Consider the following 55,711-nt stretch of genomic DNA (forward strand, 5'->3'; position numbering starts at 1 on the left):
GCCGGAGGTGTGCCGAGGCCGGCACGTCCCTGGCGTTGGTGCTCAGCATGCGTTTCCGCACGCGACTCGGCCTTGTCTGCGATTCCAGATAGCACCTCTAGCAGGTATCCGTGACTCTTCAGTGGCAGCTTCAACCGCCCTTGATCGCGCTGCGAAAGCATGTGGTCGAAACCTTGACGCCAATAGTCAACCGGGCAGGACCACGATCGCCCGTTCCGTTCAATCTGGGCAGAGCGGATCATCGGAGCCACTTCATTGATCAGCGCCGCGATACGCGAGTGGCTCATTTGACTCTTTGAAGGTGCAAACAAGCCGATGTAGCGCAACAGCGGCTTGACGAACGAATCGCCCGCAGGATGCGCGTCGACAATCGCATTGAGCGCCTCGCGTGGCGCGTCTTCGGCAAATACGATGTCGAGGCTCATCACTGCACGGCAGTTCGGGCGGCAGACCTGGGGCAATGGCATCAATGCACCCACCGAATCGAATCATCCTTCGTGATGATTTGCTCGCCCACCAAGCTTTCGCGCAACTGCGGCCGATCGTTGAGATAGGCTTCGCAAGCAGCAACAACAGCAGTCGCGTCGCCCTGGGCGTGAGCCTTCAGGATCGACCAGAGCGCCTTGAACATGCGATAGCCGGCAGCATCCACCCGCGCGAGTGTCTCGCCCTGAGCAGACAAGACGCCAATAGTGCGCGCCAATTCAGCACGCAACTCCTCGACCGTTTGCAGTTCGTTCGGGTCAATCGGTATGAATGTTCGATAGATGCTCATTGAACCTCCGCGGCCTCGTGGTCGACCTTGAGTGAGCCGATGAATTGAACGAAGCGCGAAGCCTCGCCAGGTGTCAAATGGATCGACTGCCGGGTTTTCTCGATCGACATGCGACCGTCAGCGAAAACACTGAAGCACAGCGAGCCATCGGCAGATCGGGCCTGGACAACGCTAGTTGGGCTGGCTGCCGGCACGATCAGTTGTCGCTTTCCGTCGAACTCGTCGATCAACGATTGCGATGCGAAGAAGGTGTCGACCAGCAGGCCGGTCCACTGGGCTTGCTTGCGAATCTCGACGCGGCCACTCTCGATGTCGGGGCGCAGCAGGTCGAGGACGTGATCCGCATCGAGTTGCATCGCCTCTGCGATGTCGGACGTCGTCGAGCCGGGGTAGTCGACGATGTGCCGAAGGATACTTTTTATGCCTTTCATGTAGGAATCCTTATTGATGTTGCGGGTCTTTTGTCACAAAAAGTCTGGTCAGGTTAGTTAAACTCTTTCTCTATCCAAATCACGCGCGCACCGAGAAAATGGAACTGACCTTTCCGAGTCCACGCTCCGTCCTCCATGCCCTCGAAGTAATACGCAGCCTCGCTATCCTCGATCATCTTGACGCACTTCTTGTTGGCCAGAATGTGCACGGTCGGGAATCCCTCAACCGAACAACATCCGCTAACCAAGCGATGTCCTTGCATGGCGAGCGCCTCGGCAACACGATTTATGGAGGTGAGTCCGCCGAGAATCTTTTCGTTAGGATCCGGCGGGTTGTAACCTGACGAGGTCATGTTCATTGAGTCGCCTCCGGTACTTCCCTTCGCTCGATTGCGGCCACGCTGGCGAGCCAAGATTCGCGACCGATCAGCTTGCCGCCCTCGACTTCAACCGAGATCCCGCCAAGCAAGCACCGGCCGCACTGATAAAGCGTCGCAAAAGCTTGGCGATTTTTGCCAGGGCAAGACAGCACCAGCATCTCGGCGCAGCGCTGATCTTCGTCGAAGTTGGCAGGGCGTTCACCTACTCTCTGCGCATAAAAATCGACCGCGAGTTCGAGGCGATCGTTACGCACCCAGATATGCATGTAATCGCGCTCGCAAAGCGCGACAGGTTCACCCTCGAAGTTCCGTTCTGGCATCGCCTTGATGCGGCGAACTTCGTCGGCGAGCGTACGTTGATGCGGCGCCGTGGTTGTTGCGGTGTTACTCATGATTCTCTCCATTGCTACCCTCGAAGTCGCCAGGGCTTACTGGGCGGTGTTGGCATGTTTTACATGCCCACCAAAGGTCGCGCGCCAGGTGATTGCTCGGCGGCGGCTGAAACGAGATGCGCACGCAGTCTGCAAAGGCTTGCACAATTCCGGTACAAGGGCACGTAACGGGCTGACCGAACGCTTTCATTGCGGCAGACAGCAGATGATCCTGGTTGCCGCCATAACCGCCCCGAATGACCTGACGCACGGCGCTGGCCGTGTACGTCTGCGGCACATATCGCGTATCTCCATCCGCATGCGGCTCGCACCGCAGCCGAACGCCGCCATCCGGCCGTTTTCGAATCAGCTTTTTCGAAACGGCCTCTTCACCCATTTCGATGACGGCATGTCGGAGCAGGTCCAGTGCTTTCGTACGCTCAGCAGGTGTCACAACGCGCCTCCGGTTGCCATACAACCCGCCCAAGATTCGCGTCGTACACGGAGCCGTCTTTCTGAAGCACTGGGGGATGCATGCCCGTCCATTTCGCCTTCGGCATCCGGTAGCGAGCTGGACTCGGCGTACCCCGTCCGCCAATTGCTTTGCGGACCTGCACGAGATAACCGGCCCGGACCAACGCCGTGATGTAGGCTTGAGCCGTGCGAAGCGCACTGAACGCGAATTCCGCAAGCTCGACCGGGCTGAAATCCTGGAGGATATGCATCGCCTGCCACATATTCCGGTTGCCTGCGCCCACTGTCACGGCTTCGCCTCGCAGCGTTAAACGGGGCGCGTGCGCACCGGTGTCACGCACCAGTTCCCATAATTTGAGGACATTGCCGGCGGGACTACCGATATTTCGAAGAAACCCACCCGCTCCAAGTGCCTGAAGATAGGCACGCGCGCACTCAACGGTTACATCAGCCTCTTGCGCGACACGGCAGCTGGTAATGTTCGCGCGGATTCGTCGGACGGCGTCCCAGATCCGTTGCCGAGGGGCCCTTTCGCGAGCGCGCGCGTCATTGCCCACTACGAGAGTCATTGCACGTCCTCCCAGCGCGTACCGTTCCAGCGCTTGTGGCCATCGTTTTCGACCAGCTCGTTGGCCCCCCATGTCCTGAGATTGATTTCTTCGACCGACATGCCTGCGCCGATCTGGCGAATGCGCTTGAGGTTAGCGACCACACTACGCGCCGAACCCTTTGCCTTTTTCAGCACGTGCAGCAGCAGATCATCATGGATTTTGATGTCGGGACAATGCAGGTTGCAAAGCAAGCGCGTATCGGCCAGCGTGGTCGGCTTGACGGGTTTCCATGCCACGCGACTGCTGAATTGCTTCCAATCTTTGGAGAGATTCTGCGCAAGTCCGGGTTCGCCAATGATCATGATCGGGGCGCTGCTCGTCTCCCACAGGTCACGCACCATGTCGACCAACTTGTTCTTGATGGCATGATCGAACTCGTCAATGATGAGCAGCCGTCGCGAGTTCGACAGCTCCTCGCCAGCGATATCGATCAAGGCGGCGACGGAGTTTCGCTGGCGGATATGCTGGTCAAGGCCGAGCGCGAACAACAGCCGCTCCGCAAAATATCGCTTCTTCCATTCAGAGCCCAGCATGAGATAGCAGGCCTGATAGCGAATCGCGATATGACATGCAGAGATCGACTTGCCGGAGCCGATAGGGCCGAAGAATCCGACCATCTGAGCGCCGTCGATAGCCTCTTGTGCCGAGACGTTACAGAAGTCGTAGTTTTCCGTCCGCACCACGCGGCGGTCGGATTGATTGACAGCGGGTAATGAACTCATTGATACTTCGTTTCCTTGTTGTTTGTTACTTTTGTCGTGCGTTGGCGAGCTGCAACTCGCCAGCTTCTTCTTCGTGAAGGCTTCGCATGGCCTTCCACTCGGACCCTTGCGGATAATTCGTGTAGAAAATCAAGTCGCGTCCCGCAAGCGCACCGCCTTCAACCGCAGTTCGCTCCAGTTCGAGCCACCGACCAAAGCGTTGTCGGGGCGTTTCCGGCAATGTCACGACGTTTGATTCGACGTCGATCACCGCATCCGCCTGCTTGGCGGGCACTCGCATGGCCTGCGCCACACGAGGCACATCGACGACATCGGAAAGCGTGTGCGCAGTCTGCATTTCGATCGCCTCAACCGGACGCTGCCGCTCGATTTCGGCCATCTTGACTTGAAGGCGTTTTTGGGCCGCATCGGCGCGTTTGCCCATCGCGTATTCATAGAAGCTCAGCGGGCGATATGCGCGATCGGAGTAGAACTTGGCTTCACAAATCAAGCGCCCGGTCATGTCCTTGACGAACACACGTTCGCCATCGTCCATGTCGTAGGCGACCTGGACCGGCTCGCCGTTGAATTGCTCGAGCATCGGATCGTGATAGCGTTGGCTGAACACCCGCACGCAGCCACGCACGACCTTGACAGTTTCGTGCGGTCGGAATGCGTCGCGCAGTTCATCGGCGTCCAGCGCAACAGGCATCCACCCCTGATCGATATGACGCTGCCAGGCTTCTTTGGGCGTCATGTGGCGACGGCGACCATCTTCACCCGTGATCTTTGGCAGCGCACGATGCGGTCGATCGTTGTATTCGCGAACCTTGGTCCGAATCCATTCAACCGCCTGCTCGTGACCGTCGAATACGATGCCGGACCCGACTCGCTCCGCTTCGCGTTTCAGTCTGCGGCGCTCCTCGCTATCGGCAGCGTTCACCATCTTTTGCGTAATCTTGTGAACACGCTTCGCGGCCAGGCTGTCCATCGTCTTGCCCGTATAGGTCGCCAGTTCGCGTGCGCATCGATCCAGATATTTGTTGAAGTTTTCGCAAATACCATTTGCCTGGGAATTACCCGGCAGGTTGTGCACGATTTCACAGCCGAGCCGCGCTTTCAGCGAAGCTGACGGATCGAATTCGACACGATCGTTCTTGACGCTACCGGTGTTGTCGGTCTGCCAAACAGCTGGCACGCCTGCGGTTTTGATCACATTGAATAGCGAGCCGAGAATAACCATCATTGATTCGGAGAGCCCGATCGACGGCTCGAACACATAGCGAGTCGCCACGTCATGCGTGTGCCAAACTTCCAGCTTGACGAACTTCCCTGACACCGGATGTGGAGCCGTGAAGTGCGTTCCCCATCCGTCGGAATGGTTTTCCTGCATCGGCAGCATGCCCTTGGAGGTGCGCTTGTGGGCGAACTTGTGCTCATTCAGCGAGCTTCCCTGAGTCGTGCCGCGCTTTTTATCGATATTCGAATATTTCTCCGTAAACCAGCGATATACCTGGGTGTAACTTGGTTTCTGAATATCGCCGGGAAGAAGCGAAAGCATTTCGCGATACGCGCCAACAACTTCCGGCCCCTGATAGCGGTTTTTCCGATCGAGAAAATACGGCGCCCAGGCGGGGATGCTCATATCTGCTTCGCGACGCAGCGGGATAAGCGCTGCGTCGCCACCTTCGGCATAGGCTTGGCACCAACGGTGGATTGCACGATCTGACAGCTTGTCCGCAAATGCGACGATATTTTGACTAGGCCAAGGCACCGCGGTCGGCGCGGCATTTTCGAGGCGGACGTCGAAACGGAAACCGTTGCGATCGTTGCCAATCGCCATAGCCAACATCAAATCAGCGGGCAGCAGCGCGCGATCTCGCTGGGCGAGCAGCGTCTTCACGGCCTTGCTTCGCGTCCCGAGTCGCTGCTGGAGCTGCTCCACGATTCGCAGGACAAAAAGCCGCGCATCACAAACGAGGCGCTGCTCGTGCGAGCAGTCGCCGACGTTCGCCAGCACCGTGCTCTTCGGCGACTTTGCAGGAACGATTTCCGTCGCATTGCTTGCCGCCGATGCGCCTACCGTCGAAATGAACTTCGCAAGCCAGGCATTGCGGGCCGCCTCCGGCAAGCTCAACGGGTCGATGCGGTACTGCTGGCCGCCATTTCCATGGACAAGTTCTGCTCGGAACTCCCCGCGCTGAACGCGCCTTTGTAACACGCTTCGCTCAACGCCGATCAGCTTCGCGGCTTCCTGCAAATTCGGCCAACCAATAGCACAACCTGACGAGGTAGCAGCCACCGACCTGCTCTGGGTGGCTTGCACGCAACCGATTGATTTGTCATACGAATTTTGTTCGATCGGTTGTGCGGGCGAAAGTTGACCGGCTGCACAACCTTTGGCCATGAGCTTGTGCATCGTTAGTCCTCGACAATGCCATCTTTAATGCCGAGCAGAACCGCTGCCTTGTGCGCATCGCCACGAAGACATTTCTTACGGCCAGCGAGTACCTCCGCCACCGTCGCAGGATGTAGATCGTGTTCTTTTGCCCAGGCCTTGATGGTTTTTCCGGTTCGAGTGAAGTGGTAAGCCCTTGCTTCATCAGGGGTTTTAAGTACATGCGTCATCGTGTGCTCGCGCTAAAATTCGTTGACTTGCATGGATCATAGTAACGATATCGTTACCAGTCAACTACTAAAGGGTGGGTTATCGTGACCATTGGTGCGCGATTGAGGGAAGAGCGCGAGCGGCTCGGGCTGAATCAAACGAAGTTCGGTGAACTCGGGGGGGTGTCGAAGAAGGCGCAGATTGACTACGAGAAGAATGTGTTCAGCCCAAATGCACGCTATCTCGAGGCCGTCGCCAATGGCGGCGCGGACGTTCTATATATCTTGACTGGGATGCGCATACCCACGGCGACAGGGCTGTCCCGAGATGAAGAGGCGTTGCTTGATAACTACCGCCATAGCGCCCCGGAGGACAAGGCGGCGATACGCAAGATCGGGAGTTCGTTCGCGCAACATGACGGGGGCGGGGAATGCAATGGCGGCAAAACTCGGGCTCAACGTCGTTGCGGAAACGAGAGCTAAAGCAACGGTGCTGCCGCTCAGGGGCGCGGTGATGTCGTCATCAGCCTCGCTACGTGATTCGATACCTGATCGCTCATCAAGCGGGGAGACTAAAGGCGCGCTGCACGCCTTCGGGGAGGGCGATGGCTTGGATTGCCGACGAGCGGAATGCATGCATCAACGCGGTGGGCGCTGTAGACTGGGCGGCGCGGCCTAACCAGAAATATTCGAAATCGGCCAAACTTGTGCCAAACACAGCGCAATATCGATCAGATTCCGATCAGAATTCGATTATTTTGCGCGATGTTTGGCAAACCCTCCTGAAACCCTGTCAGCCTTGTCTGACGGAGCTTCCCGGGCTCTTTGCACCATATCTGACAGTGCCAAACTGAGCACCTCCCCCCAGACACCGAGCGACACGCGCGCGCCGGCCGACGCGCGGTAACCGGACGCCGCAAAACCCGCCACCCGCCGCCGTGTCCGTGCGAGGCAAGCACGGCGTCCGTCCCGGTCAAATGGGCCGCATATCGCTCGCTAAGCTGGCTTCCTGCGCGGCGGCACTCGTTCCGCCGCCCGACAGCAAGGAGAAGAAGCGGGATGGAGACATACGACCATATCGTCGTCGGCGGCGGTTCGGCCGGCTGCACGGTCGCGCATCGGCTGGTGAAGGCCGGCAGGCGCGTGCTGCTGCTCGAGGACGGCCCGAAGGACGACAGCCTGTTCATCCGGATTCCGGCGACGTTCATCCGCGTGCTCGGCACGCGGCGCACGGTCACGTTCGAAAGCGAGCCGCAGCCCGGCGCGGCGGGACGCAAGACCTACGTGCCGCAGGGCCGCACGCTTGGCGGCGGCAGTTCGGTCAACGCGATGCTGTACGTGCGCGGCACGCGCGACGACTACGACGACTGGGCCGCGCTCGGCTGCACGGGCTGGGGCTGGGACGACGTGCTCCCCGTGTTCAAGCGCGCCGAATCGCACCTGCGGCTCTCCGAACCGTTTCACGGCACCGACGGGCCATTGAAGGTCGGCGACACGCGCTACCGGCATCCGCTGAGCCTCGCGTTCGTGAAGGCCGCGCAGGAAACGGGCCTCGCATACAACGACGACTTCAACGGCGCCGCGCAGCACGGCGTCGGCTTCTATCACACGACGATCTTCGACGGGCAGCGCGGCAGCACTGCGGCCACCTATCTCGCCGATGCGATCGGCCATCCGAACCTGCGCGTGCTGACCGGCTGCCGCGTCACGCGCATCCGGTTCGATGGCCGGCGCGCGACTGGCGTCGATTGGTGCACCGAAAGCGGCGCGACGGGTTCGGCGGCCGCGCGTGCCGATGTCGTGCTCGCGGCCGGCGCGCTGAGCACGCCGAAGCTGCTGATGCTGTCGGGCATCGGGCCCGGCGCGCACCTGCACGCGCACGACATCGACGTGCTGCACGACAGCCGCGACGTCGGCGCGCACTACCAGGACCACCTCGAAGTATCGATCTACGGCTATAGCCACGCGCCGGTCAGCCTGTTGGGCGAGGATCGCGGGCTGAAGGCGTTGCGGCACGGGCTGCAGTGGATGCTGTGCCGCACGGGCCTGCTGACGTCGAACGTCGTCGAATCCGGCGCGTTCGTCGATACGACGGGCAGCGGCCGGCCGGACATCCAGTTCCACGTGCTGCCGACGCTCGTCGGCGACGTCGGCCGCGAGCCGCTTCCCGGCCACGGCCTGTCGATCAACCCGTGCCTGCTCAGGCCGCGCTCGCGCGGCTCCGTGCAATTGCGCGGCAACGATCCGGCCGCACCGATCCGGTTCGACAGCGGCGCGCTGTCCGACCCGGCCGACGTCGACGGCCTCGTGCGCGGCGTCGCGCTCGCCCGGCAGATCATCGGCGCGCCCTCGCTCGCGCGCATCGTTCGCGAAGCCGAGACGCTGACCGAGGCGACACTCGCCGACTACGTGCGGCGCCGCGCGAAAACCGTCTATCACCCGGCCGGTACCTGCCGCATGGGCAACGACGCGCACGCGGTCGTCACGCCGCGCCTCGCGGTGCAAGGCATCGACGGATTGCGGATCTGCGACGCGTCGGTGATGCCGCGCATCGTGTCCGGCAACACGAACGCGCCGACGATCATGATCGCGGAGCGTTGCGCGGAGTTCATGCTGGCGGAGTGACGCGGCGCGCGGGCGCCGCACTGCACTGAAAACAAACGGCGCGCGACATACGCGCCGCCTCGCGCAGCGCCATCGGCGACGCGCCGTAGCGCTCGCGAATCGCACGGCTGAAATGCGCCTGGCTCGAGAACCCCCAGCGAAACGCGATCTCGCCGACGCTCGTCTTGCGCAGCCGCGCATCCGTCAGCTCGCGATGCGCATGCGACAACCGTTCCGACCAGATGTGCTGCGTGATCGACTCGCCTTCGGCCGCAAAGAGCCGGCCGAGATGGCGCAGCGACAGCCCGACCGCGTCGGCAACCGCCTGCGGCCCGAGCTCCGGCTCGCCGAGATGCGTCGCGATGTACTGCTTCGCGGTCAGCAGGTACGACAGCGACGCACGCGATGCGCCCGCGCCGTTCACTTCCGCGTCGATGAGTTCCGCGATCAGCGTGCGCGTGTGCTCTGCAAAGCGCGCGGCATCGCGCTCGACCGGATCCTTCATGAAGCGCTCAACGCTCGCGCGCAGCGTCGCGCCGAGCATCGCGCCCGCGCCCGGCTTCGGCGCGATCCGCAGCGGCAGCGCCGCCAGTTCCGCATCGAGCCGGTCGTCGAACGTCGCGATCGGGATATCGATCAGCAGCTGCCGCATCGGCGTCAGGAATCCGAACAGATAAGGCACGCGCGTGTCGTAGACGACGACATCGCCGGCTTCCGCGAGCAGGCACCGGTCGCGCTGGATGAAATACGCACGCCCGCTCAGGATCTGGCACGCGAACAGCGATTCCTTCGGCAGTTGGCGGACCAAGGCGGGGCTGCGCTCGATCACGTGATCCTGGCCGCTGATGTCGGCGATACCGAGGCCCGGCAACGCGATGTCGGTCTTCTCGACTTCGAGCCCGGCCGGCGACAGCGACGAGCAGCGCAGGCCGACCAGCGTCGCCGCGTTGAACGCATCCCAGTACGCCATCCGGTCGCGCGCCGGCACGTCGGCCGTTGAGCCTCGCGTGCGTGAAAAAACGGTCGAATTCGTCACGTCGCCTCCTGCTGGCGCCCCGTCGTACGGAGCGGCACGCATTGCGGAATTGGGGGATGGATCGTTTAAACGTCGTACGGTGCGATGTCCGGCCCGATCAAGCAATTCGTCCAGCCCAGTCAAGAGCGGCGCGCACCGGCTGGCTAAAGTCGAACCCACGACACCCATACACAAGGAGACAAGCCGTGGTCGACAAAGCCGTAGCCGAATTCTGGCAAAACATCCCGCCGATTGCCAATCCGTTCAAGCCCGATGCGCTGCCCGAGGCCTACATCGCGAACGCGGCCACCGACGACGAGCGCTATTACGTTCCGTTCACCGAAACGGTTTCGTCGCGGCCGCTGTGGATCTCGCCGTCGCAGAACAAATGGTGCGACATCCTGATGGCGAAGGAGGCAGGGCTCGTGAACCGGCACTATCACCCGCACGAGGTATTCGCATACACGCTGTCCGGCAAATGGGGCTACCTGGAACACGAATGGACCGCAACGAAGGGCGATTTCGTGTACGAGACGCCGGGCGAAGGTCACACGCTCGTCGCGTTCGACCATCCCGAGCCGATGCGCGCGTTCTTCATCGTCAAGGGGCCGCTGATCTGGCTCGACGATGAAGGCAACCCCGACGGCTATTTCGACGTGCATTCGTACATCGCGATGTGCAAGGCCCACTACGAGAAGGTCGGCCTCGGCGCGCAAGCGATCGAGAAGCTGTTCCGCTGACGCGCGACGAGGTCCGCCATGACATCCCACCCTTCCCCCAAACTCGCATGGACGTACGAGAACAGGCTGCTGCTGATCCTGTTCATGACGTTCGGCTTCGTGTTCTTCGACCGCCTCGCGCTGTCGTTCCTGTTCCCGTTCATGTCGGCCGAACTGCACCTGACGAATGCGCAGCTCGGCATGGTGTCGTCCGCGCTCGCGCTCACGTGGGCGCTGTCCGGCGCCGCGACCGGTGCGTGGTCCGACGCGCGCGGCACGCGCAAGCCGCTGCTGATCGCGGCCGTGCTCGGCTTTTCCGTGTGCTCTGCGCTGTCGGGGTTCGTCGGCGGCTTCGCGAGCCTGATCGCATTCCGTGCGCTGATGGGCATCGCCGAAGGCCCCGTGCTGCCGTTGTCGCAGTCGCTGATGGTGGAGAGTTCGACGCCGAGCCGCCGCGGGCTGAACATGGGCCTGCTGCAAGGCTCGGCCGCCGGCCTGCTCGGCGCGATGATCGGCCCGCCGGTCGTGATCGGCATCGCGACCGCATACGGCTGGCGCGAGGCGTTCTACGTATCGTGCATTCCGGGCTTCCTGATCGCTTTCTGCATCTGGCGCTGGGTTCGCGAAGTGCCGCCCGGCGGCGCACGGCACGCGCAGGCCGACACCGTCGGCGCGGCAGCGGCGGGCGGCGCCGCGATCAACCGCTGGGCGCTGCTGAAGGAACGCAACATCCTGCTCTGCGTGTTGATCAGTTGCTTCTTCCTCACGTGGTTCGTCGTGGTCATCTCGTTCGCGCCGGTCTTCCTCGTCGACAGCCGCCATCTTTCGCCGTCCGACATGGGCGTCGTGATGACCTGCCTCGGCGCCGCATGGGTGTTCTGGGGCTTCGCGGTGCCGGCGATCTCCGACCGGATCGGCCGCAAGCCGACGATGATCGTGTTCGCGCTGGTCGCCGCCGCGTGCCCCGTCGCGATGATTCACGCGAATTCGCTGTGGGCGCTCTGCGCGCTCGTGCTCGCGACCTACACGGGCCTTGGCTGCTTCACGCTGTTCATGGCGACGATCCCGGCCGAAACGGTGCCGCCGCGCGCGATCGCCAGCGCGCTCGGGCTGATCATGGGCGCCGGCGAGCTGATCGGCGGCTTCGTCGCGCCGACCGTCGCCGGCTTCGCGGCCGACCGCTACGGCCTGCAGTTCGCGATGTGGACGTCGGCAACCGGCGCGATCCTCGCGTGCGGGCTGTCGTTCGGCCTCGTCGAAACCGCGCCTGCCGTGCTGCGCAAGCGCGCGCTCGCCGACGCCGCCGCGAACCGTCTCGATACGCAGAACCTCGGAGGACGCTGACATGCGCGCACTTCAATGGCATGGCCCGCGCGACGTCCGTCTCGTGGAAATCGACACGCCGCGCGCGGGGCCGGGCGAGGTGCGCATCGCGGTCGCCTATTGCGGCATCTGCGGCAGCGACCTGCACGAATATGCGGACGGCCCGCACGCGATTCCGGTCGACGCGCCGCATCCGCTGTCGCGCCGCACCGCGCCGCTGACGCTCGGCCACGAGTTCTGCGGTACCGTCGTCGAAGTCGGCGAAGGCGTGACGACGCTGAACCCGGGCGACTGCGTCGCCGTCGAGCCCGAGTATCGCTGCCACCAATGCGCATACTGCCGCTCGGGGTCGTACAACCTGTGCGTATCGATGGGCTTCGCCGGGCTGATGGGCGACGGCGGGATGGCCGACTTCGCGGTCGTGCCGGCCTACATGCTGCATCGGCTGCCCGACGGCGTCAGTCTCGAACAGGCCGCCGTGATGGAACCCGCCGCCGTCGCGCTGCATGCGTTGCGCCGCGCCGAACTCCGGCTCGGCGACACCTGCGCGGTATTCGGGCTCGGGCCGATCGGCCTGCTGCTGATCCAGCTCGCGAAGCTGCAGGGCGCGACGACCATCGTCGCGGTCGATGTGTCGCCCGAGCGCCTCGCGGCCGCCGCGCGTCTCGGCGCGACGCACTCGTTCAACGCGCGCTCGCTCGACGCGGCCGTGCTGCGCGATGCGATCCGCGAGGCGTCGGGCGGGCTCGGCGTCGATGCGAGCTTCGAGGCGGCCGGGTTGCCGGCCACGTTCGAAGCGGCGATGCACGCGCTGCGCAAGGGCGGCCGCGTCGTGATGGTCGGCCTGATGCCGCGTGCGGGCTTCGATGCGTTCCGCGCGGTCAACGACGAGCTGACCTTCACGGCAAGCGTCGGCTATCGGCATGCATACGAAGACCTGCTGCGCATCGTCGCGTCTGGCGCGCTCGACCTCACATCGATCGTCACGCGCACCGTGTCGCTCGAAGATGCCGTCGCCGACGGCTTCGACGCGCTGCTCGCCGATCGCACCCAGATCAAGATTCTGGTTTCCCCCGCGCAGCGGTACGCCCGCCGCGCACACACTGTCGGGAGCATCGAGCATGAGTCGTCCGTTGGCGTTTGAAGGCAAGACTGTCGTCGTGACGGGCGGCACATCGGGCATCGGCGCGCGCACCGCATGGCGGTTCGCGCAAGCCGGCGCATCGGTCGTCGCGCTCGGGCTCGACGCCGCCGGCCTGCATGCGCCCGGGCACGAGCGCATCCGGTGCATCGAACTGAACGTGATCGACAGCGATGCGCTGACAGGCACGATCGCCGCGCTGCCGCGGCTCGACGTGCTCGTCAACGGCGTCGGCATCAGCCGGCACGCGGACGAATACCGGATGGACCAGTTCGATCTCGTGCTGAACGTAAACCTGACGTCGGTGATGCGCGCATCCGACGCCGCGTTGCCGGCGTTGTCCGCGCACGGCGGCAGTATCGTCAACGTCGCGTCGATGTACACGTACTTCGGCAGCAAGGACCGGCCCGCGTACAGCGCGAGCAAGGGCGGCATCGCGCAGCTCACGCGTTCGCTCGCGCAGGCGTGGGCCGATCGCGGCATTCGCGTGAACGCGGTCGCGCCCGGCTGGATCGACACGCCGCTCAGCAGCGGGCTGATGGCCGACGGGCACGCGTCGCGGCAGATCCTCGAGCGCACGCCGCTCAGGCGCTGGGGCACGACCGACGAGGTCGCGGAAGTGATCCTGTTTCTGTGCTCGCCCGGCGCGTCGTTCGTGACCGGTGCGGTCGTGCCGGTGGACGGCGGGTATTCGACGGTATAGCGCGCGGCGCGCGGCGTGTCGGCGAGCAGGCAGCCGCTCCCGATGCGCCGTGCGCGACCCGGTCCCTTTCGGTTGCACCTGAATCCGGATCATTCAGGTTCATGTTTTTTCATTTCATTCAGTAGTCCAATCAAAAAATATCCGACCCGATCGGAAACATGTGAGGAGCATTTGGAGATGACAAAAAAGACCCTTCTGGCACTCGCGGCCTGCGCGATTCCGGCGGCAGCGTTCGCGCAGGGCAGCGTGACGATGTTCGGATTGATGGACGCCGGCCTCAGTTACGTCAGCAACGAAGGCGGTCGCGGAAACGCGAAATTCGACGACAACATCTTCTTTCCGAACCTGCTCGGGTTCGAAGGCAAGGAGGATCTCGGCGCGGGCACGCGTGCGATCTTCCGGCTCGTGAACCAGTATTCGCTTGGCAACGGCTCGATCATCGGCGGCGGGTTTTTCGCGCGGCAGGCCTACGTCGGGCTGGAAAACGACCGCTACGGCAAGCTCACGCTCGGCAACCAGTACGAGTTCATGGTCGATGCGCTCGCCGCGAGCGGCAACGAGATCGCGCAGGATCTCGTCGGCCTGTACGGCTTCCGCAACGGGCCGTTCGACAAGCTCGCGCTGCCGAACAACCCGACCGGTGCGTTCGACTGGGATCGCGTTGCAGGCAGCAATCGCGTCGCGAACTCCGTCAAGTACACGAGCCCGTCGCTGTCGGGCCTGACCTTCGGCGCACTGTACGGTTTCGGCAACGTTGCAGGGTCGGTCGGCGCGAACAACACGGTCAGCGTCGGCGCGAGCTACGACAACGGCCCGTTCGGCGCGGGCGCAGCCTATACGAATCAGAAATACGGCGCGGCGGCGGGGCTGCCGCCGACCAGCGTGCGCAACTGGGGGGCGGGCGTGCACTACACGCTCGGCACGGTCACGGGGAAGGCACTCTTCACGACCGTGCGCAACGCGCAGAACGGCGCGGGCGCGTGGTCGGCGGAAGCCGGTGCGGCGTGGCATCCGTCACCTGCGTGGGTGGTCGGCGCGAGCTACACGTACATGAAGGGCAACGACACGCTCGACAATGCGCATGCGCATCAGATCCTGGCGGCCGTCCAGTACTGGCTGTCGAAGCGCACGATGGTGTACGTGGCAGGCGTTCACCAGCGCGCGAGCCACGGCAGCAACGCGCAGATCAACGGCGTGATGGATGCGAACGGCGCGTCGAGCGGCGCGCTGCAGTCGATCGCCCGGGTCGGGTTCAGTACGCGGTTCTAGGTTCCAGCCTGTCGGCGAATCCTGCCGGCGATCCGCGGCCAGCCTGTCCGGGCAACTGCAGGACGCAGGTTCCGGCGACGCTGGTACAGCCATACACCGGATGCAGGATTCACATGCACGCGCCGCACATCTCGTCACGCGTGCACTGTAACCACGTGTAATCGATTCTCGGATCAATTCCTCGTACGCTGTCGATGCTCTTCCGCGCGCCCGATTTCTCCGCAGGCGCTGCTTCGCAGGATGGGAGAGATGCCGGCGCCACGGGCGTCGTCGCTCAACAGAGTGTTCTTCAACGATAAAACGTGAAAGGAACTGCCATGTCTCATACCTTGGATAGCTTCAAATTCATTGACGTCCTGATTGCGTTCGATGTCCAGGAGATTCTGAAACAGAACAACAATACGCTCGGCACGACGCCGGATAAGGCGACCCCGCTCGGGAACAACCCCGATACCGTCTACATGATCACCCCGCTGGCGGATGCGGCGTCTGGCTTTGGCCAAGGCTCGGTGCAAGGTATGTACCAGGGCGAGGGCGGCAGCAACTTGATGCTCAAGGCCAACGTCAACGACATGATTTACTGGCGCACCGTGTCGCTGACGGACACGGAAAACTACAAGTGCTTCCTGTACGGCATCCAAGCGATCAGCGGCAACCTTCTGGGCTATGTTTCGTACATGACCGAGAACACCACCGAGCCTTACCCGGCACAGGGCTGGCCCGACAACAACAGTGTGAAAACAGAGCTGCGCGCGGACTACTGGGCGCAAGCCACCGTGCTCAGTCCCGGCCAAGAGACCTATGCGTTTGTCGCTGCCGTTTACGACCGGCACGCGCACCTGAAGGGCTACGTCACCTGGAAGGCTTACCTCGCCATCAGCCACGGGTGATCTCGAACCGGCGCCTCGACAAGACCGCGGCGTGATCGGCGCGAGGCGCCCGGCAGCACCGGGCGGGAGCAATCGGCCCGCCCGCCGCTTTCCGCTGGCGAAGTCATCCCGCCGCGATGAAACGACAATCGGTCAAGTCACAGAAACAGCAGCGCCGGATTCAGTTCCTGTTCGCCGCACGGCTGCGCGCGCCATCCCAGTTCCACCGGAACCGAGTAAAGCCGTCGCGCGCCGAAACGCGGCCAGAAATGGCACAGCCCCGGCGCGATGACCTGCACCACGGACAAGCCGATGTCGGGCCGCGTCTTGTCGACGACGAGCACGTCCATGCCGGCCGCCGCGATGCGTCCGGCGCAATCCGCGATCGCCGCCGGCAACGACGCGGCGTCGATCGGCCGCCACGTCGAGCGCGTCGTGCAGCGCAAGTCCGTCGCGGGGTACAGAAATCCCGTTGCGGGGAGCCTGTCGCGATCCCACGGGTGCGGCGCCTCCGCTGCGACATCGAGCAACTGGTTGACTTCGGTCAGCGCTCGCTGCACCGCGATTCGGCCGTCCGGATGGCAGCCGAAGCCGATCGAGAAGCGCCCGTCCTGCGGATTTTCCGCCAGCGCGGCCACGGCCGGCACGCCGAGATCGGTGGTGATGTCGAGCGCCCACAAACGCCACCCGAACGTCGCGTATTCGCGCACGAGCGCATCGAAATACGGATCGTCGAAACTTGCGAGATCGATGCCGGGGCGCGGGATCCGGTTGTACCACCAGATCGCGACCGCATCGCGCTCGATCAATTCGAGCATGCCCTGCAAAATCGCCTCATCGACGCTCGATCCCGCCGCGCAGCCGTTGGGATTGTGCACGCATGCGGCGTGCGCCCGCGCACTGTCGGGCGTTTCCGCATAGCAGTAGCTCAGCGGCACGAGATGGCGCCTGCCGGTCACGAGCGACCAGGCCGGCGTCCAGTCGATGACGTCGCGCGCGGTGAAACGCGGCGGTACCTGCTTTCGAACATCGCGGGTCAATGCGTTGATCGCGTCGCGCGCGTCGAATTGCCGTTCGCTGAACTGCTGAAGATCGTTCACGTGAATCGGTAGGGCGTCGCATGCCGGATCGGCGAGCAGGCTTTCCATGCTGCCGGTCAGCGTCGCCTCGTCGCCTTGATACACGCTGCTGAATCGTTCGAGCGCCTCGCATAGCGCGCTCACACGGGCTTGATCGTCGGTGCGGCCTTTGCCTGAACAGATCCTGTCGAACCGGTTGCTGCCCGGTACGGCGGCCGGGCACACGAGAAAGCCCGACGCATAGACCTTGCGCAGGCCCGCGTGCCGCTTCGGCATCGGGTGCAGATACGCGATCGCGCCGCTGACTGGCGATATCAGATAGGCATAACGCTCGAACACCTGTTGCGGATCGGCAGTACGGTAGCCGCCGTCGGCGCGCGCCAACGGCGCATGATCGGCGAGCCGCGGCGCCTGCGCCGCCTGCTCGCGCATCCATGCGGGATTGCCGCAGCACGGGCATTGCGGACGCTTCAGCACGCGGTGCCGCTCGGCGGCCAACGTGTCGATGCGCTGCGCCACGATATGCGTCTGCGATCGTTCCGATGCCGTGCGGCTGACCGCGATCTGCTCGACCGTCGCCGCCATGAGCGCCGCCGCTGCAGCTGCCCCGGCACGCGAGGCGGCCGGCGGCAGACGCGTCGCGTCGCTGCCGTGATGGCGCGCAAGCAGCGCCTCGACGGGCCGGTTGATGCGAATCCAGTAGCGCACGCATTCGATGCACGGCGCGTCGGCCAGCGCACCGCGGCCGGCCAGCAACGGCCCGATCAGCGTCTGCACGCCACCGGCCGCCACGACGAGCAATGCGCCGCCGCGCGCCGCCACGCGGGCGGCGCACGCGGCGAGATCGTCGCGGTCGTGCGTATCGGTGATCGCGACGGTCAATTCGGCGTCCGGCACGACATCGATGCCGGCCGTGTCGAACGCGCGCCTGAGCGCCGCATCGTCGGCGCCGCACGCCTCGACCGCGACGCGCAGATGAGCGACGCGCGCGCAGGCCGCGTCGCCGTCGAGTCCGGCGCGCTCGAAGAAGCCGCGCGCCGCATCGTCGTCGTGCGGCGTGTCGGCTCGCACGTATCCGCGACGCACCAGGTGATCGAGCCGCGCGAGCACATCCCATTCTCCGAACGTGCCGGCAAGCGACGTCACGATCTCGGCGATCGTCATCCGCGCCCGCAAACAAGCGGCGATCTGAACGAAGATCGCACCGGACAGCATCGTGCGTTTGAATTCGTCGACGACGAACAGCGTCTCGGGGCCCGCATCGAGCACGAGCAAATGCGGTTTGAAGCGCAACACGCGCGAAAAGTCATCGAGCATCGTCGGGTTCCGTGCGGCGGGTCAACGGACATCGCGTGCCCCGGGCAGCCGGCCCAGGGCACGCGGCGGTGCGCGGCTCGGCCGCGCCAGGTCAGCAGCAGGTGAACAGGTAGCTCGGCCCGGCGTCGCAGTAGGCCGCGAGCGCGACGGCCTCTTCGTCCAGGTTCGTCGGCTGCGCCGGTATGCCGACCGTCATCACGTTGCGCGGCAGGTTCCAGCTCCCGCTGCCGTTTCCGTGGCTCGTCCAGCCATGATCGCCGTCCGTTTTGACGACCTCGATATCGATGATCCACGGGCACTGGTAACCGAAGTATTTCGCGAGCGTCTCCAGCGGCTTCTCCAGCAGCTCGCTCTTGAACTCCGGGTTCCGCCATGAAAGCGCGATCGCACGCAGATAGACCTTCTGAAACTCCAGCATCGATTCGAGCGTCGGATTAGCGTTGTCCTTTGCCATGTCGGTTTCCCCGAGGTCATTCCATGATGGTGATGTGGTTCGCGTTGTACGCGGCCAGCGCCTGCGCGAATTGCGCCTCGTCCGCCGGTGCGGGCGGCAGAAACAGGGTGAGCTTGTTTTTCCGGCCGCCCGTCCAGTCGCCGTTGACGCCCGGCGTCCAGGCCGACGATTTGGTCTGCACCTTCAGGTCGAGGCTGAACGGAAAGTGATAGCCGAAATGCTCGCGCAACGCGTGGACCGGATCGGCCTCGAGTTCGTCGAGAAACGCCGGGGAATGCCACGCGAGGGCGATCGCCCGGATGACGGTTGCCCGGTATTCGAGAAACTGTTCGTACGTCGGTAATCGAAGATCCTTGCTCATCGGTATGTTCTCCTGATTGACGAATGGAACCACTTACGGCAACGACTGCAACATCGCTTCGGCGAGCCTGGCAATGCGGCCCATGCCCGCCGTTGTCGCGACTTCGCATGCACGCCGGCACGCGGCCAGCGCGGCCACGCCGCCGCATCGCGGATCGGCCTGGCGCAAGTACTCGGACTTCTTCAGCAGCAGCTGTGCTTCGTAATACCGTTCTCCGGTCGACTCGCACCACGCGAGACACTGCTCGATCTGCGCGAGCGCGGCGTGGTAATCGCCGCGCCCGGCGTCCAGCTCGGCAAGCAGCGACGCATAGTAGGTCAGGCCGAGCAGGCCGCCCGACCGCCGCTGCGCATCGAGATGCGCGACGACGCCCGCACGACTCCCTTGCGCCCACGCATGAATGATCGCGGCGTAGTGCTCGACCGCGCGCAGCCGATGCACGTCCGACAGACGGAGAATCGCTTCCGACAGCGTGCGGGCCGCGTCGCGATCGCCCGCCAGCTGATGCGTGCGTGCGAGGTACATCATCGTGACGCCGAGCGTCGGCAGATGATCGAGGCAAGTCGCGCAATACACCGCATCGCGCGCCATCGCGAGCGCGGCCTGCGGATCGTCGTCCATGCACCAGCGCACGCTCGCGAGCGACGCCATCGTCCACGCGCGCGTATCGAGCCCCAGGATGCGCCGATGGTCCGCGTCGCGCCGCACGTCGTAGCCGGCCAGCACCGCGTCGAACGCGGCGCGAGCGCGCGCATAATCGCCGTCGACCCACAGGCTCATGCCGCGCATCGCGTCCGCCGCGACCTGGACGCCGGCATCGCCGCGCTCGGTCGCGAGCGCGTCGAGCCGCATGCCGATCCCGCGTACGGTAGGACGATCGCCGGCGACGTGGTAGTAGGTCGACAGCGTCCATAGCGCGCTGATCTCGAGCTCCGGGTCGTCGAGCGTCTGCATCTGCCGCAACAGTTGCTCCGCATGCTCGCGCACCTGCGGATCCGCCCAGCCGAACCGCGCCATCGTCGCGTGCGTCAACGTGGCGCGGATCCGCGCGCTGTCGTGCTCGCGGTGCGCGTAGTCGGCGTTGCCGAGCCAGTCGAACACGGACTGCCCGTAGCGGATCGCGTCGTCGTACCGGGAACGTTCGAGTGCGCGGCGCGCCGCGTCGATGCCGTGATCGATCGCGTCGGCGAAGGCACCCGCGCGCGCGAAGTGCCCGGCGACGCCGAACGCATGCGCACCGGCACCGCGGTCGGCCTCCGCGACCAGCGCGCGGCCGACGCGTGCGTGGTTGCCGCGCCGTACGGCGGACGGCATCGATTCATACGCCGCATCGCGAATCAGCGCGTGGCGGAACGAATAGAACACACGATCGCGCCGATGTTGCGCGTACACGATCCTCTCTTCGAGCAGCAGCCGCAGATGCGCGTCGAGCGTGGCGCGATCGTGCGGCGATGCGTCGGCGAGCAATTGCACATCCACCTCGAGCCCGATGGTCGCGGCGAGCTGCGCGGTGTCGCGCGCGTCGTCGATCCGGTCGAACGCGAGACCGAGCATGCCGCCCAGGCTGAGCGGAAGCGGATAAGCGTCCGTTTCCCGCCCCCCCGCGAGCGAGCCGTCCGTGCCGCTCATCGTCAACTCGCGCGCGACGGCCTCGATGAACAGCGGGATGCCCGCCGTGCGATGGGCGAGCTGGTCGAGCCAGGCCGGATCGAGCACGCCCTGGCCCAGACACGCCGACATCAGGCGCTGCGCGTCGTCGCGCGGCAGGCGGCGCAGCACCACGCGTTCGGTCGCGCCGCGCCAGCGCCCGAGCTTGTCGGGGCGCGACGTGAACACGATGCCGAGCGCCGCTGCGTGCGGCGAGCGCTGCAGGTACGCAAGAAAGTCCTCGGTCGAGCGATCGATCCACTGGACGTCCTCGACGACGAGCAGTACCGGCGCGCCGTTGCCGAGCGACACGATCAGTTGCCCGAGGACGTCGAACAGCGCGTGCTGCTCGCGCGCACTCGACCACAGGATCCCCTTCGCATCGCAGGGCAGCCCCAGCCAGGTCGCGAGCGCGACACGGGCCGCCGCGTGATCGCATTCGAGCGGCGCGATCATGGCGTCGATCGCCGCGAGCGCGGGACCGGCCGGGCTGTCGGCGTCGATATGCCAATGCGCGCCGATGAATCGCAGGATCGGAAACAGCGCATGATTCTCCCGCTCGGGCAGGCACCCGCAATGCGCGAAGGCGTGGCCCTGAATCCGGACAGCCTCGCACAACTCGTGCACGAGGCGCGACTTGCCGATTCCCGCGTCGCCGACGACGAGCCGCGGCACACCGTGCGGCGCAGGCTCGCCACGCATCACCCGACGATGCCGTGCGAGCGTCTCCCGCCACGCGCGCAACAGCGCGTCGAGTTCGCGCGCGCGGCCGACCATCGGTGCCCGCATGCCGGCATCGAGCGAATCGAACGGCGTATCGGCGCGACGCTCGCCGAGCAATTCATGAACCGGCTGCGGCACGAGGCCCGCCCGCGCCAGCCGCAACGAGGTCGGCCGATAGTCGGCATGCCGTTCGAGCGCAAGCCGCGCATCGTCGCTGATCAGGATCTGCCCGGGCCCGGCAAGCCGCAGCAGCCGCGCCGCCGCGGCGGGCGTCGAGATGCCCGACATGCGCGACGCATGAGCGAGAACCTGCCCGACGTGAATCGCGGCAGCCACTTCGACGCGCCAGCCTTCGCCGCCGGCCGCTACCGACGCCGGCAGCCGTGCGCGCTCGGCCACCCGCACCATGTCGAGCGCCGCGCGCGCCGCACGGCGCGCCGGCCGGTCGATGTCGCCGTGCAGGCCGAAATGGAACAGCAACGTGTCGCCGAGCCGTCCGTCGACCTGCGCGCCATAACCGACGGCGATGTCGGCGCACTTCGTCAGCCATTGCTCCTCGTAGCCGTCGAGCAAGTCGCCGTGATCGGTTCCGCCGTGGCGCCGCCGGCCCTCTCCCGTGATCGTCACGCAACAGCACAGCGTGGTGATCTGACGGTACTCGCCCACCGTTGCGATCGTCTCGCTGCGCGGCGCGAACGGGCGCGGACGCGTCTGCCCGCTTGCGCGGCCGGCATCGAACTGGCCGACGAGCGCGGCGAAGTTGAGCGCGCGAAACGGCTCCGCGAGTTCGTCGGCCGACGCGGCGCGCTGTTCCGGATTCTTGCTCAGCGCACGCCGCAATACCGAGCCGAGCGGATGCGACGCGATCGACCGAGGGAGCGCGACATCCACCGGGCTGAGCTGCTGATAGAGAATGTCGGCCACGCTCGCGCCGTGCATGACGACATCGCCCGTCAGGCATTCGATCACGATCAGGCCCCACGCATACAGATCGCTCCTGGGCGTCGGCAGCTCGTTGCGCAATTGCTCGGGCGCGCAGTAGGGCGGCGAGCCGAGCACCTCGGTCGCCAGCGTCGAAGTCTGACGCGCGATGTCTTCCATGCCGGGCAGCAACGCGCCGATGCCGAAATCGAGAAGCTTCGCGTGCGGCCCGTCGTCGGCCATCGTGATCGCGATGTTCTGCGGCTTCAGGTCCCGATGCACGATGCCCCGCCGATGCGCGGCCGCGAGCGCGTCGAGCACCTCCGTCATCAGCCGGCCCGTGTCGGCGGCCGACAGCGGCCCCTGAGCCGCGAGCCGATCGCGCAAGGTCCGGCCCTGTACCAGCTCGAATACGGCGAACAGCCGGCCGTCGGGCGCTACCCCCTTGTCCAGCAACGCCACGATGTTCGGGTGCCGCAGCGCTTCGCACAGGCTCGTCTCGCGCTGAAAGCGCACACGCTGGCGCGCGCGCTCCGTCGCGGTACGCGCGGCGTCGTCCCGCATCAGCTTGATCGCGACGTCCTGCCCCGTCTCGCCGCAGGTCGCGCGAAACACCACGCCATTGCCGCCTTCGCCGAGCAGCGAGCCGAGCCGGTAATGCCACTTGCCGGCAAGTTCCGCGAAAGGCGCGGCGGGCTGGCGGGGTTGCCGGGGTTCAAGTGCGTCCGGCACGACGGGCGCGCGGGACACGGTCGGCAACACGGCCGGTTCTCCCGTGCTCACGAGTATTGGGCGACCGAGTCGGGCGCCGGACGATGCACGCCGATACGCGGCAGGGCGGCCGGCACCGACTGGCATTCGAGATGCTCGCCGCACATGACGCGGAACGGAAATTCGCCGAACCGGACGCTGCCGCGCCGGCGCTCGACGAGCTGGCTCGCGTCCAGCCCCGGCAGGGCCGCAAACTGGCTCCGGGCGCGGTGAATCTGCACGTTGACATGGGACGTGTCGATGCCGAGCATGCGCGCCAGCCGGTCGAGTTCGATCCAGCCTTGCGTGGCGGCGTCGTAGCCGGCCTGCATGTCGGCCGCGCGCGCCCGGGCGAGCGTGACGAGACTGTAGTGATGGGCGCGCTCGCCGAGGTCGACCACGCCGCCGCGGACATGCAACAGCATCCGCACGTGCTCTTCGTCGCGGCTGACGAAGAATTCGAGCAGTTGCGCCGGCGCGGCCGGATCCGCGGGTGCGGCGAGCATCATCGTCGAGCCGTTGCGCACGACCGCCAGGCGCCACGTGACGTCGCCGGTCGATACTTCATCGCCGTCATGAAGCGCGCGCGGCGGCAACGTGTCGTCGCACAGCCATTCGCCGGCCGGCGACCGGACGATCGTGACCGGCTGCGCGGCGCGTGTGGCCAGGATCTGGCGCGGCGCGAGCACGATCGGATGCGCGGCGCCTCGTATCGGCCACAGCGTATCGGCCGGATCGTCGAGCGCATCCACGCGCCACGGCGCGATACCCGTCCTGCCGAACCGGATTACGTCGCCTGGCTGAAGCACCACGTGCTCGCCGTGGCGCAACGGCACGCCCGAAACCGACGTGCCGTTGCTGCTGTGATCGTGAAGCTCCCACCGCCCGCCGATCCAGCGGATATGAGCATGGACTCGGGACACCGACGCGTCCCGGATGACCGTGTCGCAGCGCGCGGCATCGCGGCCGAACACGTGATAGGCGCGGAGCAGGCACGCTTCTCCGGATGAATCGTTCTTGAGTATCGCCATGGTCGCCCCGCGTCGGATTCGCCCGGATCGCTCGAGTGACGCATCGGCGCTGCCGGGCGAGCGATTGATTCGATGATCGCGAACAATATCGACTGTTCGCCGCCTCGTTACCTGATTTCTCGTCAGCTTCCTTTCGAATCGTTGCTCATCCAGCACCTGTTATTTCGGTAAATTGAATGGTCGACCGTTTTGTTGTTTTAAAAATCGAGCAACTTGTTGAAAATCCTGCCAAATAAAATCGCGCGCCGCAATCGGAATACTCAATTCCGGGTTTTATATTGCAATGCTTTACATTTTCGATGAATTTTCGGGTTGCAAATAAAGGGTCGAAAAACTTCATCGACGTGCAAGCCATGGCCGACGTGCGTTGCCGGAATGAGATCACATTGAATGACGGGGCGGATTCAAACACCTTTGCTGCCGCGGAAATTTTGTTTGATGAATCGAAAATAAATTAAACCATTTCGGTAATTAAAATAATTGCCGTAGACGTTTTTAAAATCAGCATTGCTCCATTCATTCCGACAGGCCGTTGCACAACGGCGAGTTTCTCGCTGTGCCATCGGCAGGCGAATGAGGGGCGGCATGGTTGTGCCTCACGATCAATGGCTCGCAGCAACGGCGAAATCAGACCTTACGGCGATCGTCCGATCGACTCGCCAAAGAGGTTGAGGGAACGCATCGACGGGAACCCTCATCGCAAGCAGACGGACACGGCCGCCCCTCCATCCAGCCCCAATAAATCCCCTTGACGACCTATCTTTCGATATATATCTTTAGATATGTTTTACGACATATAGGACACGATCATGCGACACAACCCCTCCCGCGGCCATGCCCGAAGCGACGGTCATGGTGCGCATGCCCGCCCTGACTGGTTCGCCGGTCTCTGGTACGCGATCGGCCGCCACCGTCGCGGCCACGATCCGTTCGGCGGCGGCCCGTTCGGCGGCCGTGGCGGGCGCGGCGGCTTTGGCGATTTCGGCGACGACGGCATGCCGCGCGGCCGCCAGTTCAGCTCCGACGATCTCCAGCTGCTGCTGCTCGCGCTGGTCGCCGAGCAACCGAGCCACGGCTACGAGCTGATCAAGGCGCTCGACACGCGTTCGAACGGTTTCTACAGCCCGAGCCCCGGCATGGTGTATCCGGCGCTCACCTATCTCGAAGAAGTCGGCTTTGTCGCATCGCAGGCGGAAGGCAATCGCAAGCGCTATGCGCTGACCGACGCCGGCCGCGCGCATCTCGACGCGCAACGCGAACGCGTCGACACGCTGTTCGCACGCCTCACGCACCTCGCACGCAAGATGGAATTCATGCGCCGCGCGTTCGCCGGGGAATCGGCGGGCAACGAAGCTCAGGACGAATCGCAGGCCGGCTGGCTGCCGGAGTTCGTCGAGGCGCGCCTGGCGCTCAAGCGGGCGCTGCTGCACAAGAGCGCAGCCGGCCCCGACGAACAGCGCCGCATCGCGGCAATCATGCGCCGCGCGACGACCGAAATCGAAGGCGGCACCGGCGCGTAATCCGCGCCGCCCCGCCAAACCCAAGGAGAACGGATTAATGCAGAACACATCCGAGCGCACCGTGACCCGCGTGCGCCATACCCTCAAGTTCCGCCTGCTGCAGGTCCTGCGCGTGCATGCCGTGACGCCGCATCTGCTGCGCGTCACGCTCGGCGGCCCCGATCTCGCGGATTTCGAATCCGCATCGTTCGACGATCACGTGAAGGTGTTTTTCCCGCCGCCCGGCGCCGAACGGCCCGCGATGCCGACGCTCGGCGCGAACGGCCCCGAGTTTCCCGAAGGCGAACCGAAGCCGGTCGCGCGCGACTTCACGCCGCGCCGCTTCGACGATGCCGCGTGCGAACTGGATCTGGAATTCGTGCTGAACCATCCTGGCCCCGCGTCGCAGTGGGCAGCGCAGGCGCGCGTCGGCCAATGGCTGGGTATCGGCGGCCCGCGCGGTTCGTTCGTCGTCCCGACCGGTTTCGACTGGCACCTGCTGATCGGCGACGATACGGCGCTGCCGGCTGTCGCACGGCGTCTCGAGGAACTGCCGGCCGGCGCGCGCGCGGTGGCCGTGCTGGAAGTCGCGGACCGCACCGCGCAGATTTCGTTCGATACGCGCGCCGACGTGCATGAAATCTGGCGCTTCCGCGCGGAAGCCGACGCGGCGAACGGCGACGTGCTGCTGAATGCGGTTCGCGACCTGCCGCTGCCGCCGTCCGGCGACGGCTACGTGTGGGCGGCCGGCGAAGCGCTGTCGATGCGCGCGGTGCGTCAGCACCTGACCGACGAGCGCGGCGTCGACAAGTCGCGCATCCGCGCGGCGGCCTACTGGAAGCGCGGCGCGGCGGCCGTGCACGAAACACTGGAAGATTGACGCATACGGGCATCCGGCATACGGGCACCCGGCCGGCGAACGGGTGATACGACCGTGGCGCCGGCGCACCGACGGGCTTGGCATCGGCATCGCGGCTGGTATATATGTACGTCTGCGACGCCGCTGTCACGCGACAGCCGCCGCAGCCCGCCCAGGAGCGCCCGGTCATGACAAAAGAAAGCCACGCTTCGCCTTTCCTTCGCAACCTGAAGATCGCCGGCTATTGCGGCCTCGCCGCGGTCGTACTCGCGCTGTTCGTCGCGATGTGCGCGATCCTGAAGGAAAGCGCCCTTGAACGCGACGCCGCGCAGCATCCGGCCGATACGCCCGAACTGCACGACGCGGGCGGCGGCCCGTCCGCATCGGCCGAATCGGCCCACACGCCGGGCTCGCCCGGCTGACGGCCTCCTGCCCGACATCCTTCCGCTTACGGCGCGCGCCGGCGCCCCATCACGGCCGCGTGCACCGAATCGCCGAACCGTTCGAGCAGTGCGGTCACACGTTGCCCGTACAGGTGCGCAGCCAGCGCGCCGGCCGTGCCGACCAGCACGCCGCCCGCCATGTCGAACGGCCAGTGCACGCCCGCATAGATACGCCCCCACGCAATCGCCGCGGCCATCGCGGCCATCACGAACCCGGTGAGCCGGGTCGTGCCACCGAGCATCAGGCCGAGCGCCATGCTCCATGCGAACGTCATGTGATCGCTCGGAAATGAGCTGTCCGGCGCGTGCGGAATCAGCTGCGCGCCGACGCCGGCCATGAACGGCCGCGGCGAGAACCAGAAATGCCCGAGCAGCTGCGCGAGCGCGAGCGCCGCGCATACGCCGACGCCGGCCTCGATCGCCTGGCGCCGCGTCGGGCGCGCGCCGAAGATCCAGGTCAGCAGCAGCATCGCGGGCAGCGCATAGACGAGCCAGTCGGCGGCGAAGATCGCAACGCGGGCCACGCCCGGCTGCGGCGCATGCCCGGCGTTGATGGCGGAAAAGAGGGCGAGATTGAGGTTCTGCATGAATCCGGTTGCGTGGGGCATAAAGATTCGACCGGTTGCCCGGTCGGACACGAACGATGCTAGGGCGCGCCCGCTTAAGCGATGCTTAATGCGGCAGGCCTGCGGGACAGGGCGCGGCCGCCGCGGCGAACGCACTTAGAGCCTGCAGTGCAACACAAGTTCACGAAATTGTCATATTCCCACGCGACCGTTTCCCGGAAAGGCTCACCCGATGTCCCGTAAAGCCTCACCTTTTTCACATCGTGGCGTCATCGATGCGTGCGAGCATCGGGACGCCGGGCGCCATTCAGGCCGTTTGCGTCGTTCGTCTCAATATTTACGCGGTAAATCCGTCGAAATCGGCAACAATTAATTCCAAATGCGGCATCGCACAACGGCAACGCACAGGCATACGATTACGAGCACTCATCCACGAAGCGATCAACAACAAGGAGTCCGCATGAAACCCAGCGATGTCCGATCGAAAGCGTTTGCGATGCCGTTGACCAGCCCTGCCTTCCCGATGGGCCCGTACCGTTTCGTCGACCGTGAGTTTCTGATCATCACGTATCGCACCGATCCGGACCGTCTCCGCGAAATTGTCCCCGAGCCGCTGCAGATCACCGAGCCGCTCGTGCATTACGAATTCATCCGCATGGCCGATTCGACCGGTTTCGGCGACTACACCGAAAGCGGCCAGGTGATTCCCGTCGAATACGACGGCCAGCCGGGCGGCTACACGCTCGCGATGTATCTCGACGATCACCCGCCGATCGCCGGCGGCCGCGAGCTGTGGGGCTTCCCGAAGAAGCTCGCGTCGCCCACCCTGCACGTGAACACCGATCACCTCCTGGGCACGCTCGACTACGGCAAGGTGCGCGTCGCGACCGGCACGATGGGCTACAAGCACAAGGAACTCGACATCGACGAGCAGACGAAGCGTCTCGCCGGCCCCAATTTCCTGCTGAAGATCATTCCGCACGTCGACGGCACCGCGCGCGTGTGCGAACTGGTGCGCTACTACATGCAGGACATCAAGATGAAGGGCGCGTGGACGGGCCCCGCATCGCTCGAGCTGGCGCCGCACGCGCTCGCGCCGGTGGCCGACCTGCCCGTGCTCGAGATCGTCGAAGCCCGGCACCTCGTCGCAGATTTGACACTCGGTCTCGGCGAAGTCGTCTACGATTACCTGGCTCAGTAACACGTCCGCAGTCCTTCTCCCTGTCAATCCTTTCACCACGGGAATTCGAAATGAGCAACCTGAATGGCAAGACCGCAGTCGTCACGGGCGCCGCGAGCGGCATCGGCAAGGAAATTGCGCTGGAACTCGCGAAAGCGGGCGCGGCTGTCGCGATCGCCGACCTGAACCAGGACGGCGCCAATGCGGTCGCCGACGAGATCGTCAAGGCAGGCGGCAAGGCGATCGGCGTCGCGATGGACGTGACGAACGAGGAAGCCGTGAACAGCGGCATCGACAAGGTCGCCGAAACGTTCGGCTCGGTCGACATCCTCGTGTCGAACGCGGGCATCCAGATCGTCAACCCGATCGAGAACTACGCGTTCTCCGACTGGAAGAAGATGCAGGCGATCCACGTCGATGGCGCGTTCCTGACGACGAAGGCCGCGCTCAAGCACATGTACAAGGACGATCGCGGCGGCGTCGTGATCTACATGGGTTCGGTGCACTCGCACGAAGCGTCGCCGCTGAAGTCGGCATACGTGACGGCCAAGCACGGCCTGCTCGGCCTCGCACGCGTGCTCGCGAAGGAAGGCGCGAAGCACAACGTGCGCTCGCACGTCGTGTGTCCGGGCTTCGTGCGCACGCCGCTGGTCGACAAGCAGATTCCGGAGCAGGCGAAGGAGCTCGGGATCAGCGAAGAGGAAGTGGTGAAGAAGGTGATGCTCGGCAACACGGTCGACGGCGTGTTCACGACGGTGCAGGACGTCGCGCAGACGGTGCTGTTCCTGTCGGCGTTCCCGAGCGCTGCGTTGACGGGCCAGTCGTTCGTCGTCAGTCACGGCTGGTTCATGCAGTAACGTCCTCGCCTCCCTAAAGGGAGGCGATTCCCACACCTGGCGAAACACGTCCGCATCGGAACTTCCTGTTCCGCTTGAGCGTGTGCTTCCATGTGTCGTTGCAGAAGTTCCAGACGTAGTTCACCGCACGGCTCTGCTTGTTCAGGAGTCCGTTGAGCGACTTCACGCGATAGCGGTAGACAAGGATCATGCTGGTCATTCTAACGATGGAATGCCGTCTGTCGACGTCACTCCTTTCCTCTCCGCCATCGATGGCGGGATTTCTCGGAGCAACTGATGAAACCGCATGCCCGTACAGAAAAGCAGGCCGTCGATGAGACGGACCTGCACGAAGCCGGCGCGCCGACCGCTGCGCGGTCATTGCCGTACGAAACGATCGCGCTCGTCCTGCAGGGCGGCGGCGCGCTCGGCGCGTATCAGGCCGGCGTGTTCGAAGGGCTGCACGAGGCGGGCATTCCGCTCGACTGGATCGCGGGCATCTCGATCGGCGCGCTCAACACCGCGCTGATCGCCGGCAATGCGCCCGAGCATCGCGTCGAGCGGCTGCGCGAGTTCTGGGAAACGATCTGCCAGCCGGCGTTCTTTCCGGCGATTCCGGCCGCGTTCGAATTCGCGCTGTTCAACAGCATCGACCAGATCCGCACGTTCTTCACCGCGTCGCAGGCTGCAAGCGCGATGATGCAGGGCCAGCAGGGCTTCTTCTCGCCGCGCTTCCCGCCGCCGCTGCCGGGCGTATCCGACCATCCGGAAAAGATCAGCTGGTACGACACGTCGGCGCTGCGCACGACGCTGCTGAAGCTATGCGACTTCGACCGGATCAATTCGGGCGAGACGCGCATATCGGTTGGCGCGGTCAATGTCGGCACCGGCAACTTCGTGTACTTCGACAACACGCGCATCCGTCTCGCGCCCGAGCATTTCATGGCGTCCGGCGCGCTGCCGCCCGCGTTCCCGCCGGTCGAGATCGACGGCGAGTATTACTGGGACGGCGGTGTCGTGTCGAACACGCCGCTGATGGAAGTGCTCCGCGCACGGCCGCGCAGCGACACGCTCGCGTTCCAGGTCGATCTGTGGAGCGCGCGCGGGCCGCTGCCGCGCACGATGGCCGACGTCGCAGAACGCACGAAGGACGTGCAGTATTCGAGCCGCACGCGTTTCGTCACCGATACGCTGCAGCGCGAACAGCGCTACCGCAACGTGCTGCGCCACGTGCTCGAGCAGGTGCCGGAAGAGCAGCGCAAGAGCGACCCGTGGTGCGTCGAAGCCGACGCGATGTCGAGCGGGAAGAAGTACAACATCCAGCACCTGATCTATCAGCAGAAGGCGTACGAGCATCACTACAAGGACTATCAGTTCGGTCTGTCGACGATGCGCGACCACTGGTCCGCGGGCCTCGACGACATCCGCAAGACGCTCGCGGTGAAGGACGGCCTCGCGCTGCCCAACAACGACGCGGGCTTCGTGACGCACGACATTCACCGTCGCCGGTGATGCCGTGTGCGACGGATCGGTGCGTTGCATGCGCCGGTCCGTCCTCTTCTCCGATCTCCGATCTCCGATTCGACATGCCGATTTTCATCGCACTGTTCGCGCTCATCGCTATTGGATGGGGCGCGGTTCACCTGTTTCACGTCATCGCCGCGCAGTTCGGCCAGCCGGTCGCGATCGCGGCCGCCGTGCTCGCCGCCGCGGTCCTGATCGCGCTGGCCGCGTGGTGGATCAAGCGCCGCCGCGACATCGCTCCGAATACCAGGGAAGAAGGCTGGACGCATATCGTGCATCGCGCGTGGGGCGAGTTGCGCCTGTCCGCGACGCAAGGGCTGCTGTGGCTGTCGCACGACGGCGCGGACGGTCGTTATACGCTGTCGCAGCTCGAAGTCTGCCGGGTCGCGCCGATCGGCGGCCGCTGGCATCTCGTCGTGCGCGTGCGCGACGCGGTGCGCAGCGAATGGAAGCTGCCGATGACGGACAAGCGCGATGCGCAGCGCTGGGCGCGTGTGCTGACGCTGGCGAAGGACAACCGGCTCTGAAACGGCGCGCGGCGGATGCGCATGTGCGCCCGGCACGAACCGCCGCGCCGGCTATCCGCATTCCACGCGCTATCGCGCCTTCAGCGCCCACAGCGCATCGAGCACGTGCTGCGTCGCCCGCTCGACCGGTCCCGCCCGATGGGCGATCCCCAGTTCCCGCCACAACGCCGGTCGCAGCGCGCGCATGACGATGCGCGCATCCGGCAGCGGCGCTCCTGCCTCGTGCGGGAGTAGCGTCGCGCCATAACCTGCGGCGACCAGGCTCTTGATCGCATCGTTGTAGTTGAGTTCGATCCGCGGCTCGGGCCGATGGCCGCCGAGCGCAAACCATTCCGTCGTGAGTCGCGACAGGCGTGTGGTCGCATCGTTGAGAATCAGCGGACGCGCGGCCAGATAGGCCGGTGTCACGCGAGCCGGAAGCCGCCAGTCCGCGGGCAGGAAGGCCATCACCGGATCGCGCCGCCATGCGCGGATCGACAGCCCCGCGACCGGCGCCTGCGGCAACGCGACCAGCCCGACGTCGAGCGTGCCCTGCGCAACGCGTGCCAGCGTGTCGTGCGACGTGAGCACCGCGATCTGGACGTCGATGTCCGGATGCTGTTCGCGCAGCCGCGCCACTGCCTGCGGCAACAGGTGCGCGATCGCCCCGGTCGATGCGCCGAGGCGCACCCGTCCGGTCAACCCCTGCACCTGTCGCTGCACGTCGTCCAGCGTGGATTCGACCTCGGCCAGCAGACTGCGCGCCCGCTCCACCAGCACTTCGCCAATAGCCGACGGCCGCACGTTTCCGCGCGTGCGGGACAGCAGCGGCGCACCGACGCGACTTTCCAGCTCGGCGACATGAAGACTGACGGTCGGCGGCGCGAGATGAAGCAATTGCGCCGCCGCCACAAAGGATCCCTGGTCCGCGATCGCGACCAGCGTGCGCAGGCGGTCCAGACTGATCTCGCGCATCACACACCTCTCGTTCAGAAATGCTGAATCAGATGGTCAGTAAATTCAACTTTTCCTATTCTAGGCGTTCGATGGACGATACGGTTTTCCCCGACGACCGAGCGCAAGGAACGCGACCATCATGAGCTTCCCCACTGTCTACATCGACGGCGATCAAGGCACGACCGGATTGCAGATTCACGAGCGGCTGCGCGAGCGCACCGACTTGCGGCTCGTCACGCTGCCGGATGCCGAGCGCAAGGATCCGGTACGGCGCGCGGAGGCAATCAACTCGTGCGATATCGCAATTCTGTGCCTGCCCGACGCGGCCGCGCGCGAAGCGGTCGGCTTCATCCGGAATCCTGAGGTAGGCGTGATCGATGCGAGTTCGGCCCATCGCACTCAGCCGGAATGGGTCTACGGCTTTCCCGAAATGGCCGACGGACATGCGCAGAAAATTGCGCACGCGCGGCGCGTCACCAATCCGGGCTGCTACCCGACCGGTGCGATCGGCCTGTTGCGACCGCTGCAACAGGCCGGCCTGCTGCCGCGCGACTACCCGGTGAGTATCCATGCCGTCTCCGGTTACTCGGGCGGCGGGCGAACCGCCATCGACGCATTCGAATCGGACGGCGCCGCGCACACGAAGCCGCTGCAGGTCTATGGCCTCGCACTCGCGCACAAGCACGTGCCCGAAATCCAGCAGCATGCCGGTCTCGCGCACCGGCCGCTGTTCGTGCCGGCTTACGGCGCCTATCGGCAAGGCATCGTGCTGACCGTGCCGATCGAGCTGCGCCTGCTCCCGGCCGGCGTGACCGGTGAGCAGCTGCATGCGTGTCTCGCGCACCACTACGCCGGCGCGCGTCACGTCGACGTTACGCCGCTCGCGGACGCGCGCGCGATCACGCATCTCGATCCGCAAGCGCTGAACGGCACCAATGACCTGCGGCTCGGCGTGTTCGTCAATGCCGATCACGGTCAGGTGCTCCTGTCCGCCGTGTTCGACAATCTCGGCAAAGGGGCATCCGGCGCAGCCGTGCAGAATCTCGACCTGATGCTCGGTGCGTCGAGCGCGGCGTAAGCCTCCCGCGGGCACCGTCGAAGGCCTGCGCGGCAGGCCGATCAGCGTCGCGTGCGGCGATGCGTCGGTGCCTCCTGCGCACGCCCCCGTAAAAGCTCACCTTTAGTCGAATTCAGGCCGCATCGTCACCCGCTGCGGCATTCAGGCCGGCCAGCGTCTCCACCAGAAAATCCACGCACACGCGCACTTTCGCCGACGCCGCGACGCGTTCCGGATAAACCGCCCAGATGTTCGCGGGCTGGATCGCGTCCGGCAGCACGCGGCACAACGCGCCGCGTTCGATCAGCGGCCCGGCTTCCCAGATCGAGCGCAACACGATCCCGCGCCCGGCCAGCGCCCATTGCACGGCCACCTCGCCGTGGTTCGTCGACAGCGCACCGCCGACCTTCACCGTGGCCGTTTCGCCGCGCACATTCAGCCGCCACACGCCAAGCGGGTGATCCCGCTCCTTGATCGCGAGACAGTCGTGCGACGCGAGATCCGCGAGCGAACGCGGCGTGCCGCGTCGTGCGAGATAGTCGGGCGACGCGCACAGCACGCGGTAGTTCGCGGCGAGGCGGCGCGCGATCAGGTGATCGGAGATCTCGTCGCCGATGCGCACGTCGAGGTCATAGCCTTCGCCCGCGACGTCGACGAGCCGGTCGAACAGATCGAGCCGCACGTTCAGTTGCGGATAGCGTGCCGAGAAGTCGAGCAGCGCCGGCGCGACGACGTGCCGGCCGAAGCCGAAGCTGCTCGAAATGCGCAGCGTGCCGCGCGGCACCGTGCGCGTCGTCGACACGTCCTCGACGAGATGATCGACGTCGTCGAGAATCTTCTCGGCGCGCGCGAACACGCGTTCGCCGGCCTCCGTGACCGTCACGCGGCGCGTCGACCGATGCAGCAGGCGCGTGCCGAGTTGCGCCTCGAGCAGCGCGATGCGCTTGCTGACATAGGCGGGCGACACCGCGAGCTGCTCGGCGGCCGCGCTGAAGCTCGTCAGACGGACGACCAGGCTGAACACGCGCAGATCGTCGAGGTTCGGTGATTTATTCACGATTCGTGGAAAGTCGATTAACCTTTCGTGCGATTTTAATCCGAATGGAAATAAATAAAATGGCGTGACGTGCCACTGCATCCCCGGCAGCAGGCCGACCAGCCAAGGAGCTTTGCATGACCGACAGGACTTACAGAATTGCCGTGATCCCCGGCGACGGCATCGGCCGTGAAGTGATGCCCGAGGGCCTGCGCGCGCTCGACGCCGTGACCGCGCGCTTCGGCATCCGCTTCGATTTCGTGCAGATCGACTGGGCGAGCTGCGACTACTACGCGCAGCACGGCCAGATGATGCCGGACGACTGGAAGGCGCAACTGTCGGGCATGGACGCGATCCTGTTCGGCGCGGTCGGCTGGCCCGCAACGGTGCCCGATCACATTTCGCTGTGGGGCTCGCTGCTGAAATTCCGCCGCGAGTTCGACCAGTACATCAACCTGCGGCCCGCGCGCCTGTTCGACGGCGTACCGTCGCCGCTCGCCGGCCGCCGCCCGGGCGACATCGATTTCATGATCGTGCGCGAGAACACCGAGGGCGAATATTCGTCGGTCGGCGGCACGATGTTCGAAGGCACCGACCGCGAAGTCGTGATGCAGCAGTCGATCTTCACGCGTCACGGCACCGAGCGCGTGCTGAAATTCGCGTTCGAGCTCGCGCAGCGGCGCGCGAAGCGTCTCACCGTCGCGACGAAGAGCAACGGCATCGCGATCAGCATGCCGTGGTGGGACGCGCGCGCGGCCGAGATGGCCGAACGCTATCCCGAAATCGCCGTCGACAAGCAGCACATCGACATCCTGTGCGCGCGCTTCGTGCTGCAGCCGGACCGCTTCGACGTCGTCGTCGCGTCGAACCTGTTCGGCGACATCCTGTCGGATCTCGGGCCGGCCTGTACGGGCACGATCGGCATCGCGCCGTCGGCGAACCTCAACCCGGACCGCACGTTTCCGTCGCTGTTCGAACCCGTGCACGGTTCGGCGCCCGACATCGCGGGGCAGTACATCGCAAATCCGGTCGCGATGATCTGGTCCGCGGCGATGATGCTCGACTTCCTCGGCAACGGCGCCGGCCGCGAACGCGAAGCGCACGATGCGATCCTCGCCGCGATCGAGGACGTACTGCGCGCCGGGCCGCATACGCGCGATCTCGGCGGCAACGCGGGGACGCAGGAAGTGGGCGAGGCGATCGCCGCGCGGATCGCAGGCTGACGGTCGGGCCTGGAAACGACTGCATGAATCAACTTGCGGTGAGCAACATACGATGCCGCCGCGCACCCGTGCAGGTTCCGATGCGTGCGCGGTGAATTCGAGCGGTGAGCAACGACACACCGCAGCGCGCACGGCTTGCAGTGTCTGTCGTCGAAATCGGTTCGATCGGTGAGTGGTATATCACGTTCACGCACACCGATCGCCAACCACTGTCGAAACAGTTCGATCGGTGAGATGCATCCCGTCGTGATGCACACCGTTGCGCGTCGATACGTGCATCAGGCGACATGTCCGTTTTGCGCGGGGGTGATGCCGCATCGTTCCGCGCGAAGCACACAGTTCGACGCGACATGTCACGTGGTCCCGAAAAATCTCACCTTCAGCGCATCGGCTCCCGAATTTCCTCACCATCGGACTCGGATGATACGTTCGTCGATCCGCTGAACAGGCCCGTCGAGAACTTCACAGCCCGAGATCGGACAACCCTGGATGATCGTCCGGACGGCGGCCGAGCGGCCAGTGATAAAGACGGTCCGCCTCGCGAATCGGCAGGTCGTTGATGCACGCGTGACGATGCGCCATCAGCCCGTTTTCATCGAACTCCCAGTTTTCGTTGCCGTACGAACGGAACCAGTTGCCTGCATCGTCATGCCATTCGTACGCAAAGCGCACCGCGATGCGACTGCCGCCGAATGCCCACAGCTCCTTGATCAACCGGTAGTCGAGCTCGCGCGTCCATTTCCGCTGCAGCAGCCCGACGATCTCGTCGCGGCCGGTCACGAATTCCGCGCGATTGCGCCATCGGCTTTGCGGCGTGTAGGCGAGCGACACGCGCTGCGGATCGCGCGTGTTCCACGCATCCTCGGCTGCACGCACCTTCTGGCGTGCCGATTCGAGCGTAAAGGGCGGAACGGGCGGACGGACTTCGGGGGAAGCGGACATGGATTTGCTCCTGTTCAGGGTTCTGGCCGCGGACACCCGCGGCCGGTTCGGATTCGCTGCATCGACTACCGCGAAACGGTGTCGAGCAGCAGTTCGGCCGTCGCGCGCGCATCGCGCGCGGCGTTGGCATCGCCGCTGACGAGCGCCACGCCGATCGCGCCGTCGATCAGCACGAGCCACTGACGCGCAAGACGCGCGAGCCCGCGGCGCTCGATTCCCGTTGCGTCGGCGTACGCATTGAACCGCTCGCGCACGAATGCCAGCAGGCGCGCCTTGTGCATACGCGCGACGACGCGCACGGGATCGTCGGCGTCGGGAATCTCGCCCGACGCGTTCAGGAACGCGCAGCCATGAAAGTCGGGCTGCCCGAACCAGTCGCGCAGCACGTCGAACATGCCGAGCAACTGCGCGCGCGGCGCATTGCCGCGCGCATGGGTTGCATCGACGAACCAGCGCATCCAGCGCTCGTCGCGGCGTTCGAGCGCGGCGACCACCAGCGCCTCTTTCGATTCGAACTGCGAATAAAAGCTCTTTCGTGCCGCTCCGGACCGCTTCACGATCGCGTCGACACCCGTTGCGTGGATGCCGCCCGAATAGATCAGCGCTTCGGCCGCATCGAGCAGCCGGTCGCGAACGCCCGGTTCGCCGGAAGTATCGTGTCGTGTGTTCATGCGTTTACGGTAGAACGATCGTTCTCCGTCGTCAACTCCTGCGTGAAATGGCCATATCGGCGAAAGGGCTGAATCGCGGCCTGGCCGCGCGACGCGGCCCGCCGCGTTTACGACATTTTTTCTTGAAGCGGATGCGTGACGCTCACTACACTTCGGTCACCCTGTCTGGGCGAAAGGACATCATGCAGCGACCGGAATCCGCGCGCCCCGCGCGCGCTTATGCGGCTTACGCCAAGCGGCTCGACGGCCGCGTCGTCGTGCGGCGCTTCGATCCGCGCAGCGATTCGTACGACGCGCTGACCGCGCTGCTGCATCGCGCGTTCGCGGCGCTCGGCGCGCTGGGCTTCAACTGCCCGTGCGTCGATCAGCCCGCATCGGCGACACGCGAACGTGTGCTTACCGGCGAGTGTTTCGTCGCGCTCGGCAACGCGCATCTGGTCGCGACGATGACGATGCATTCGCACGATCCCGATTCGCGCTGCGATCCGTATCGCAGCCGGCACGTCGCAACGCTCGGCCAGCTGGCCGTCGATCCCGTCTGGCAGCAACGCGGCATCGGCCGCTCGCTGCTCGCGTTCGCGCAACGGCGGGCGGCCGCGCGCGGCGCGACGCACCTCGCGCTCGACGCGCCGTACGCAGCGGTCCGGCTCATCGATTTCTATCGTCGCGAAGGATTTCAACCGGTCGACGTGATGCGTTTTCCGGGACACAACTACGACAGCGCGATCCTGTGCAAATCCGTCGGCGTTGCGGACGACCGCATGCGTGCCTGCGACACGGCGCAGATCGACGTTGCGCGGCAAGCCGGTGCGGCGTCATGAAACACGAAGTGCAGAAGCATGATGGCGATAACGATCGCGCGCAGTTCGCCGTCAGGCAGGCACGCGTGCGTGCGGCGCTGCGACTGCGCGGCGTGATGAAGCTGACGATCGTCACGATCGCGGCCGCGCATGCGCTGACGTTCGCGTTCGAAGGCCTGCTCGTCGCCGCCGGTTTCGCGCCCGAAACCGCGACGTTGCTGCTGTTCCGCTTCGTGACCTGTGCGCTCGTCAGCTTCTGGCTGCAAGCCGATGCGTCGCGCGCCTGTCGGTATGCATCGCAGCACGGGTTCGTCACGGTTTCCGGCACGCACGGCGATCTGATCGACGTTGCGCCGCAGTGCCCGAAGCGCTGGCTCGTCGTGTTGCATCTCCAGCTCGAGCCGCGATGGTTGACGGGTGAACAGAGCAAGTAGCGATCCGCGCACCGCTCGATGCGGATTGCGTTGTGGATGAGTGAGTCGGAACGAGGTTCACCGACTCACGGTTGACGTCCCGGTTCGGCACGGCATTGCATGCGGTGTGTAGCGAGCGATCGCCCGACAAGCGAAGCAGGGAAGCATGCGGAAGAGGAAAAACAGGCGCCGAATGGCGTGATGGGGGGAAGCGGTGTGAGGGCTGACAGGTGAAGCGAACGCGCGATTGTGATTCACCGATGTGCGATCGCGTCGCGATTCGACGCGCAAATACAGCTCCCGAATAATCTCACCTCAAGCCCGGATTCGCGCGTTCCGATCTCGACGACACACGTGCAAACGAAAGCGGGGCAGGCGGCGAACGGGCCGCGCCGCCCCTTCGGCACTCAGGCCGTCCAGTCGAGAATCACCTTGCCGCTTTCGCCGGACAGCATCGCGGCGAAGCCTTTCTCGTAATCGTCGGCCGCAAAGCGATGCGTGATGATCGGCGACAGGTCGAGGCCGCTCTGCAGCATCGCGACCATCTTGTACCAGGTCTCGAACATCTCGCGGCCATAGATGCCCTTGATCTCGAGCCCCTTGAAGATCACCTGGTTCCAGTCGATCGCCGTCTGCGCGGGCGGGATGCCGAGCAGCGCGACCTTGCCGCCGTGGTTCATCGCCTCGAGCATGCTCGTGAACGCGCTTGGCACGCCCGACATCTCGAGGCCGACGTCGAAGCCTTCGGTCATGTGCAGGTCGGCCATCACGTCGCGCAGCGACTCGCGTGCGACGTTGACCGCGCGTGTCGCGCCCATCTTGCGCGCAAGTTCCAGCCGGTAGTCGTTGATGTCGGTGATGACGACGTTGCGCGCGCCGACGTGCTTCGCGATCGCGACGGCCATGATGCCGATCGGGCCCGCGCCGGTGATCAGCACGTCTTCGCCGACGAGGTTGAACGACAGCGCCGTGTGCGTCGCGTTGCCGAACGGATCGAAGATCGACGCGAGATCGTCGGAGATCTCGGGCGGAATCTTGAACGCGTTGAACGCCGGAATCGCCAGATACTCGGCGAACGCGCCTTCGCGGTTCACGCCGACGCCGACCGTGTTGCGGCACAGATGCCGGCGCCCCGCACGACAGTTGCGGCAGAAGCCGCACGTGATGTGGCCTTCGCCGGACACGCGATCGCCGATCGCGAAGCCGCGCACTTCCTGCCCCATCTCGACGATCTCGCCGACATATTCGTGACCGACGTGCATCGGCACGGGAATCGTCTTCTGCGCCCAGTCGTCCCACTTCCAGATATGGATGTCGGTGCCGCAGATCGCCGTGCGGCGGATCTTGATCAGCACGTCGTTGTGGCCGACTTCGGGGCGCTTCACGCGCGTAAGCGTGAGGCCGGGGCCGCGCTCGAGCTTTGCCAGTGCTTTCATGGTCGCGCCTCCGTCAGACGATGCCGAGCGACTTGCCGACGCGCACGAACGCGGCAACCGCCTGGTCGATCTGTTCGGGCGTATGCGCGGCGCTCATCTGCGTGCGGATGCGTGCGCGGCCGCGCGGCACGACGGGGAACGAGAAGCCGATCACGTAGACGCCTTCGCCGAGCAGCTTGTCGGCCATGTTCGTCGCGAGCTGCGCGTCGCCGAGCATCACCGGGATGATCGGATGCGCACCGGGCACGAGCGTGAAGCCCGCTTCGGTCATCTGCTCGCGAAAACGCGCGCCGTTCTCGCGCACGCGCTCACGCAGCTTCGCGCCTTCGTCGCTGCCGAGCAGTTCCAGCACCTTCAGCGATGCCGCGGCGATGCTCGGCGTGAGCGTGTTCGAGAACAGATACGGGCGCGAGCGCTGGCGCAGCAGTTCGACGACCTCGCGGCGCGCGGCGACGTAGCCGCCCGATGCGCCGCCGAGCGCCTTGCCGAGCGTGCCCGTGATGATGTCGACGCGGCCTTCGACGCCGCAATGCTCGGGCGTGCCGCGGCCGTGCGCGCCGATGAAGCCGACCGCGTGGGAATCGTCGACCATCACGAGCGCGCCGTAACGATCGGCGAGATCGCAGATGCCTTTCAGGTCGGCGATGATGCCGTCCATCGAGAACACGCCGTCGGTCGCGATCAGCTTGTGGCGCGCGCCCGCCGCATCGGCTTCCTTGAGCTTCGCCTCGAGATCGGACAGGTCGTTGTTCCGGTAGCGGAAGCGCTTCGCCTTGCACAGGCGGATGCCGTCGATGATGCTCGCGTGGTTCAGCTCGTCGCTGATCACCGCGTCGTTCTCGTCGAGCAGCGTCTCGAACAGCCCGCCGTTCGCATCGAAACAGCTCGAATAGAGGATGCTGTCCTCGGTGCCGAGAAACGCGGCCAGCGCGCTTTCCAGTTGCTTGTGCACGGTTTGCGTGCCGCAGATGAAGCGCACCGATGCCATGCCGAAGCCGTCCTGGTCGAGGCCGGCTTTCGCCGCGTCGATCAGGCGCGGATCGTTCGCCAGACCCAGATAGTTGTTCGCGCAGAAATTGAGCACGCCGGCACCGCCGGCAAGCCGCACGGCCGCCGCCTGGGGACTCGCGATCTCGCGCTCGGTCTTGTAAAAACCGTCCGCGCGGATCTGGTCGAGCGTCCCGCGCACCTGGGCGAGAAAGGCATCACGCATCGCAAAGCTCCTGACAGGGATTCGCATTCCGCGGCGCGTCGCTCGTGGCGGCGGCGCAACGGCCTGCTACTGTTATAGTCGGTCGTTCGGTTGACCGCATTTATCCGATATTCCGAACTAGAATTCGAAATACCGAACAACTCTAAGCGAACGGAATCCAAATGGCAAGTTCCTCCGGATCGCGGCGCCCGCCTGCCGGCGCCGCATCGCAGCCGCCGGCCGCCACGCCGCCGCGTGTTGGCGAGCAGATCCAGCGACTGCGCAACGAGCGCAAGCTGACGCTCGACGACCTGTCGCGCGCGGCCGGCGTATCGAAATCGATGCTCTCCGAGATCGAGCGCGACAAGGCCAACCCGACGATCGCCGTCGCCTGGCGGCTGACCAACGCGCTCGGCATCACGCTCGACGAGCTGTTCTCGCAGCCGAAGGCGCCGGAGACGATCCGTGTAGACGGCCCGCACGACATTCCGACGCTCGCCGGGCACGACGGCCGGTACCAGTTGCGTGTGTGGGGCCCGATCGATCTCGCCGGCAAGTTCGAGTGGTACGAGCTGACGCTGCCGGGCGGCGGCGCACTCGTATCGAACGCGCACGAACCCGGCACGCGCGAGCACCTCACCGTGCTGCAGGGCGCGATGGAAATCGAAGCCGCATCGGCCAGCCGACGCCTGAAGGCCGGCGACACCGCGCGCTACCCGGCCGACGAGCCGCACGCGATCCGCAATCCCGGCAAGGCCGAAGCGCGGGCACTGCTGATCGTGATACATCGCTGACGGCGCGTATAGCTGGCCAAAGAGCCAGTTGCGGAAAGTACTGTATGTTTGTACAGTATACGGACATTCCGCCATGCATGGGCCGGAGCCGGCGCACGGAGGCGCCCGCCCCGGTCGACAGGAGCCTGCGATGACAGAAGAACAAGATTTGGCCGCGCTCAGCTTCAAGGCTGCCGCACACGACCTCGAGCTGATCGTTCGCCATATTGCCGGGCGCTATATACGTCAGCGCGTCCCGCTGACATGGCGCCTGCTGCACGCGATCGAAGCCGAGGCACTCGCCGATCTCGGCTTTGCCAGCCGGCACGAGGCCGGTATGCGCCAATTGTTCGAACGGCCGTCGGACATGGCGTTTCCCGAAACGGACGATCCGATCGACTTCGGGCGCTCGAATGCGCTGCCTGCCGTCTTTTCGTTCGCGGTTCTCGCATACGAAGCGGCGGCAACGTCGCATGACACGGCGCCCCGCGAGCGCGCTCATCGCCAGTCCAAGGCGTGGGGCGACTGACTGCCAACCCAGGCCGCCGCGCATGGCGGCCTGTCCAGCCTCTTGCTGCCCGAGACGTTGCGGAAAGGGCTACCATATACGCAACTAACGGAATAAATAACATGTCCCTTTCCACCTCTCCCGACACCCCGGCCCGCCCGGAAGAGAAGGATCTGTTCGACCGTGGCGCGTCCGACTGGATCGTGTCACCCGAAGCCGCATTCGATGCGTGGCTGGCCATGCAGGACTATCGCCGCTCGTCGGCCGATGTCTATCGCGCACAATGGGGCGCGTTTCTCACGTGGATGCGCGCGCATCAGAAAAATCTGGCAACGGTCGATACGGCGACGATCGCGAACTTCGTCGGCGAATTGCCGATCCGGAAAACCCAGCGATTGCGCTATCTGCGGCTGATCGAGCGTGTACTCGACCACATCCGGCGCACCGAGTATGCGTCGACCAACCCGGCCCGTTTCATTGCTCAGGATGGCGAAGCGAACTGGCGCAAGGCGCGCGACAATGAGCCGACCGGTTTCCTGACGCCGGCCGAACGCGCAACGTTGCTCGCGTATCTGTTTTCGCCGATCGGCGTATCCGGTTCCGCGTACTGGAAAGAGCGGCGCGACCGCGCGCTCGTGGCCGCGTTTCTCGGTGCCGGCATTAAAACCGGCGAAGCGCGTGCGCTTACGATTAGTTGCGTCAATACGAGCGGAACATCGCTGCAGATCCAGTCGGCGCATCCGGCTTACGCGCGCGAAACCCATCTGGCGTCATTCGCGATCGCGCTGCTCGAAGCGTGGCTCATAGAGCGCAAGCGCCAGGAAATTCCGGGCGAGCTCGTGTTTCCTGCGTCGCATGCCGGGCGGCCGATGCACAAGGCGACGATGCTGCGCGCCATCGATGCGATCGTCGAATCGGCCGGGCTCACGTCGTCGCGCACCGCGCGCGCGAGCCCGCAGACGCTGCGCAATACCTACGCGGCCGAACTGTTCGAAAATGACGCGCCGCCCGAACGAGTCGGCAAATGGCTGGGCTTCATGCGGCCGATCTCGTCGAACCGCCTGCATCGCGCATGGAAAAACTGGCGCGATGGCCTGACCGACAGCAACGGTGACGGTGACGCGTCCGACAGCGACGAAACTCACTGATACGGAAACGGCTGCTCCCGCGACACGATCCGTGAGCAGCCTTGCGCGGCGCAGCCTCACCGTTTCACAGCTCCCGAAAAACCTCACCTCAAGCGCCCCGGATCGTCTCACCTGTGCAGGTGCCGTCGATCTTCTGGTCAGGTGTGCGCAAAACGCGCGATAGCTTCAAATCGGGACGGCCATGCGCCCGAAGCGTGCTCGCATTCCGGGCATGCCACTTCAAAACCCTCGTCGCTCTGCGACAGTTCCGGTTCGCCGTCGCAACGCGGGCACTGGGCCGGCACCGGAATCTCTTGATCCAGCGACGTACCGATCGCGGCAAACGCTTCCGCATCCAGTTGCCCCGCATCGGCCAGGCGCCGGATCAGCGCGGCAATTTCCGGATTCATCCCGCGGCTCGCGCGCAACGAACTCGCGTCGCGCGTCGCACGTTCCAGTTCGTCGCTCTGGCTGCGCAACTGTTCTTCGAGCCGGTCGGCGCGTGCCTTGGCCGAGCTCAGTTGCTGAAGGAAATCGAATTCCTTGCGCTGGACGTCGCGTAAACCGCTCTGGTAGGTCGACGCCATGCTGCGCAGCGAGTCCAGCTCGACCAGCATCGGCTTGACGCGGCGTTCTGCTTCGGCCACCGCGTCCTTGATTTGCTGGGCGTAGTGCTCGGTGCGCTGCTGCAATTCGGCTTGCAGCGCATCGATGCGGTCGCGCAGCACGGCGTTTTGCGCCTGTTCGGCGTCGACGCGGCCCGCGGCGACGGCCAATTCCTTCTCCAGTCGGGCGACTGTGGTGAGCAACGTCGCTTCGCTTGCCGAACCGTGCGTCGTCTGTGATGCGAGCTGAACCTCGAGTTCGGTTACGCGCGCCTGCAGTTGCTCGTTCCGGGCTTCGCCGCGCGCGAGCGCGCTTTCGAGCGTCTCATGGCGGACGGTTGCATCGCGCAACCGCTGTTCGGCATCGGCAATGCCGGCACGAACCTGTTCGCGGTCGCCATCGAGACTGTCGCGTGCCGCTTTCAACGCTTCTTCATAGAGCGCGCCGAGCAGCGCACCGGCTTTTTCCTCGACGGCCTTCGGAATTGCCGCACCGTCGAGCCTGATCTTCGACGCAGAACGGATACGCTCCCAGAAATGATCGATGTCTTTCGGGATGTCGCTGGCGCTGCCGGTTTGGGTGAGATCGCGGACGTTGGCGGCGGACGGCCGGATACCGAGATCGAAGAACAGGCGCTTGCACGCATGCAATGACAATTCCTGGCGCCGCGCACCGCTTGCACGCAGCGATTCCAGTTCGTCCCGAATGACTTGGCGCATTTCGTCCAGGGTCATGGCAGAGCTCGTAGACATTGAAATGTGGCAATCATAACGAAATACGTATCTATTGATACCTGTTTTAGGTCGACGTTGCGAATTTACGTCGCTTCGCACAGAAATCGGGTCTGTGAGCTTATCTGGACGAACGTGGTCCAGAATTCCGTGAAACAAAGCGAAGAAAGTCAGCCAAGTCTTTGTAATACAAGCGTTTTCCAGCAGATCCCGAAAATCGTCATTTGTTTCACATGATGGCGGATCCGATTCCCTGTGGGTGTTCAGGGTTTGGGGTCTCTGTGGAAAACTCGTCAGCCGATGTCTTGAGAGTATTAGAAGTAAACACCCTTGAACCCTTAGTTAAAAACGTTAACGCCATGGCGCAGCCTTATGTAGCAAGGCTTTCCGGCCGACAAGGTGAAGTTTTACGGGAGCCAAGGTGATCTTCTGCGGGAGCTGACGTGATGGGGTTCAGGGAGCTGCGTGAGCCGTTGCAGGAAAGGTCGTGAGCGGATTCGGGATCACAGTGAAACACGAGATTTCCCAAAGGTGAGGGTTTTCGGGGCCTCACAGCCACAGAACCCGCGCTGTGCCTGACTGCACAGTTTTCTGCCTGTGCAGACATAGGTGAGAATTTGCGGGACCCTCTTCGCGCCCCGATTCTGCCCATCTTTTAGGCAATTTTGGCAAAAGGTGAGGTTTCACGGGACTCCACGGGAATTTGGTGTGAGGATTTCCGGGAAACGAATGCCATTTTGCACAGCAAAAGTGCTCTCCGGGGCCTGTGATGCACTAAAGGTGAGGCTTTTCGGGAGGGAAATCCGGATTTTCCTGCCCCGATCGCGCTAAGGTGAGCTTTTTCGGGGCATGGATCACAGGCTGTGGTCGTGGTCACAGGTGAGCATTTTCGGGAACGGTATTTGCTCGAAAAATGGTCAAAGGTGAGGCTTTTCGGGACCGGTGAGTGGTCGGATTCGCCGAAAAGCCCGCCAGGACTGGAAGAAATCTCGTTTTTGCTGTGCCCCTTTTTGGCACAGGTGAGAATTTTCGGGGGCTGACATACGGTTGTCGTATGAAGGACTCCCGTCGAAAGGTGAGGCTTTTCGGGGGATGTCTGCCGGGCACAGCCAAATGCCTTCTGTGCATAAGTATCGGAAGGCATTGGAGTTTTTGATACCGCGACAGTTGCGGTGAGGTTTTTCGGGAGCCGTTCCCGTGCCCGTTGCTGTGCCGCATTTTTTCAATGAGGTGAGCGTTTTCAGGAGGCTCCGGTAGCCAATCCCGCGTGTGCCGGACATTCGGCGGCATCGAGACGAAAGGACAAGCTGTGCTCAAGGTGAGTATTTTCGGGACCTGACTCGATTTGGGCGCTGTACAATGCGCGCCCGGGCCGGCAAAGCAGGCCCGATCGGGTGGCGCGGGCCGGTTTCGACGGCGCGTTTCCGGGTGCCGGATGCGATCACGATTTCCTGGGGAGCCGTGCCTGTACATGCATACAGCCCGAGGCGGCGCGATCCGGGACGTTCCGTGAGGTGCGATCGCGACCCTGTGGCGAACTCACGGACGTGCAGTCGCAAAATTGCGACAAATCGAAAGGTGAGCCGATACGGGAGCGAGTTTCGCACGTGTCATGCACAGGGGAAATTCTGTGAATCGGCGCATCCCGCGGCACGTCTGGACGAGTCTGGAGCGCCGCAATTCCGGACCGGTGAGCGTTTTCGGGAGCGGTTGGGGTGAGTGCCATTTAGCACGCGCGCTTCACCGGCTATGGTGAGCATGTCGTTCTGGACGCACATCACCGCAGGCGCTATCCTTCCGGAAAACTTCTCCTCCGACCCGACGTATGGCCACGACGAAGCGCGCCAAGAAAACCGATGTGGATGTGGTGAGTGCCAGTTCGGCCGAGTTGCGCAAGGCCGTCGAGGCGATCGCAATTCAGCCGAAGAGCGGCAAGATCACACTCCTGACCCGCAAGCTGTTCAACGTCCTGCTGGCCGTCGCGCAGCAGGCCGACGATTCGGGCGATACGTATCGCGCGCTGCTGTCGGATATCGTCGCAAACTCCGCCTTCGATTCGAACGACACCGCGCTGGTGAAGGAACACCTGCGCCGCATGGTGTCGGTGCAGGTCGAATGGAGTACGGGGACGTCGAGCCAGAAGCCGGGCCGCAAGTGGGGGATCTCGACGCTGATCGCCGACGCGGAAATTCTCGAGGATCCGGCGACCCGCCGCGTGTGGGTCGAATTCTCGTTCGCGCCGAAGATCAAGAAAAAGCTGCTCGACCCGGTCCAGTATGCGCGCCTGAGCCTGCAGTTCCAGAGCCAGCTGCGCAGCAGTGCCGGCCTCGCGCTCTACGAGATCTGCGTGCGCTATCTGACGAATCCGAGCCACCTGACGATGCGCGAGCCGTGGGAATGGTGGCGGCCGATCCTGTCGGGCACGCCCGACACCGAAGCCGGCGACGAGGCGAAGCGCGAGTACAAGTACTTCAAGCGCGACTATCTGCGTCCGGCGATCGCGGAAGTCAACGCGGTCACCAACATCTTCGTCGAGCTGATCGAGCACCGTGAAGGGCGCCGGGTCGCGGAGATCCAGTTCCGCGTGACCGAGCGCAAGCAGCCGATGCTCGCGCTCGACGAACACCCGAACGTGTTCGACAGCACGCTGGTCGACCGGATGGTGAAACTCGGGATCCCGCTGAAGGAAGCGCAGACGCTCTACGCGGACAGCGAAGAGAACCGGATTCGCGCCGCACTGCAGATGACCGAGCAGCGGATGCGCAGCACGACGCTGCCGCCGGTGCGCAGCGCGCCGGCGCTGTTCAAGGACGCGCTGAAGAAGGGATATGCGCCGCCGGTCGAGTCGGTCGACGCGCTGCCTGCCGGCACGCCGTCCGCGAAGGTTGCAGCGGCGCAGCCGGACGATCTGAAGGCGCGCCTGCTGAGCGAATTCTCGGCGTTCCGTCGCAAGGAAGCGAAGGTGCTGTACGAGGAGCAGGGGGACGCCGAACGCGAAGTGGCCCGCGAGTCGTTCGAGTCGGAGGCGCTGCCGACGATGGGCACGCATCTGCGCGACGACTGGCGCAAGCGCGGCCTCGATTCCAAGCTGGCCGAGACGGCCTTTTTCGACTGGCTGGCCCAGAAGACCTGGGGCGAGCCGACGGACGGCGACCTGCTGTCGTTCACGCTGAACCAGTCGCGGGCCGCCTGAGGCCCACTCAGGCCCGCTGACGGGCCGGCCGCCGGCCGGCTCGGCCGGGCGGGCCCGGCGTCTTCACCAGGCCTTGCCGGCCGCTTCCATCACTCCGACAACAGCATCCGCTCGAGCTGCTCGAGGATCGCGTCGCGCTTGTCCTTCGGGAGGCCGCGCAGGCGCAATTCGATGCGGTCTTCGCCATACGACTTCAGGTCGCCGACCGACTTGCCGCCGAGCTTGATCTCGAGACGCTGCGCGTAGCGCTGACGGCCCGCGGCCTTCGGCGTCTCCTGCGCGGCGACGCGGCCCTTGACGATGTCCGACACCTGGCGCGTGCTGAGATCGTCCGACACGATCTTGTTGATCAGCCGCAGCGTGGCCTCGGTGCCGCGCGCATTGTGATAGCGGCCGACCTGATACGCCATGTTCGAACCGAAGCGATCGGGACGCGCGACCATTTCCTGCATGATGGCTTCCGGCAACTTTCCGATCGACAGCGCGACGGCCACCGTCGACTCGTCGAGGCCGAGATGCTCGGAGAGTTCCTTCTGGCTCTGGAAATGCTTGTCGTCGAGGAAGCGGCGCCACACGACGGCGTTGTCGAACACCGTCTGCGAATCGCGCTGGACGTTCAGATCGTAGCCGAGCTTGTAGCTCTGGATACCGATCGGCACGTCGATCACGATCGCCTTCACCGATTCCTTGTTTGCTTCCTTCAGCGCCCGCACGCGACGGCCGCCGTCGCTGACGAAATACGTGCCCGGATTGTCGTAATCCGGAATCACGTGGATCGCCTGCTGCTGCCCCTGCTTCGCGAGGTTGACCGCGAGTTCGGCAATCGACGACTTCAGATAGAAGTGCCGCGGATTGAACGGGCTATGCTTGATCGCCTTCAGCGACAGCTCGATCACCTGCCCCGGGGCATAGCGGTTCTCGAGGCGCCATGCGCGATATTGCTGCGATTCGTCGATCGACGAATCGAGCGTGAGTTCGGGAGCGGGCGGCAGCGCGATGTCTTTCTTCGCGGATTTGGTCGGTGCCGCGGTGGGCGTCTCGGACTTGACGATGCCGTCAATCGCATTGAGCCGATCGAGCGCCGTGCGCTTCTCGCTCGTCGTGATATCCGGGCGCGCTTGGAATCCTTTTGCAAATTGGGAAGGTTTCATGTGACTCCTTTGTGCGCATAAAGTCAGGGCAGCATGGCGACGATTTCGTCGGCACATGCGCGAATTTCGGCGGCGGCGAGCTTGCCGCCGCGATCGTTCATCTGCAGCACGGTCTGACCGAGCGCCATCGCCTGCTTGTACGCTTCCCGCGTCGGGATCTGCGTTTTCAGCAACGGGAAGCCGAGCTCTTCGAGCGCGCGCTTGAGCTCGCGGGTCAGCATGCGCTTCTCTTCGGTCTTGTTCAGCAGGAATACCGCGCGGAGGTCTTCGTTCATGACCTGTGCCTGCTGGATCAGCTTGACCAGCCCGACGCTCGACCAGTAATCGGCCGGCGACGACGAAGTCGGGATCACCGCAATCGATGCGGCCAGCAGGACAACGCCGGATACCTTCTCGGTGATGGACGGCGGACAGTCCACGACGATGATGTCGTAGTCGTTGATGAACTTCTTGATCTCGCGATGGATCTGGCCGTCGGCTTCGGCAAGGTTGACGACCGGAAACGGAATGCCGGTGTCGCTGTCGCCGGATGCACTCGACCAGTGAACCAGGGTGTTTTGACGGTCTGCGTCGATGACGAGGATGCGCTTCCCTTTCTCATGGAACGCGGCGCCGAGGTGCATGGCAATCGTGCTTTTGCCGACACCACCTTTTTGTTGAGTGACTGCAATGATTTCCGCGGCCAATTTTCACTCCTATTTTGGTCGTTGGAATTCTACAGGACGATATTTATATTTCAATGAAATTGTCGTTCGACAACTACGCGTTAGCCATTCGGGCTATCGGTTTATGCGCATAAACGAACCGGCGATGATCGGACGGCGTGGCTGATGTCCGCGGACGTCGATGAACCGCGCGATGGCTGCGTCGTCACAAAGTGCATCGTCGGTACGCGCAGCGGGTTGCCGGCGATATCGAAGTGGGCTGCCCTTTCGGGTGACGGTGGTGGATGGTCGCCTGCGGCCTGGCGAGTTTGTGCGCATAAACTCTGTCGCGACCGGGGAGGCCAATCATGTGGCAGGACAGTCGCTCATTGTCGAGCGCGGGCGTGATCCTATTCGCCCAGGCCAGATATGCAGCTCGGTAGGCGCGCCATTGAGCCTCTGGGCATCGGCATCACGCCATACCGAGCCGCAACGTTTATGCGCATAAACCGCGGTCGATGGATGGCGAATGCCGAGCGACCATGTGCCGACCCTGCATGAATTCGGCAAACGGGGATGCCCCGCCACGGCAGCCCATCGATGCGATGATCGCTTCGGTGCCGTGACTGTCGACGCTCGTCGGCGCGATGAATCGCCCGGTGCCCTGTCGAGCGATCGCTGGCTTTATGCGCATAAACCAATCGGCATACCACGCAAGCGCCTGCGCTTTTCGCCACCCGTGCACGCATCACGATGCGTAGGCTCACGAATCCTTATCCTTGCCGCACGACTTTATGCGCATAAACACATCAGTCCTTTGAAGCGTATCCACGATACAACGCCTCTCCCGTGACCCTTGTCGCCGGCGGAGTCTTCCCGTCAACCGGCCTCCCCAAAACATCGAATCCGCGCACGGCTACCCCATCGCCGCCCCCACCGAAACACCCGATCCAGACTGGCTACAATACAGCCCTCTCCCATCCAGACCTGAATGATGATCACGATCTATCACAACCCCCGGTGCTCGAAATCACGCGAGACGCTTGCATTGGTCGAGACGCTGAACACGACCGGCACGCCGGTGAACGTCGTCGAATACCTGAAGACGCCGCCGACGGTCGAGGAACTGGAAGCGCTGCATCGGCAACTCGGCCGCCCGGTTCGCGACATGCTGCGCGACGGAGAGGAGCCGTACAAGACACTGGATCTGGCACGCGCGGATCTGACCGATGCGCAAGCCTACGAGGCGATTGCTGCTCATCCGGTTTTGCTGCAGCGTCCGATCGTCGTCTATCGCGGGAAGGCGGCCATCGGCCGGCCGCCCGAATCGGTGCAGGCGCTGTTCGAATAATTCTTGCCCGGCGTATTTTTCTTACTGCATCAGCCCGGCGTGCACGCCAGCAATCGAAGCCGGTGGGATCGCCGGGCAGCGCACACCCACAGCCCGGACGACAGCGGCAACGCGGGCCGGATCTAGCCCGCCCCGGACGACGTGTCGTCGTCGCCCGGTTCCCGCCCCGCCGCCGCTTTCGCGGCCGTCCGCAGCAGTGCAATCTGCCCGCGATAGGCTCTGCAGCCACTGCAGGTCGGCAGGTGCACGCGCACCTGCAGGCGCTCATGCAGGGTCAGATGCCGGTCCAGCGCATCCGACAGCAGTCGCGTCACGTCAGTACATTTCCCCGGCAGCATCTTCGGTCGTCAGTCCTTTTTCGCTCAGGCAGGTTCGCAGGCGCGTGCGCGCCCGATACAGCAGCACGCTGCAATGATTCGTCGTCAGCGTCAATTCGCTGCAGATGTCCGTCATCTCGACGTCGAGGAATTCGCGCATCATGAACACGCGCCCGATCTGCTCCGGAAGATGGTCGAGGCAGACTTGGAACAGCGTCCAGAACTGCTGCTGCTGCAACAGCGTTTCGGGGCGCGGCCACGGCCGCGGCTTCGCATGCGCGGCCCAGTGCCCGTTTTCCTTGAACAGCTCGCGATCGAGCACGGATTCGCCGTCGAGCTCGGCGTCGAGCGCGGACAGGCTCACCGTCCGCTGCCGCGCACGCAGCACGTCGATCAGCTTGTTGCGCAGGATGCCGAACACCCAGGTCTTGTGGGCCGACAGCCCCGCGAAATCGCCCGCGTGCGACCACGCGGCGGTCAGCGCTTCCTGCACGGCGTCTTCGGCCGCGTCGGCATCGCGGAGCTGGAGTCGCGCGAAGCGCAGCAGGTCGCGCCGCAGTTGCGCGAGATAAACGGGGTCGTCGTATGGGGACGGCATGTCAGGGTGGCAATGTCTCGAGGCGATCGCGCTTGCGTCACAGGGCGGGCGCATCGCGGTGCGAGCAGCTTACTGGGCGCGCTGCCGGCCTGCAACGTCTGTTCCGTCACGAATTCACGAAACCGGCGGGCGCGCTGCGCTATGCTTGCCGAAACCCGTATCGCGCACCGAAGGCGCCGCGCGGCGGGCAGTTTGTAACATCAGAACATAACGGTCGAGTTATCCACAATTTCTGTGGAAAACCTTGTGGAAAGTCGGCCGGACGGCCCCGTCGGGCGGTTCGCGGGCTGGCTTGCCTATAAACAGACCTTTGTCACCTGTTCGGAAGCAATCGATCCGATTCCTCACTCACCGGAAGGAGAACGTCATGTCCTATCGTATTGCGGTCGTCGTCGGCAGTCTGCGCCGCGCTTCGTCGAACCGCGCACTCGCGCACGCGTTGATCTCGCTCGCCCCCGCCGATTTTTCGTTCGAGTTCGTCGAGATCGGCGAACTGCCGCTGTACAGCCAGGACTACGACGCGGATTTCCCGGAAGTCGCGAAGCGCTTCAAGCAGTCGATCGAAGCCGCCGATGCGCTGTTGTTCGTCACGCCCGAGTACAACCGGTCGATTCCGGGCGTGCTGAAGAATGCGCTCGACTGGGGCTCGCGCCCGTGGGGTTCCAACTCGTGGTCGGGCAAGCCGGGCGCGGTGCTCGGCACGTCGCCGGGCGCGACGGGCACCGCGCTCGCACAGCAGCACCTGCGCAACGTGCTCGCGTACCTCGACGTGAAGACGCTCGGGCAGCCCGAGATGTTCATCAAGCACGACCCGGCGCGCATCGACGAGCAGGGCCAGATCGTCAGCGAGGACACCCGCAAGTTCCTGCAAGGCTTCGTCGATCGCTACGCGGGCTGGGTGCGCCTGCTGAAGGCGGCCTGACGACGCCGGCCTGATCGCGGCGGCCTTCAGGCCGCCGACGCCGGCGGCCGGCCCGCACGCGGCGGGTTACGTGCCGGTGTGCCGCGCGTCGCGCGCTTCGCGGATGCCCAGCAGGATCTCGTCGAGCAGCGCGATGTCGAACGGCTTCGACAGCACGCGGACGTTGACGGTGCGCGTGCGGTCGAGCTCCTCCGCATAACCCGTGACGAGAATCACGGGCAGCTTCCCCGGCCGCTTCTCGACCGCTTCGGCGAGGTCGATGCCGTTCAGGCGGCCCGGCATGTGGATATCCGAAATCACGAGGTCGAACGCGTCGTTCGCGGCCGCGCCTTCGATCAGGCGCAACGCGTCGTCGGCGGTGGGTGCATAGGTCACGCGGTGCCCGAGCAGCGAAAGCAGCGCTTCGGTGCCGGCCGCGACTTCGCTGTTGTCCTCGACGAGCAGCACGTGCAGCCCGGTGAGCGCGCTTGCGTCTTGCACGACGGCCTGCGGCCGCACGACGACGTCCTCGGCGCGCGCGCGCGGCAGGTAGAGGCGCACCGACGTGCCGGCGCCGACAGCGCTGTCGATCGTCGCGAGGCCGCCCGAGCGTTCGCAGAACGCGAACACCTGCGGCAGCCCGAGCCCCGTCCCCATCCCCTGCGCCTTCGTCGTGAACAGCGGTTCGAACGCGCGCGCAAGCACGTCGGGCGCCATGCCTGAACCCGTATCGTCGAGCGAGATCTGCACGAAATCGCCGGTCAGCGGAAAGCCGTCCTCGCGACGCAGCGTCACGTTGCGCGCGCCGACCGTGAAGCGGCCGCCGGTCGCCATCGCGTCGCGCGCATTGACCGCGAGGTTGATCACCGCGAGCTCGAGTTCCGCAACGTCGACGCGAATCGGCCAGACGCCGGGCTCGATCGCGACGACCAGCGACGATTTCGAACCGAGCGATGTCTTCAGCAGCTCGCGGCACGTGCCGACCCATTGCCCGATGTCGATCGTCTCGTTGTGCAGCGGCTGCTTGCGCGCGACGCCGAGGAGCTGGCGCGTGAGCGACTGCCCGTTCTTCAGCGCGCGTTCGATCGCGCCGAGTTCCTTGTCGAGATGCTGGACGCCGCGCCGCCGCGCGATCTGCACGTTGCTCGAGATGATCATCAGCAGGTTGTTGAAGTCGTGCGCGACGCTGCCGACGAGGTTGCCGAGCGCCTGCATCTTGCGCGACTGCCGGTACGCCGATTCGATCGAGCGCCGCATCGACGCTTCCGCCTGCCAGCGGTCCCACGCCTCCTCTTCCGCCTTCAGCCGCTTGAGCGACAGCCAGATCACGGACCACAGCGCGATCGACGGCGCGAACATCGAGATGAACAGCACGCTCAGGTGTTCGTACCATTCATGCCAGATCGCCGACGTGCGGTACGCGCACGACACATAGACGGGATAGCTGCCGACCTGGCGGTACGCGACGATCTCGCTGCTTGCGCCATCGTGGCGCACGCGCACGACGCCCGCGCGCGGATCGTTGCGCGCGTCGCCGAACGTGGCCGTGCGATCGGTATGCGCGAGCGACGGCGGCGGCGGATACGATGCGATCACCGCGCCGTCCGAGCGCGCGAGCGCCATCGTCATCGGCGTGCTCGCGCCGCCGAGCAGGTCGCGGTAGAACGCGTTGAAATACGACGATTTCAGCGCGATCGACACCATCCCGGCGAACGAACCGTCGCTATGACGCCGCGCGACGCCCGTGTTGAATACGGGAATGTTCTCGAGCTTGAGCGGCCCCATCATCAGCCGCGAGATGTGTTCGATGACCTTGCCGTCGCGGATGCCGGCGAAGTCGTCGCGGTTCGCGATCGACGCATAGGGCGCCGGATAGTAGAGGCTGTTGGCGAGCAGCATCCCGCTCGCGCCGAAGATCGACACGGCGGCCACCTGCGGGTAGCCGCCGCCGATCGTGTTCAGCGCTTCGTGGATGTCGGATTCCCTGTTGCGTACGGTCGCGTCGTCCATGTCCTGCACGAGATCGACGATGCGCGCATCGAGGGTTTCGCTCAGGTCGAACACCTTGAGCGCGTGCTCTTCGGCGACGCGTACGGTGCGCATCGTCACGTCGCTCGCGGCGGCCTCGCGCGCCTTCAGGTCGTTGTACGCCATCACCACCACGTAGATGCATGGCAGCACGATCGCCGCGACGAGCAGCACGATCAGCGTCACGCGGCGGACCGCGAAATCGTGCTCGGGCGCACCGGCCGCATAGGTGCCGTCGTCCTGCCAGTCGTCGGCGGGAGCGGAGGCGGGGGCGTGGGAGTCGGCAGGCCGGTCGGACGTCATCGAAGCAGCGGGTGAGGCAGAGGTGCCTGCCATCATAAACGAGTTGTGACGGCCCGCCGCACCG

The 55,711-nt window shown here is 64.7% G+C and carries 54 protein-coding genes and 1 pseudogene; 25 read left to right on the forward strand and 30 right to left on the reverse strand.

Going from position 1 to position 55,711, the window contains the following annotated elements:
• The 9 genes from ACNQQL_RS04515 to ACNQQL_RS04555 all read right to left on the reverse strand — a co-directional run.
• Positions 1-425 (reverse strand): hypothetical protein (locus tag ACNQQL_RS04515; RefSeq protein ID WP_347063345.1); only part of this gene is annotated, 425 nt, incomplete at its 3' end.
• Between the two features lie 41 nt (positions 426-466).
• A complete protein-coding gene (locus ACNQQL_RS04520) occupies positions 467-775 on the reverse strand; it encodes a hypothetical protein (RefSeq protein WP_347063346.1) in 309 nt (102 codons plus the stop codon).
• Positions 772-1,206, reverse strand: coding sequence for a hypothetical protein (locus ACNQQL_RS04525; protein ID WP_347063347.1), 435 nt, complete (start codon positions 1,204-1,206; stop codon positions 772-774). Before ACNQQL_RS04525 ends, ACNQQL_RS04520 begins: the two co-directional genes overlap by 4 nt.
• 53 nt (positions 1,207-1,259) lie before the next feature.
• Complete coding sequence (locus tag ACNQQL_RS04530; RefSeq protein ID WP_347063348.1) at positions 1,260-1,565, reverse strand: hypothetical protein; 306 nt, start codon at positions 1,563-1,565, stop codon at positions 1,260-1,262.
• Entirely contained in the window at positions 1,562-1,978 is a 417-nt protein-coding gene (locus tag ACNQQL_RS04535; protein ID WP_347063349.1) for a hypothetical protein, read from the reverse strand. The genes ACNQQL_RS04530 and ACNQQL_RS04535 overlap by 4 nt, the downstream gene beginning before the upstream one ends.
• A gap of 419 nt (positions 1,979-2,397) precedes the next feature.
• Complete coding sequence (locus ACNQQL_RS04540; protein WP_347063350.1) at positions 2,398-3,000, reverse strand: hypothetical protein; 603 nt, start codon at positions 2,998-3,000, stop codon at positions 2,398-2,400.
• Positions 2,997-3,764 (reverse strand): ATP-binding protein, encoded by a 768-nt coding sequence (locus ACNQQL_RS04545; RefSeq protein ID WP_347063351.1) that lies wholly within the window; start codon positions 3,762-3,764, stop codon positions 2,997-2,999. The genes ACNQQL_RS04540 and ACNQQL_RS04545 overlap by 4 nt, the downstream gene beginning before the upstream one ends.
• A 25-nt stretch (positions 3,765-3,789) precedes the next feature.
• Positions 3,790-6,162 (reverse strand): Mu transposase C-terminal domain-containing protein, encoded by a 2,373-nt coding sequence (locus tag ACNQQL_RS04550; protein ID WP_347063352.1) that lies wholly within the window; start codon positions 6,160-6,162, stop codon positions 3,790-3,792.
• Between the two features lie 2 nt (positions 6,163-6,164).
• Entirely contained in the window at positions 6,165-6,371 is a 207-nt protein-coding gene (locus ACNQQL_RS04555; RefSeq protein ID WP_347063353.1) for a DNA-binding protein, read from the reverse strand.
• Between the two features lie 84 nt (positions 6,372-6,455).
• Between ACNQQL_RS04555 and ACNQQL_RS04560 the strand changes: the two genes are divergently transcribed.
• Together ACNQQL_RS04560 and ACNQQL_RS04565 are read left to right on the forward strand one after the other, a co-directional pair.
• Positions 6,456-6,833 (forward strand): helix-turn-helix transcriptional regulator, encoded by a 378-nt coding sequence (locus ACNQQL_RS04560; protein ID WP_347063354.1) that lies wholly within the window; start codon positions 6,456-6,458, stop codon positions 6,831-6,833.
• 576 nt (positions 6,834-7,409) lie between these two features.
• On the forward strand, positions 7,410-8,975 hold the full coding sequence (locus ACNQQL_RS04565; RefSeq protein WP_347063355.1) for a GMC family oxidoreductase: 1,566 nt from the start codon (positions 7,410-7,412) through the stop codon (positions 8,973-8,975).
• Here ACNQQL_RS04565 and ACNQQL_RS04570 read toward each other — a convergent pair.
• A complete protein-coding gene (locus ACNQQL_RS04570) occupies positions 8,959-9,990 on the reverse strand; it encodes a helix-turn-helix domain-containing protein (protein ID WP_347063356.1) in 1,032 nt (343 codons plus the stop codon). The genes ACNQQL_RS04565 and ACNQQL_RS04570 overlap by 17 nt on opposite strands.
• Before the next feature lie 185 nt (positions 9,991-10,175).
• On the opposite strand from ACNQQL_RS04570, the gene ACNQQL_RS04575 reads away from it, so the two are divergent.
• From ACNQQL_RS04575 to ACNQQL_RS04600, 6 genes are all read left to right on the forward strand, one after another.
• Entirely contained in the window at positions 10,176-10,709 is a 534-nt protein-coding gene (locus ACNQQL_RS04575; RefSeq protein ID WP_072445113.1) for a 2,4'-dihydroxyacetophenone dioxygenase family protein, read from the forward strand.
• Positions 10,710-10,727: 18 nt separating this feature from the next.
• Positions 10,728-12,032 (forward strand): MFS transporter, encoded by a 1,305-nt coding sequence (locus ACNQQL_RS04580; RefSeq protein WP_347063357.1) that lies wholly within the window; start codon positions 10,728-10,730, stop codon positions 12,030-12,032.
• 1 nt (position 12,033) lies between these two features.
• Positions 12,034-13,155, forward strand: a complete 1,122-nt coding sequence (locus ACNQQL_RS04585) for a 2,3-butanediol dehydrogenase (RefSeq protein ID WP_175959845.1) — start codon at positions 12,034-12,036, stop codon at positions 13,153-13,155.
• Positions 13,133-13,855 (forward strand): SDR family NAD(P)-dependent oxidoreductase, encoded by a 723-nt coding sequence (locus tag ACNQQL_RS04590; RefSeq protein WP_347063358.1) that lies wholly within the window; start codon positions 13,133-13,135, stop codon positions 13,853-13,855. Before ACNQQL_RS04585 ends, ACNQQL_RS04590 begins: the two co-directional genes overlap by 23 nt.
• A 177-nt stretch (positions 13,856-14,032) precedes the next feature.
• Positions 14,033-15,124 carry a porin gene (locus ACNQQL_RS04595; RefSeq protein WP_347063359.1) on the forward strand — a complete coding sequence of 364 codons (1,092 nt, stop codon included), beginning with the start codon at positions 14,033-14,035 and terminating at the stop codon, positions 15,122-15,124.
• A 317-nt stretch (positions 15,125-15,441) separates the two neighbouring features.
• Entirely contained in the window at positions 15,442-16,014 is a 573-nt protein-coding gene (locus ACNQQL_RS04600) for an AidA/PixA family protein (RefSeq protein ID WP_347063360.1), read from the forward strand.
• A gap of 137 nt (positions 16,015-16,151) precedes the next feature.
• Here the strand turns inward: ACNQQL_RS04600 and ACNQQL_RS04605 are convergent, their stop codons facing one another.
• The 6 genes from ACNQQL_RS04605 to ACNQQL_RS04630 form a co-directional block, all read right to left on the reverse strand.
• Positions 16,152-18,389: a TOMM precursor leader peptide-binding protein gene (locus ACNQQL_RS04605; RefSeq protein WP_347063361.1), complete on the reverse strand. Its 2,238-nt coding sequence runs from the start codon at positions 18,387-18,389 to the stop codon at positions 16,152-16,154.
• A 91-nt stretch (positions 18,390-18,480) separates the two neighbouring features.
• Positions 18,481-18,843 (reverse strand): BMA_0021/BMA_0022 family TOMM bacteriocin, encoded by a 363-nt coding sequence (locus ACNQQL_RS04610; protein ID WP_072445120.1) that lies wholly within the window; start codon positions 18,841-18,843, stop codon positions 18,481-18,483.
• A gap of 16 nt (positions 18,844-18,859) precedes the next feature.
• The gene (locus ACNQQL_RS04615; protein ID WP_072445121.1) at positions 18,860-19,204 is read right to left on the reverse strand and encodes a BMA_0021/BMA_0022 family TOMM bacteriocin; all 345 of its coding nucleotides are present in this window, start codon (positions 19,202-19,204) and stop codon (positions 18,860-18,862) included.
• A 33-nt stretch (positions 19,205-19,237) separates the two neighbouring features.
• A complete protein-coding gene (locus tag ACNQQL_RS04620) occupies positions 19,238-23,278 on the reverse strand; it encodes a TOMM system kinase/cyclase fusion protein (RefSeq protein ID WP_347063523.1) in 4,041 nt (1,346 codons plus the stop codon).
• Complete coding sequence (locus ACNQQL_RS04625; RefSeq protein ID WP_347063362.1) at positions 23,275-24,276, reverse strand: FHA domain-containing protein; 1,002 nt, start codon at positions 24,274-24,276, stop codon at positions 23,275-23,277. The genes ACNQQL_RS04620 and ACNQQL_RS04625 overlap by 4 nt, the downstream gene beginning before the upstream one ends.
• A 404-nt stretch (positions 24,277-24,680) precedes the next feature.
• Positions 24,681-24,863 carry a hypothetical protein gene (locus tag ACNQQL_RS04630; protein ID WP_347063363.1) on the reverse strand — a complete coding sequence of 61 codons (183 nt, stop codon included), beginning with the start codon at positions 24,861-24,863 and terminating at the stop codon, positions 24,681-24,683.
• A gap of 222 nt (positions 24,864-25,085) precedes the next feature.
• On the opposite strand from ACNQQL_RS04630, the gene ACNQQL_RS04635 reads away from it, so the two are divergent.
• The 3 genes from ACNQQL_RS04635 to ACNQQL_RS04645 all read left to right on the forward strand — a co-directional run bounded on the left by ACNQQL_RS04635 (position 25,086) and on the right by ACNQQL_RS04645 (position 27,056).
• The gene (locus ACNQQL_RS04635) at positions 25,086-25,796 is read left to right on the forward strand and encodes a PadR family transcriptional regulator (protein WP_347063364.1); all 711 of its coding nucleotides are present in this window, start codon (positions 25,086-25,088) and stop codon (positions 25,794-25,796) included.
• A gap of 37 nt (positions 25,797-25,833) precedes the next feature.
• Positions 25,834-26,655, forward strand: coding sequence for a siderophore-interacting protein (locus ACNQQL_RS04640; RefSeq protein WP_347063365.1), 822 nt, complete (start codon positions 25,834-25,836; stop codon positions 26,653-26,655).
• 167 nt (positions 26,656-26,822) lie between these two features.
• Positions 26,823-27,056 (forward strand): hypothetical protein, encoded by a 234-nt coding sequence (locus tag ACNQQL_RS04645; protein WP_034181811.1) that lies wholly within the window; start codon positions 26,823-26,825, stop codon positions 27,054-27,056.
• Positions 27,057-27,082: 26 nt separating this feature from the next.
• Here the strand turns inward: ACNQQL_RS04645 and ACNQQL_RS04650 are convergent, their stop codons facing one another.
• Positions 27,083-27,664, reverse strand: coding sequence for an undecaprenyl-diphosphatase (locus ACNQQL_RS04650; protein ID WP_347063366.1), 582 nt, complete (start codon positions 27,662-27,664; stop codon positions 27,083-27,085).
• Positions 27,665-28,103: 439 nt separating this feature from the next.
• On the opposite strand from ACNQQL_RS04650, the gene ACNQQL_RS04655 reads away from it, so the two are divergent.
• Positions 28,104-28,844 carry an acetoacetate decarboxylase gene (locus ACNQQL_RS04655; protein ID WP_347063367.1) on the forward strand — a complete coding sequence of 247 codons (741 nt, stop codon included), beginning with the start codon at positions 28,104-28,106 and terminating at the stop codon, positions 28,842-28,844.
• Positions 28,845-28,894: 50 nt separating this feature from the next.
• Positions 28,895-29,680 carry a 3-hydroxybutyrate dehydrogenase gene (locus tag ACNQQL_RS04660; RefSeq protein ID WP_031403316.1) on the forward strand — a complete coding sequence of 262 codons (786 nt, stop codon included), beginning with the start codon at positions 28,895-28,897 and terminating at the stop codon, positions 29,678-29,680.
• A 49-nt stretch (positions 29,681-29,729) separates the two neighbouring features.
• Here the strand turns inward: ACNQQL_RS04660 and ACNQQL_RS04665 are convergent.
• Positions 29,730-29,870 (reverse strand): annotated as a pseudogene (locus ACNQQL_RS04665) (RNA-guided endonuclease TnpB family protein); the annotation flags it as partial.
• A gap of 86 nt (positions 29,871-29,956) precedes the next feature.
• Here ACNQQL_RS04665 and ACNQQL_RS04670 point away from each other — a divergent pair.
• Complete coding sequence (locus ACNQQL_RS04670; RefSeq protein WP_072444994.1) at positions 29,957-31,171, forward strand: patatin-like phospholipase family protein; 1,215 nt, start codon at positions 29,957-29,959, stop codon at positions 31,169-31,171.
• A gap of 74 nt (positions 31,172-31,245) precedes the next feature.
• Positions 31,246-31,710, forward strand: coding sequence for a hypothetical protein (locus ACNQQL_RS04675; protein ID WP_072444992.1), 465 nt, complete (start codon positions 31,246-31,248; stop codon positions 31,708-31,710).
• Positions 31,711-31,779: 69 nt separating this feature from the next.
• On the opposite strand, the gene ACNQQL_RS04680 is transcribed toward ACNQQL_RS04675, so the two are convergent.
• Entirely contained in the window at positions 31,780-32,664 is an 885-nt protein-coding gene (locus ACNQQL_RS04680; RefSeq protein WP_072444990.1) for a LysR family transcriptional regulator, read from the reverse strand.
• 121 nt (positions 32,665-32,785) lie between these two features.
• On the opposite strand from ACNQQL_RS04680, the gene argC reads away from it, so the two are divergent.
• Positions 32,786-33,724, forward strand: a complete 939-nt coding sequence (argC, locus tag ACNQQL_RS04685; protein ID WP_347063368.1) for an N-acetyl-gamma-glutamyl-phosphate reductase — start codon at positions 32,786-32,788, stop codon at positions 33,722-33,724.
• Between the two features lie 112 nt (positions 33,725-33,836).
• Here the strand turns inward: argC and ACNQQL_RS04690 are convergent, their stop codons facing one another.
• A complete protein-coding gene (locus ACNQQL_RS04690; RefSeq protein ID WP_347063369.1) occupies positions 33,837-34,760 on the reverse strand; it encodes a LysR substrate-binding domain-containing protein in 924 nt (307 codons plus the stop codon).
• A 116-nt stretch (positions 34,761-34,876) separates the two neighbouring features.
• On the opposite strand from ACNQQL_RS04690, the gene ACNQQL_RS04695 reads away from it, so the two are divergent.
• Positions 34,877-35,962 carry a tartrate dehydrogenase gene (locus ACNQQL_RS04695; RefSeq protein ID WP_347063370.1) on the forward strand — a complete coding sequence of 362 codons (1,086 nt, stop codon included), beginning with the start codon at positions 34,877-34,879 and terminating at the stop codon, positions 35,960-35,962.
• A gap of 462 nt (positions 35,963-36,424) precedes the next feature.
• Here the strand turns inward: ACNQQL_RS04695 and ACNQQL_RS04700 are convergent, their stop codons facing one another.
• Both ACNQQL_RS04700 and ACNQQL_RS04705 read right to left on the reverse strand, forming a co-directional pair.
• Positions 36,425-36,904, reverse strand: coding sequence for a nuclear transport factor 2 family protein (locus tag ACNQQL_RS04700; protein ID WP_347063371.1), 480 nt, complete (start codon positions 36,902-36,904; stop codon positions 36,425-36,427).
• Positions 36,905-36,969: 65 nt separating this feature from the next.
• A complete protein-coding gene (locus ACNQQL_RS04705) occupies positions 36,970-37,575 on the reverse strand; it encodes a TetR/AcrR family transcriptional regulator (RefSeq protein ID WP_347063372.1) in 606 nt (201 codons plus the stop codon).
• Between the two features lie 182 nt (positions 37,576-37,757).
• On the opposite strand from ACNQQL_RS04705, the gene ACNQQL_RS04710 reads away from it, so the two are divergent.
• Positions 37,758-38,396 carry a GNAT family N-acetyltransferase gene (locus ACNQQL_RS04710; protein WP_347063373.1) on the forward strand — a complete coding sequence of 213 codons (639 nt, stop codon included), beginning with the start codon at positions 37,758-37,760 and terminating at the stop codon, positions 38,394-38,396.
• Positions 38,393-38,809 (forward strand): hypothetical protein, encoded by a 417-nt coding sequence (locus ACNQQL_RS04715; RefSeq protein ID WP_347063374.1) that lies wholly within the window; start codon positions 38,393-38,395, stop codon positions 38,807-38,809. Before ACNQQL_RS04710 ends, ACNQQL_RS04715 begins: the two co-directional genes overlap by 4 nt.
• Positions 38,810-39,195: 386 nt before the next feature.
• Here ACNQQL_RS04715 and tdh read toward each other — a convergent pair whose 3' ends face one another.
• On the reverse strand, positions 39,196-40,224 hold the full coding sequence (gene tdh, locus ACNQQL_RS04720) for an L-threonine 3-dehydrogenase (protein ID WP_047902093.1): 1,029 nt from the start codon (positions 40,222-40,224) through the stop codon (positions 39,196-39,198).
• A gap of 13 nt (positions 40,225-40,237) precedes the next feature.
• Complete coding sequence (locus tag ACNQQL_RS04725) at positions 40,238-41,437, reverse strand: glycine C-acetyltransferase (protein WP_072444974.1); 1,200 nt, start codon at positions 41,435-41,437, stop codon at positions 40,238-40,240.
• Between the two features lie 161 nt (positions 41,438-41,598).
• On the opposite strand from ACNQQL_RS04725, the gene ACNQQL_RS04730 reads away from it, so the two are divergent.
• From ACNQQL_RS04730 to ACNQQL_RS04740, 3 genes are all read left to right on the forward strand, one after another.
• Complete coding sequence (locus ACNQQL_RS04730; protein ID WP_072444972.1) at positions 41,599-42,210, forward strand: helix-turn-helix domain-containing protein; 612 nt, start codon at positions 41,599-41,601, stop codon at positions 42,208-42,210.
• A gap of 130 nt (positions 42,211-42,340) precedes the next feature.
• A complete protein-coding gene (locus tag ACNQQL_RS04735) occupies positions 42,341-42,718 on the forward strand; it encodes a DUF2471 family protein (protein ID WP_309288169.1) in 378 nt (125 codons plus the stop codon).
• 101 nt (positions 42,719-42,819) lie between these two features.
• Positions 42,820-43,845: a tyrosine-type recombinase/integrase gene (locus tag ACNQQL_RS04740; protein WP_347063375.1), complete on the forward strand. Its 1,026-nt coding sequence runs from the start codon at positions 42,820-42,822 to the stop codon at positions 43,843-43,845.
• Positions 43,846-43,982: 137 nt separating this feature from the next.
• Here the strand turns inward: ACNQQL_RS04740 and ACNQQL_RS04745 are convergent, their stop codons facing one another.
• Positions 43,983-45,164 carry a DNA-binding protein gene (locus tag ACNQQL_RS04745; protein WP_347063376.1) on the reverse strand — a complete coding sequence of 394 codons (1,182 nt, stop codon included), beginning with the start codon at positions 45,162-45,164 and terminating at the stop codon, positions 43,983-43,985.
• 1,822 nt (positions 45,165-46,986) lie between these two features.
• Between ACNQQL_RS04745 and ACNQQL_RS04750 the strand changes: the two genes are divergently transcribed.
• The gene (locus tag ACNQQL_RS04750) at positions 46,987-48,354 is read left to right on the forward strand and encodes a replication initiation protein (protein ID WP_072444964.1); all 1,368 of its coding nucleotides are present in this window, start codon (positions 46,987-46,989) and stop codon (positions 48,352-48,354) included.
• Between the two features lie 89 nt (positions 48,355-48,443).
• Here the strand turns inward: ACNQQL_RS04750 and ACNQQL_RS04755 are convergent, their stop codons facing one another.
• Positions 48,444-49,505 (reverse strand): ParB/RepB/Spo0J family partition protein, encoded by a 1,062-nt coding sequence (locus tag ACNQQL_RS04755; RefSeq protein ID WP_347063377.1) that lies wholly within the window; start codon positions 49,503-49,505, stop codon positions 48,444-48,446.
• A 23-nt stretch (positions 49,506-49,528) separates the two neighbouring features.
• Positions 49,529-50,191, reverse strand: coding sequence for a ParA family partition ATPase (parA, locus tag ACNQQL_RS04760; RefSeq protein ID WP_034181507.1), 663 nt, complete (start codon positions 50,189-50,191; stop codon positions 49,529-49,531).
• Between the two features lie 949 nt (positions 50,192-51,140).
• Between parA and arsC the strand changes: the two genes are divergently transcribed.
• Complete coding sequence (gene arsC, locus ACNQQL_RS04765) at positions 51,141-51,500, forward strand: arsenate reductase (glutaredoxin) (protein ID WP_034181508.1); 360 nt, start codon at positions 51,141-51,143, stop codon at positions 51,498-51,500.
• 122 nt (positions 51,501-51,622) lie between these two features.
• Here the strand turns inward: arsC and ACNQQL_RS04770 are convergent, their stop codons facing one another.
• Positions 51,623-51,838 (reverse strand): zf-HC2 domain-containing protein, encoded by a 216-nt coding sequence (locus ACNQQL_RS04770; RefSeq protein ID WP_034181509.1) that lies wholly within the window; start codon positions 51,836-51,838, stop codon positions 51,623-51,625.
• Entirely contained in the window at positions 51,816-52,415 is a 600-nt protein-coding gene (locus ACNQQL_RS04775) for an RNA polymerase factor sigma-70 (protein ID WP_347063378.1), read from the reverse strand. The genes ACNQQL_RS04770 and ACNQQL_RS04775 overlap by 23 nt, the downstream gene beginning before the upstream one ends.
• Before the next feature lie 367 nt (positions 52,416-52,782).
• Here ACNQQL_RS04775 and ACNQQL_RS04780 point away from each other — a divergent pair, with 367 nt between their 5' ends.
• Positions 52,783-53,337: an NADPH-dependent FMN reductase gene (locus ACNQQL_RS04780; RefSeq protein WP_072444956.1), complete on the forward strand. Its 555-nt coding sequence runs from the start codon at positions 52,783-52,785 to the stop codon at positions 53,335-53,337.
• Positions 53,338-53,403: 66 nt separating this feature from the next.
• Here ACNQQL_RS04780 and ACNQQL_RS04785 read toward each other — a convergent pair whose 3' ends face one another.
• A complete protein-coding gene (locus tag ACNQQL_RS04785; protein ID WP_347063379.1) occupies positions 53,404-55,647 on the reverse strand; it encodes a hybrid sensor histidine kinase/response regulator in 2,244 nt (747 codons plus the stop codon).
• Positions 55,648-55,711: the final 64 nt, after the last annotated feature.

Origin of the sequence: Burkholderia sp. LFS061 (assembly GCF_047978125.1) — a bacterium.
In the GTDB taxonomy this organism is placed as follows: Bacteria; Pseudomonadota; Gammaproteobacteria; order Burkholderiales; family Burkholderiaceae; genus Burkholderia; species Burkholderia pyrrocinia_C.

Bases quoted from the DNA above. Each gene is read 5' to 3' on its own strand.
- ACNQQL_RS04520 (WP_347063346.1), bottom strand. From the start codon at position 775: ATGAGCATCTATCGAACATTCATACCGATTGACCCGAACGAACTGCAA.
- ACNQQL_RS04525 (WP_347063347.1), bottom strand. From the start codon at position 1,206: ATGAAAGGCATAAAAAGTATCCTTCGGCACATCGTCGACTACCCCGGC.
- ACNQQL_RS04530 (WP_347063348.1), bottom strand. From the start codon at position 1,565: ATGAACATGACCTCGTCAGGTTACAACCCGCCGGATCCTAACGAAAAG.
- ACNQQL_RS04535 (WP_347063349.1), bottom strand. From the start codon at position 1,978: ATGAGTAACACCGCAACAACCACGGCGCCGCATCAACGTACGCTCGCC.
- ACNQQL_RS04540 (WP_347063350.1), bottom strand. From the start codon at position 3,000: ATGACTCTCGTAGTGGGCAATGACGCGCGCGCTCGCGAAAGGGCCCCT.
- ACNQQL_RS04545 (WP_347063351.1), bottom strand. From the start codon at position 3,764: ATGAGTTCATTACCCGCTGTCAATCAATCCGACCGCCGCGTGGTGCGG.
- ACNQQL_RS04550 (WP_347063352.1), bottom strand. From the start codon at position 6,162: ATGCACAAGCTCATGGCCAAAGGTTGTGCAGCCGGTCAACTTTCGCCC.
- ACNQQL_RS04555 (WP_347063353.1), bottom strand. From the start codon at position 6,371: ATGACGCATGTACTTAAAACCCCTGATGAAGCAAGGGCTTACCACTTC.
- ACNQQL_RS04565 (WP_347063355.1), top strand. From the start codon at position 7,410: ATGGAGACATACGACCATATCGTCGTCGGCGGCGGTTCGGCCGGCTGC.
- ACNQQL_RS04580 (WP_347063357.1), top strand. From the start codon at position 10,728: ATGACATCCCACCCTTCCCCCAAACTCGCATGGACGTACGAGAACAGG.
- ACNQQL_RS04585 (WP_175959845.1), top strand. From the start codon at position 12,034: ATGCGCGCACTTCAATGGCATGGCCCGCGCGACGTCCGTCTCGTGGAA.
- ACNQQL_RS04590 (WP_347063358.1), top strand. From the start codon at position 13,133: ATGAGTCGTCCGTTGGCGTTTGAAGGCAAGACTGTCGTCGTGACGGGC.
- ACNQQL_RS04595 (WP_347063359.1), top strand. From the start codon at position 14,033: ATGACAAAAAAGACCCTTCTGGCACTCGCGGCCTGCGCGATTCCGGCG.
- ACNQQL_RS04600 (WP_347063360.1), top strand. From the start codon at position 15,442: ATGTCTCATACCTTGGATAGCTTCAAATTCATTGACGTCCTGATTGCG.
- ACNQQL_RS04605 (WP_347063361.1), bottom strand. From the start codon at position 18,389: ATGCTCGATGACTTTTCGCGCGTGTTGCGCTTCAAACCGCATTTGCTC.
- ACNQQL_RS04610 (WP_072445120.1), bottom strand. From the start codon at position 18,843: ATGGCAAAGGACAACGCTAATCCGACGCTCGAATCGATGCTGGAGTTT.
- ACNQQL_RS04615 (WP_072445121.1), bottom strand. From the start codon at position 19,204: ATGAGCAAGGATCTTCGATTACCGACGTACGAACAGTTTCTCGAATAC.
- ACNQQL_RS04625 (WP_347063362.1), bottom strand. From the start codon at position 24,276: ATGGCGATACTCAAGAACGATTCATCCGGAGAAGCGTGCCTGCTCCGC.
- ACNQQL_RS04630 (WP_347063363.1), bottom strand. From the start codon at position 24,863: ATGCCGCCCCTCATTCGCCTGCCGATGGCACAGCGAGAAACTCGCCGT.
- ACNQQL_RS04635 (WP_347063364.1), top strand. From the start codon at position 25,086: ATGCGACACAACCCCTCCCGCGGCCATGCCCGAAGCGACGGTCATGGT.
- ACNQQL_RS04640 (WP_347063365.1), top strand. From the start codon at position 25,834: ATGCAGAACACATCCGAGCGCACCGTGACCCGCGTGCGCCATACCCTC.
- ACNQQL_RS04645 (WP_034181811.1), top strand. From the start codon at position 26,823: ATGACAAAAGAAAGCCACGCTTCGCCTTTCCTTCGCAACCTGAAGATC.
- ACNQQL_RS04650 (WP_347063366.1), bottom strand. From the start codon at position 27,664: ATGCAGAACCTCAATCTCGCCCTCTTTTCCGCCATCAACGCCGGGCAT.
- ACNQQL_RS04655 (WP_347063367.1), top strand. From the start codon at position 28,104: ATGAAACCCAGCGATGTCCGATCGAAAGCGTTTGCGATGCCGTTGACC.
- ACNQQL_RS04660 (WP_031403316.1), top strand. From the start codon at position 28,895: ATGAGCAACCTGAATGGCAAGACCGCAGTCGTCACGGGCGCCGCGAGC.
- ACNQQL_RS04670 (WP_072444994.1), top strand. From the start codon at position 29,957: ATGAAACCGCATGCCCGTACAGAAAAGCAGGCCGTCGATGAGACGGAC.
- ACNQQL_RS04675 (WP_072444992.1), top strand. From the start codon at position 31,246: ATGCCGATTTTCATCGCACTGTTCGCGCTCATCGCTATTGGATGGGGC.
- ACNQQL_RS04680 (WP_072444990.1), bottom strand. From the start codon at position 32,664: ATGCGCGAGATCAGTCTGGACCGCCTGCGCACGCTGGTCGCGATCGCG.
- argC (WP_347063368.1), top strand. From the start codon at position 32,786: ATGAGCTTCCCCACTGTCTACATCGACGGCGATCAAGGCACGACCGGA.
- ACNQQL_RS04695 (WP_347063370.1), top strand. From the start codon at position 34,877: ATGACCGACAGGACTTACAGAATTGCCGTGATCCCCGGCGACGGCATC.
- ACNQQL_RS04700 (WP_347063371.1), bottom strand. From the start codon at position 36,904: ATGTCCGCTTCCCCCGAAGTCCGTCCGCCCGTTCCGCCCTTTACGCTC.
- ACNQQL_RS04705 (WP_347063372.1), bottom strand. From the start codon at position 37,575: ATGAACACACGACACGATACTTCCGGCGAACCGGGCGTTCGCGACCGG.
- ACNQQL_RS04710 (WP_347063373.1), top strand. From the start codon at position 37,758: ATGCAGCGACCGGAATCCGCGCGCCCCGCGCGCGCTTATGCGGCTTAC.
- ACNQQL_RS04715 (WP_347063374.1), top strand. From the start codon at position 38,393: ATGAAACACGAAGTGCAGAAGCATGATGGCGATAACGATCGCGCGCAG.
- tdh (WP_047902093.1), bottom strand. From the start codon at position 40,224: ATGAAAGCACTGGCAAAGCTCGAGCGCGGCCCCGGCCTCACGCTTACG.
- ACNQQL_RS04725 (WP_072444974.1), bottom strand. From the start codon at position 41,437: ATGCGTGATGCCTTTCTCGCCCAGGTGCGCGGGACGCTCGACCAGATC.
- ACNQQL_RS04730 (WP_072444972.1), top strand. From the start codon at position 41,599: ATGGCAAGTTCCTCCGGATCGCGGCGCCCGCCTGCCGGCGCCGCATCG.
- ACNQQL_RS04735 (WP_309288169.1), top strand. From the start codon at position 42,341: ATGACAGAAGAACAAGATTTGGCCGCGCTCAGCTTCAAGGCTGCCGCA.
- ACNQQL_RS04740 (WP_347063375.1), top strand. From the start codon at position 42,820: ATGTCCCTTTCCACCTCTCCCGACACCCCGGCCCGCCCGGAAGAGAAG.
- ACNQQL_RS04745 (WP_347063376.1), bottom strand. From the start codon at position 45,164: ATGACCCTGGACGAAATGCGCCAAGTCATTCGGGACGAACTGGAATCG.
- ACNQQL_RS04750 (WP_072444964.1), top strand. From the start codon at position 46,987: ATGGCCACGACGAAGCGCGCCAAGAAAACCGATGTGGATGTGGTGAGT.
- ACNQQL_RS04755 (WP_347063377.1), bottom strand. From the start codon at position 49,505: ATGAAACCTTCCCAATTTGCAAAAGGATTCCAAGCGCGCCCGGATATC.
- arsC (WP_034181508.1), top strand. From the start codon at position 51,141: ATGATGATCACGATCTATCACAACCCCCGGTGCTCGAAATCACGCGAG.
- ACNQQL_RS04770 (WP_034181509.1), bottom strand. From the start codon at position 51,838: ATGCTGCCGGGGAAATGTACTGACGTGACGCGACTGCTGTCGGATGCG.
- ACNQQL_RS04775 (WP_347063378.1), bottom strand. From the start codon at position 52,415: ATGCCGTCCCCATACGACGACCCCGTTTATCTCGCGCAACTGCGGCGC.
- ACNQQL_RS04780 (WP_072444956.1), top strand. From the start codon at position 52,783: ATGTCCTATCGTATTGCGGTCGTCGTCGGCAGTCTGCGCCGCGCTTCG.
- ACNQQL_RS04785 (WP_347063379.1), bottom strand. From the start codon at position 55,647: ATGACGTCCGACCGGCCTGCCGACTCCCACGCCCCCGCCTCCGCTCCC.